The organism is Rhizobium sp. X9 (assembly GCF_018873185.1).
GTDB classification, from domain to species: domain Bacteria; phylum Pseudomonadota; class Alphaproteobacteria; order Rhizobiales; family Rhizobiaceae; genus Agrobacterium; species Agrobacterium oryzihabitans.
In genome coordinates this window covers 803,540-860,885 of sequence record NZ_CP071312.1, presented here as the reverse complement: position 1 = coordinate 860,885, position 57,346 = coordinate 803,540, and the positions used below count along the sequence as shown (strand labels likewise).

51 protein-coding genes and 2 tRNA genes (2 of these 53 cut by a window edge) are annotated in these 57,346 nt (G+C 59.4%); 30 read left to right on the top strand and 23 right to left on the bottom strand.

Translation table 11 applies throughout. The features are described from left to right. The 3 genes from JZY08_RS18880 to JZY08_RS18870 form a co-directional block, all read left to right on the top strand. Window positions 1–366 carry the end of an OpgC family protein gene (locus JZY08_RS18880; RefSeq protein WP_003497552.1) on the top strand. It extends 825 nt beyond the left edge of the window, so the window shows 366 of its 1,191 coding nt (coding positions 826–1,191); the start codon falls outside the window, past its left edge; the stop codon is at window positions 364–366. A 207-nt stretch (window positions 367–573) separates the two neighbouring features. Then, on the top strand, window positions 574–1,770 hold the full coding sequence (gene mnmA, locus JZY08_RS18875; RefSeq protein WP_216333153.1) for a tRNA 2-thiouridine(34) synthase MnmA: 1,197 nt from the start codon (window positions 574–576) through the stop codon (window positions 1,768–1,770). A gap of 135 nt (window positions 1,771–1,905) precedes the next feature. Next, a tRNA-Met gene (locus JZY08_RS18870) sits at window positions 1,906–1,982 on the top strand. Between the two features lie 232 nt (window positions 1,983–2,214). Here JZY08_RS18870 and JZY08_RS18865 read toward each other — a convergent pair. From JZY08_RS18865 to JZY08_RS18855, 3 genes are all read right to left on the bottom strand, one after another. Then, window positions 2,215–2,976: a collagen-like protein gene (locus tag JZY08_RS18865; RefSeq protein WP_216333150.1), complete on the bottom strand. Its 762-nt coding sequence runs from the start codon at window positions 2,974–2,976 to the stop codon at window positions 2,215–2,217. Window positions 2,977–3,149: 173 nt separating this feature from the next. Next, window positions 3,150–3,449, bottom strand: a complete 300-nt coding sequence (locus JZY08_RS18860) for a hypothetical protein (protein WP_253204147.1) — start codon at window positions 3,447–3,449, stop codon at window positions 3,150–3,152. 316 nt (window positions 3,450–3,765) lie between these two features. After that, a tRNA-Gly gene (locus JZY08_RS18855) sits at window positions 3,766–3,840 on the bottom strand. 257 nt (window positions 3,841–4,097) lie between these two features. Here JZY08_RS18855 and JZY08_RS18850 point away from each other — a divergent pair. The 10 genes from JZY08_RS18850 (at window position 4,098) to JZY08_RS18805 (ending at window position 19,083) form a co-directional block, all read left to right on the top strand. Further along, window positions 4,098–4,607 carry a prolyl-tRNA synthetase associated domain-containing protein gene (locus JZY08_RS18850; protein ID WP_003497546.1) on the top strand — a complete coding sequence of 170 codons (510 nt, stop codon included), beginning with the start codon at window positions 4,098–4,100 and terminating at the stop codon, window positions 4,605–4,607. Between the two features lie 54 nt (window positions 4,608–4,661). Continuing rightward, on the top strand, window positions 4,662–5,630 hold the full coding sequence (trxA, locus tag JZY08_RS18845; protein ID WP_137039181.1) for a thioredoxin: 969 nt from the start codon (window positions 4,662–4,664) through the stop codon (window positions 5,628–5,630). A gap of 68 nt (window positions 5,631–5,698) precedes the next feature. Beyond that, entirely contained in the window at window positions 5,699–6,370 is a 672-nt protein-coding gene (locus JZY08_RS18840; RefSeq protein ID WP_035242879.1) for an LON peptidase substrate-binding domain-containing protein, read from the top strand. Window positions 6,371–6,380: 10 nt separating this feature from the next. Next, the gene (locus JZY08_RS18835; protein ID WP_003497541.1) at window positions 6,381–6,569 is read left to right on the top strand and encodes a Trm112 family protein; all 189 of its coding nucleotides are present in this window, start codon (window positions 6,381–6,383) and stop codon (window positions 6,567–6,569) included. A 122-nt stretch (window positions 6,570–6,691) separates the two neighbouring features. Beyond that, on the top strand, window positions 6,692–12,148 hold the full coding sequence (locus tag JZY08_RS18830; protein ID WP_216333148.1) for an alpha-2-macroglobulin family protein: 5,457 nt from the start codon (window positions 6,692–6,694) through the stop codon (window positions 12,146–12,148). Next, on the top strand, window positions 12,145–14,223 hold the full coding sequence (gene pbpC / locus JZY08_RS18825) for a penicillin-binding protein 1C (RefSeq protein ID WP_216333146.1): 2,079 nt from the start codon (window positions 12,145–12,147) through the stop codon (window positions 14,221–14,223). Before JZY08_RS18830 ends, pbpC begins: the two co-directional genes overlap by 4 nt. Before the next feature lie 491 nt (window positions 14,224–14,714). After that, complete coding sequence (locus JZY08_RS18820) at window positions 14,715–15,602, top strand: sugar ABC transporter substrate-binding protein (RefSeq protein ID WP_216333454.1); 888 nt, start codon at window positions 14,715–14,717, stop codon at window positions 15,600–15,602. An 87-nt stretch (window positions 15,603–15,689) separates the two neighbouring features. Then, window positions 15,690–17,225: a sugar ABC transporter ATP-binding protein gene (locus JZY08_RS18815; protein WP_216333144.1), complete on the top strand. Its 1,536-nt coding sequence runs from the start codon at window positions 15,690–15,692 to the stop codon at window positions 17,223–17,225. A gap of 34 nt (window positions 17,226–17,259) precedes the next feature. Continuing rightward, window positions 17,260–18,273, top strand: a complete 1,014-nt coding sequence (locus JZY08_RS18810) for an ABC transporter permease (protein WP_216333142.1) — start codon at window positions 17,260–17,262, stop codon at window positions 18,271–18,273. Between the two features lie 54 nt (window positions 18,274–18,327). Beyond that, window positions 18,328–19,083: a sulfite exporter TauE/SafE family protein gene (locus JZY08_RS18805; protein ID WP_216333140.1), complete on the top strand. Its 756-nt coding sequence runs from the start codon at window positions 18,328–18,330 to the stop codon at window positions 19,081–19,083. 57 nt (window positions 19,084–19,140) lie between these two features. Here JZY08_RS18805 and JZY08_RS18800 read toward each other — a convergent pair whose 3' ends face one another. From JZY08_RS18800 to iolG, 6 genes are all read right to left on the bottom strand, one after another. Then, entirely contained in the window at window positions 19,141–20,025 is an 885-nt protein-coding gene (locus tag JZY08_RS18800; RefSeq protein WP_216333137.1) for a MurR/RpiR family transcriptional regulator, read from the bottom strand. Window positions 20,026–20,099: 74 nt separating this feature from the next. Then, on the bottom strand, window positions 20,100–21,224 hold the full coding sequence (locus tag JZY08_RS18795) for a Gfo/Idh/MocA family protein (protein ID WP_216333135.1): 1,125 nt from the start codon (window positions 21,222–21,224) through the stop codon (window positions 20,100–20,102). Beyond that, window positions 21,217–22,185, bottom strand: a complete 969-nt coding sequence (locus JZY08_RS18790) for a hydroxyacid dehydrogenase (RefSeq protein WP_216333133.1) — start codon at window positions 22,183–22,185, stop codon at window positions 21,217–21,219. The genes JZY08_RS18795 and JZY08_RS18790 overlap by 8 nt, the downstream gene beginning before the upstream one ends. Continuing rightward, window positions 22,186–22,998: an HpcH/HpaI aldolase/citrate lyase family protein gene (locus JZY08_RS18785; RefSeq protein ID WP_216333131.1), complete on the bottom strand. Its 813-nt coding sequence runs from the start codon at window positions 22,996–22,998 to the stop codon at window positions 22,186–22,188. 130 nt (window positions 22,999–23,128) lie between these two features. Continuing rightward, on the bottom strand, window positions 23,129–24,559 hold the full coding sequence (locus JZY08_RS18780; RefSeq protein WP_216333129.1) for an NAD-dependent succinate-semialdehyde dehydrogenase: 1,431 nt from the start codon (window positions 24,557–24,559) through the stop codon (window positions 23,129–23,131). Between the two features lie 3 nt (window positions 24,560–24,562). Beyond that, a complete protein-coding gene (iolG, locus tag JZY08_RS18775) occupies window positions 24,563–25,570 on the bottom strand; it encodes an inositol 2-dehydrogenase (RefSeq protein WP_216333127.1) in 1,008 nt (335 codons plus the stop codon). Window positions 25,571–25,675: 105 nt separating this feature from the next. Between iolG and iolD the strand changes: the two genes are divergently transcribed. Genes iolD through JZY08_RS18750 form a run of 5 tightly spaced genes read left to right on the top strand, consistent with a single transcriptional unit; the run spans window position 25,676 to window position 31,494 of the window. Beyond that, on the top strand, window positions 25,676–27,547 hold the full coding sequence (iolD, locus tag JZY08_RS18770; protein ID WP_216333126.1) for a 3D-(3,5/4)-trihydroxycyclohexane-1,2-dione acylhydrolase (decyclizing): 1,872 nt from the start codon (window positions 25,676–25,678) through the stop codon (window positions 27,545–27,547). 1 nt (window position 27,548) lies between these two features. Then, window positions 27,549–28,442: a myo-inosose-2 dehydratase gene (gene iolE, locus JZY08_RS18765; protein ID WP_216333124.1), complete on the top strand. Its 894-nt coding sequence runs from the start codon at window positions 27,549–27,551 to the stop codon at window positions 28,440–28,442. Continuing rightward, window positions 28,439–29,251 (top strand): SDR family oxidoreductase, encoded by an 813-nt coding sequence (locus tag JZY08_RS18760; protein ID WP_216333122.1) that lies wholly within the window; start codon window positions 28,439–28,441, stop codon window positions 29,249–29,251. The genes iolE and JZY08_RS18760 overlap by 4 nt, the downstream gene beginning before the upstream one ends. A gap of 3 nt (window positions 29,252–29,254) precedes the next feature. Then, a complete protein-coding gene (locus JZY08_RS18755; RefSeq protein WP_216333120.1) occupies window positions 29,255–30,316 on the top strand; it encodes a sugar phosphate isomerase/epimerase in 1,062 nt (353 codons plus the stop codon). A 14-nt stretch (window positions 30,317–30,330) separates the two neighbouring features. After that, a complete protein-coding gene (locus JZY08_RS18750; protein WP_253204143.1) occupies window positions 30,331–31,494 on the top strand; it encodes a Gfo/Idh/MocA family protein in 1,164 nt (387 codons plus the stop codon). A 119-nt stretch (window positions 31,495–31,613) separates the two neighbouring features. On the opposite strand, the gene JZY08_RS18745 is transcribed toward JZY08_RS18750, so the two are convergent. The 3 genes from JZY08_RS18745 to JZY08_RS18730 all read right to left on the bottom strand — a co-directional run bounded on the left by JZY08_RS18745 (window position 31,614) and on the right by JZY08_RS18730 (window position 36,588). After that, window positions 31,614–32,693 carry a GSCFA domain-containing protein gene (locus tag JZY08_RS18745; protein WP_216333118.1) on the bottom strand — a complete coding sequence of 360 codons (1,080 nt, stop codon included), beginning with the start codon at window positions 32,691–32,693 and terminating at the stop codon, window positions 31,614–31,616. A gap of 12 nt (window positions 32,694–32,705) precedes the next feature. Beyond that, window positions 32,706–33,500 (bottom strand): hypothetical protein, encoded by a 795-nt coding sequence (locus JZY08_RS18740; protein WP_216333116.1) that lies wholly within the window; start codon window positions 33,498–33,500, stop codon window positions 32,706–32,708. Between the two features lie 1,924 nt (window positions 33,501–35,424). Then, the gene (locus JZY08_RS18730; protein WP_216333112.1) at window positions 35,425–36,588 is read right to left on the bottom strand and encodes a M20 aminoacylase family protein; all 1,164 of its coding nucleotides are present in this window, start codon (window positions 36,586–36,588) and stop codon (window positions 35,425–35,427) included. 224 nt (window positions 36,589–36,812) lie between these two features. Here JZY08_RS18730 and JZY08_RS18725 point away from each other — a divergent pair, with 224 nt between their 5' ends. Together JZY08_RS18725 and JZY08_RS18720 are read left to right on the top strand one after the other, a co-directional pair. Then, a complete protein-coding gene (locus JZY08_RS18725) occupies window positions 36,813–37,871 on the top strand; it encodes a D-alanyl-D-alanine carboxypeptidase family protein (RefSeq protein WP_216333450.1) in 1,059 nt (352 codons plus the stop codon). Between the two features lie 177 nt (window positions 37,872–38,048). Continuing rightward, window positions 38,049–39,197 carry a GTP-binding protein gene (locus JZY08_RS18720; protein ID WP_216333110.1) on the top strand — a complete coding sequence of 383 codons (1,149 nt, stop codon included), beginning with the start codon at window positions 38,049–38,051 and terminating at the stop codon, window positions 39,195–39,197. 232 nt (window positions 39,198–39,429) lie between these two features. On the opposite strand, the gene JZY08_RS18715 is transcribed toward JZY08_RS18720, so the two are convergent. The 5 genes from JZY08_RS18715 to JZY08_RS18695 all read right to left on the bottom strand — a co-directional run bounded on the left by JZY08_RS18715 (window position 39,430) and on the right by JZY08_RS18695 (window position 43,338). Beyond that, window positions 39,430–39,666, bottom strand: a complete 237-nt coding sequence (locus JZY08_RS18715; RefSeq protein WP_216333108.1) for a sulfurtransferase TusA family protein — start codon at window positions 39,664–39,666, stop codon at window positions 39,430–39,432. Then, window positions 39,663–40,964: a L,D-transpeptidase family protein gene (locus tag JZY08_RS18710; protein ID WP_003497519.1), complete on the bottom strand. Its 1,302-nt coding sequence runs from the start codon at window positions 40,962–40,964 to the stop codon at window positions 39,663–39,665. The genes JZY08_RS18715 and JZY08_RS18710 overlap by 4 nt, the downstream gene beginning before the upstream one ends. A 192-nt stretch (window positions 40,965–41,156) precedes the next feature. Beyond that, window positions 41,157–42,110, bottom strand: a complete 954-nt coding sequence (locus JZY08_RS18705; protein ID WP_003497510.1) for an acetyl-CoA carboxylase carboxyltransferase subunit alpha — start codon at window positions 42,108–42,110, stop codon at window positions 41,157–41,159. A gap of 62 nt (window positions 42,111–42,172) precedes the next feature. After that, window positions 42,173–43,168, bottom strand: coding sequence for a site-specific tyrosine recombinase XerD (gene xerD, locus JZY08_RS18700; RefSeq protein WP_216333106.1), 996 nt, complete (start codon window positions 43,166–43,168; stop codon window positions 42,173–42,175). Continuing rightward, complete coding sequence (locus JZY08_RS18695) at window positions 43,165–43,338, bottom strand: histidine kinase (protein ID WP_082185432.1); 174 nt, start codon at window positions 43,336–43,338, stop codon at window positions 43,165–43,167. Before JZY08_RS18695 ends, xerD begins: the two co-directional genes overlap by 4 nt. 189 nt (window positions 43,339–43,527) lie before the next feature. Here JZY08_RS18695 and JZY08_RS18690 point away from each other — a divergent pair, with 189 nt between their 5' ends. Together JZY08_RS18690 and aroB are read left to right on the top strand one after the other, a co-directional pair. Further along, entirely contained in the window at window positions 43,528–44,118 is a 591-nt protein-coding gene (locus JZY08_RS18690) for a shikimate kinase (protein WP_137039172.1), read from the top strand. Further along, window positions 44,115–45,248 carry a 3-dehydroquinate synthase gene (gene aroB / locus JZY08_RS18685; RefSeq protein ID WP_216333105.1) on the top strand — a complete coding sequence of 378 codons (1,134 nt, stop codon included), beginning with the start codon at window positions 44,115–44,117 and terminating at the stop codon, window positions 45,246–45,248. The genes JZY08_RS18690 and aroB overlap by 4 nt, the downstream gene beginning before the upstream one ends. A 224-nt stretch (window positions 45,249–45,472) precedes the next feature. Here aroB and JZY08_RS18680 read toward each other — a convergent pair whose 3' ends face one another. Beyond that, entirely contained in the window at window positions 45,473–45,754 is a 282-nt protein-coding gene (locus JZY08_RS18680; RefSeq protein WP_003497482.1) for a BolA family transcriptional regulator, read from the bottom strand. A gap of 115 nt (window positions 45,755–45,869) precedes the next feature. On the opposite strand from JZY08_RS18680, the gene JZY08_RS18675 reads away from it, so the two are divergent. The 4 genes from JZY08_RS18675 to JZY08_RS18660 all read left to right on the top strand — a co-directional run bounded on the left by JZY08_RS18675 (window position 45,870) and on the right by JZY08_RS18660 (window position 50,590). Next, complete coding sequence (locus JZY08_RS18675; RefSeq protein WP_035243249.1) at window positions 45,870–46,505, top strand: J domain-containing protein; 636 nt, start codon at window positions 45,870–45,872, stop codon at window positions 46,503–46,505. A gap of 68 nt (window positions 46,506–46,573) precedes the next feature. Beyond that, window positions 46,574–47,563, top strand: coding sequence for a cobaltochelatase subunit CobS (cobS, locus tag JZY08_RS18670; RefSeq protein WP_003509875.1), 990 nt, complete (start codon window positions 46,574–46,576; stop codon window positions 47,561–47,563). A 107-nt stretch (window positions 47,564–47,670) separates the two neighbouring features. Beyond that, window positions 47,671–49,575 (top strand): cobaltochelatase subunit CobT, encoded by a 1,905-nt coding sequence (gene cobT / locus JZY08_RS18665; protein WP_216333104.1) that lies wholly within the window; start codon window positions 47,671–47,673, stop codon window positions 49,573–49,575. Further along, entirely contained in the window at window positions 49,565–50,590 is a 1,026-nt protein-coding gene (locus tag JZY08_RS18660; RefSeq protein ID WP_216333103.1) for an esterase-like activity of phytase family protein, read from the top strand. Before cobT ends, JZY08_RS18660 begins: the two co-directional genes overlap by 11 nt. A gap of 3 nt (window positions 50,591–50,593) precedes the next feature. Here JZY08_RS18660 and JZY08_RS18655 read toward each other — a convergent pair whose 3' ends face one another. From JZY08_RS18655 to rpmB, 3 genes are all read right to left on the bottom strand, one after another. Continuing rightward, window positions 50,594–50,926, bottom strand: a complete 333-nt coding sequence (locus tag JZY08_RS18655; RefSeq protein ID WP_216333102.1) for a pentapeptide repeat-containing protein — start codon at window positions 50,924–50,926, stop codon at window positions 50,594–50,596. Window positions 50,927–51,041: 115 nt separating this feature from the next. After that, entirely contained in the window at window positions 51,042–51,680 is a 639-nt protein-coding gene (locus tag JZY08_RS18650; RefSeq protein ID WP_216333101.1) for a queuosine precursor transporter, read from the bottom strand. Between the two features lie 109 nt (window positions 51,681–51,789). Beyond that, entirely contained in the window at window positions 51,790–52,080 is a 291-nt protein-coding gene (gene rpmB, locus JZY08_RS18645) for a 50S ribosomal protein L28 (RefSeq protein ID WP_003509888.1), read from the bottom strand. A 252-nt stretch (window positions 52,081–52,332) separates the two neighbouring features. On the opposite strand from rpmB, the gene JZY08_RS18640 reads away from it, so the two are divergent. Next, window positions 52,333–53,106, top strand: a complete 774-nt coding sequence (locus tag JZY08_RS18640) for a DUF3108 domain-containing protein (RefSeq protein WP_216333100.1) — start codon at window positions 52,333–52,335, stop codon at window positions 53,104–53,106. Between the two features lie 205 nt (window positions 53,107–53,311). On the opposite strand, the gene JZY08_RS18635 is transcribed toward JZY08_RS18640, so the two are convergent. Both JZY08_RS18635 and gloB read right to left on the bottom strand, forming a co-directional pair. After that, a complete protein-coding gene (locus tag JZY08_RS18635; protein WP_216333098.1) occupies window positions 53,312–53,752 on the bottom strand; it encodes a cupin domain-containing protein in 441 nt (146 codons plus the stop codon). Beyond that, window positions 53,752–54,522, bottom strand: coding sequence for a hydroxyacylglutathione hydrolase (gloB, locus tag JZY08_RS18630; protein WP_216333096.1), 771 nt, complete (start codon window positions 54,520–54,522; stop codon window positions 53,752–53,754). Before gloB ends, JZY08_RS18635 begins: the two co-directional genes overlap by 1 nt. A gap of 106 nt (window positions 54,523–54,628) precedes the next feature. Between gloB and JZY08_RS18625 the strand changes: the two genes are divergently transcribed. The 3 genes from JZY08_RS18625 to JZY08_RS18615 form a co-directional block, all read left to right on the top strand. Next, entirely contained in the window at window positions 54,629–55,390 is a 762-nt protein-coding gene (locus tag JZY08_RS18625; protein WP_137039165.1) for a class I SAM-dependent methyltransferase, read from the top strand. 84 nt (window positions 55,391–55,474) lie between these two features. Beyond that, the gene (hisC, locus tag JZY08_RS18620; RefSeq protein WP_216333095.1) at window positions 55,475–56,581 is read left to right on the top strand and encodes a histidinol-phosphate transaminase; all 1,107 of its coding nucleotides are present in this window, start codon (window positions 55,475–55,477) and stop codon (window positions 56,579–56,581) included. Continuing rightward, window positions 56,581–57,346, top strand: partial view of a prephenate/arogenate dehydrogenase family protein gene (locus tag JZY08_RS18615; RefSeq protein ID WP_216333094.1) — the 5' portion only. Its footprint extends 164 nt past the window's final position; only the first 766 of its 930 coding nucleotides appear in the window; it begins with the start codon at window positions 56,581–56,583; its stop codon lies off the right edge, out of view. The genes hisC and JZY08_RS18615 overlap by 1 nt, the downstream gene beginning before the upstream one ends.

The window sequence follows — 57,346 nt, the reverse complement described above, 5'->3', positions numbered from 1 at the left end:
ATCCGCGCCGATTTCGGACCGGTCTACCTCATCAATTTCCTTGCTGTCGGCGTCGGTTTGACCTGGCTGGTGATCGCCGGTCCGAAGCATCACCGCCCGATCGTGCGCTCGATTGCAGAGGGCGTGATCTGGGTGCTGTCGCTGAAGTTCCTGCAGCTGCTCGGCCGTCATTCGCTCCAAGTCTATGTCTGGCACGTGGCCATTGTCTATGGCGTCTATTATCTGGACGGCCGTACGGCCGAACTGTCGCAGGTCAGCAAGACGCTGATCGCCTTCACCGCAATCGGCTTGCTGGCTCTGCCGGCCCTGTGGCGGGAGCGCGACAAGTGGATTGGCAGCAGTGGCCAGAAGACGGCCGGCGCCTAACAGTCTGTCACGGCCTCAATCTGATGGCTTTACGGGGCGGTTTTCCGCCCCGTACTTGCGTGCGCGGCCATTCCTTTCTATATGCAGCCCTTAAATCCGCATGATGGCGAGGCAGAACAGTCCGGTTTTCCGGCTGATGCTCACGCGGCGGATGACCGACAGGCGGCGGGGCCTTTACCCCCGTTATGACTGACGATGGGAAAAAACGTGAATACGCTCGATTTTGACAAGAGGCCGGAAGACACCCGGATCGTTGTCGCCATGTCCGGTGGCGTCGATTCCTCGGTTGTGGCCGGTATCCTCAAGCGCGAGGGCTACGACGTCCTCGGTATAACCCTCCAGCTTTATGATCACGGTGCGGCCGTGCACCGCGCTGGCTCCTGTTGCGCCGGGCAGGACATTGACGATGCGCGCAGGGTCTGCGAAACGCTCGGCATTCCCCACTATGTGCTGGATTATGAAGCGCGGTTCCGTGAAACTGTCATCAATCCCTTCGCCGAAGCCTATGCGATGGGTGAAACGCCGATCCCCTGCGTCGCCTGCAACCAGACGGTAAAATTCGCCGATCTGCTCGCGACAGCGCAGGAACTCGGTGCCGATGCGCTGGCGACCGGCCATTATATCCGCTCGCGTCCCAACCCCGTTGCCGGTCAGCCCGGCCGCCGCGCGCTTTATCGCCCGATCGACAGCGACCGTGACCAGAGCTGGTTCCTGTTTGCGACGACGCAGGAGCAGATCGACTATCTGCGCTTTCCGCTCGGCGGCCTCTCCAAGGCCGAGACGCGCGCTTTGGCAGAAGATATGGGTCTGGTCGTGGCCAAGAAGGCCGACAGTCAGGACATCTGTTTCGTGCCGCAGGGCAAATATACCGATATCATCAACAAGCTGAAGCCGAATGCGGCATTGGCGGGCGATATCGTCCATCTGGACGGCCGCGTGCTCGGCCGTCATGACGGCATCGTGCATTACACCATCGGCCAGCGCCGGGGCATCGGTGTTGCAACCGGAGAGCCGCTCTATGTGGTGCATCTCGATGCACGTGGGCGCCGGGTTATCGTCGGGCCGCGCGAAGCGCTGGAAACCCGCCGTGTCTACCTGCGCGACATGAACTGGCTTGGCGATGGCGAGCTTTCAGCGGATGCCGGGCAGGGCTTTGCCTGTTTCGCCAAAGTGCGCTCCACCCGCCCGCCAACCGAAGCGATGTTGCATGCCGACGAAAGCGGTATCTATGTGGATCTGATGACCGGTGAGGCCGGTGTCGCTCCCGGTCAGGCCTGCGTGCTCTATTCCGCACCCGGCGCGGATGCCCGCGTTTACGGTGGCGGCTTCATCGAACGTTCGGAACGCTCGGTGGACGCCGAGGCTTCGCTGAAGGCACTTTTGGAAAAGCCGGTTGCCGCCTGAAACAATTCGGTTTTCACCGTCGTGTGGAAAGCGAATTTTTTGCGCGTCATGCGCTTGACACTTTGGGGAGCGGCACCTTATAAGCCGCTCATCCTGATGGAGCGGACGGTCACATGACTGTCACGGTTCCACTGTGGCGGGGTAGCTCAGGTGGTTAGAGCAGCGGAATCATAATCCGCGTGTCGGGGGTTCAAGTCCCTCTCCCGCTACCATTTCAATTTTTCTTTTAATGGTCCCTTCAAGGCGTGCTCAGCCCGATTAGCACTATTTCGGCACTGAACCATGTTGGAAGCAAAGGCCATTGAAGCCTTAATTCGCAGCGTTCAAAAATCTCTTTGCACTTTTTCTTCCATTCACGCTGCCCTTGCCGATTATCGGCCGATGCGCATGCCGATTTACACGGCCCGACAAATGGTCGTCTGGAAAGAAATTCCTAGCGAATTTCTATCTGGCGTAAGCTGTGAATTGGGCTATCCACGTTCCGTCTGTTGACCGGACGACTTGATCCAGAATGAACGTTCCCGCCGTTTTTTGAAAGAAACCACATGGGTTCGAGACGGAACATCTTCGGAAAGAGCCGCCATTGGAAAAGCGAAGCGATGTTTCCCCTTGCACCTCAAGCTTCGCCAAAAACTCCCCGCCTGTGCCACAAATTCTCGTTCCGTCAGCAATGACGAACGTCCCCGAGGTCTGTTTCTGCGGGAGTTGCACGCATTCTGTCACAGATGGCGCGACTGGAGATGAACTCGAGACTTCTACTCCAGTTGCTGGTCGCGCCTGATTACCAGTACGCTCCAGTGCCGCTAACCGAGAAAGGATTGGTGACAGGTCAATATTTCCCGGCGTGGAGATACCGGGCTCTCCTGGAATTCCCTGCGGTCCACGGTCCCCTTTAGGGCCAGCATCACCGGGGTCTCCTTTATCGCCTTTTTGCCCTTTTGCTCCAAGGCCCGTCACCTGCGTTTTCTGTAAGATTTCTTGCAGTTGCGTGACTTGCCCTTTCAGAGTTTGGACTTCTGCTTTAGATGCTTCGATTTGACTGTTGAGATTGCCGACATAAATCCCCAAGCCAATCAGTGCGCCCCCGATCGGGATCAACGTTCCGGCGATGCCGACGGTTTTCAACCACATTCCCTCTGACATTGGCGCTCCTGCCTTGATCACGTCTTTGGTTTTATATGAAAACTTTAAAACCCTGAATTGCAACTGAAATATTGGCTTCTGAAACCTACGGCAATCCTTCAGGGTGCATCGGCGGGTAAATCATCGCCAAAAAAAGGGAAACCCGCCCGCTGTCAAATGCAGCCGACGGGTCTCAACCTTTACCCCCTCCCACAAGGGCGGGTGAACAAAAGCACATCAAACGAATTATGGCAAGATCATGGCGACCATATTGTTGCGGTGGATGGCCCGGTGCGCCAGTTTAGTGGCGGATGGCAGAGTGTGACCACCTCCTTATGCCGCTCATAGGGCGACCGGTAGGACACAACATTCTCACTGCAGCGCATTTCAGCCTGATTCGAATAGACGTTTTGCGCGACGCGTTGGTGATAATGCGTCTTGTGCCGCGGAGCCTGATCCTGGCCATAGACGATCATGTCGGCGGCGAAAGATGCGGCTGGCACTAGGAAGACGGCGAGTGCGGCAAACAGAGCGGTGCTCTTGAGATTTGCGGACATGGGTTGTTTCCCCGGCGTTGATCAACGCAGGAGAACGCCTTGCATGGGAGAGCTGTTCCACTCCGCCGCCCATTTTTCGCCGGCGACACTTGCCCCAAAAAAATGCCCGCTCGCGGCGGGCAATTCAGAGGGGAACTGAGGTTAGGAGCCTCGCGTCAGAAACGCTCGTTGTTGCCATAGGTTCCCAGCGCGCCGGTAATTTTATGGCGTACTCGCTGATTGAACATCGTGAAGGCGGCGAGCGCAGAATAATATGTCGGGACTTCGGCTGCCTGAGGCAACGCGTTTACACTGCAAAATCTGTCTTTGGGAAGTTTGGAGCGGGCGAAGGGATTTGAACCCTCGACCCCAACCTTGGCAAGGTTGTGCTCTACCCCTGAGCTACACCCGCTCAAATCCATCGGTCCGGGGTAGTACGCTGAACCGTGGGTCGCCACAGTTGCGGCGACGGGCGCTATATCGCTCAATCGATTTTGGAATGCAACAGGGAAATGACAAAAACGCGAAAATTTCTTTGAGAAATGTGACAAGCGGCGGAAATGATTGAGAATTTTCGAGCCGTTCCGTCTTCGCGCGTTGCCAAGCCCGGATCGCCCCCTTAATCATGGCGGTGAAGATATCGGAATCGGCAAAGGCAGGCGGCAGGATATGGCGGAAAATTCTCCGAAGACGGCAGCGGATTTGTTCGCTTTTCTGGACGGGCTCGGCATCGCGCATACGACGAAGGAGCATGAGCCGGTCTATACCGTCGCCGAATCCCAGTCCCTGCGGGATCTCATCCCGGGCGGTCATACGAAGAACCTTTTTGTGAAGGACAAGAAGGATCAGTATTTCGTTCTGACCGTTGAGGAAAATGCGGTCGTTGACCTGAAGAGCGTTCACAAGACGATTGGCGCCGCAAGTCGCGTATCCTTCGGCAGACCGGAAAAAATGCTGGAATATCTGGGCGTGGTTCCGGGTTCCGTGACGGTTTTTGGCGCCATCAACGATAGTGGCGGCGAGGTTACCTTCGTGCTCGACAGCGATCTTCTGGAAAACGAGCTGATCAATGGCCATCCGCTTTCCAATGACCAGACGACGACGATAGGAAACAGGGATCTCATTCGTTTTCTGGAGGCGACCGGTCATACGCCGCTTGTCTTGAAAGTCAGCGAGTGAGATACGATCTTTGCTTCAATCTATCCAATATGACAGAGATTACGGGAGACCGGCATGAGCGGCACGAACAATCCTTACGGCAGTTCCTATGGCGGGCAGATGTCCGGCAACGCGCAATATAGCGGCGAGCTGAACGGTGCATCCTCCGGTCACATCAAGGACACGACGACAGCCGCTTTCTCCAGGGATGTTCTGGAAGAATCGCGCCGCCAGCCGGTTCTTGTGGATTTCTGGGCCCCGTGGTGCGGCCCGTGCAAGCAACTGACCCCGGTGCTTGAAAAGGCCGTCAACGAGGCCAACGGTCGCGTGAAGCTCGTGAAGCTGAATATCGACGATCACCCGTCCATTCCGGGCCAACTCGGCATCCAGTCCATTCCCGCCATCGTCGCGTTCCTGGATGGCAGGCCTGTCGACGGCTTCATGGGTGCTGTGCCGGAAAGCCAGATCAAGCAGTTCATCGACAAGATCGCTGGACCCGATGCGGGTGATCCGAAGGCCGAGATCGAGGCGGTTCTTACCGAAGCGAAGCAGCTTCTGGCGGATGGTGATTTCAACGGCGCGGCGCAATTGTTCGGCGCCGTCATGCAGGCTGATCCTGAAAACCCCGCCGCGATTGCCGGTATTGCCGAATGCATGATCGCTGTGGGTCAATATGAGCGGGCAAGCGAACTCCTGTCTTCCCTGCCGGCAGAGGTCGCCGAGGATGCGGGCATCCAACTCGTGTCGAAAAAGATCGCGCAATATGAGGAAGCCCGCAAGATCGGCGACCCGGTGGCGCTGGAACGCGATATTGAAATCAATCCCGATCATTTCGAGGCGCGGATAAAGCTTGCCAAGGTCCTGAACGCTCAAGGGCGGCGTGACGAGGCGGCGGATCATCTGCTTTATGTCATGCGCAAGGACAGAACCTTCGATGATGACGGCGCGCGCCGCCAGCTTCTGGAGTTTTTCGAAGCCTGGGGCTTCAAGGACCCGGCAAGTGTCGCCGGTCGCAGGAAGCTTTCGGCACTACTCTTTTCGTAATGCGGGCATATCCCGGCAATAGCGGTTGATCCGCCCGCCGGGCAGCAGTGAACAGGGGGCTTGATCCCATGCATGTCGGAAATGCGAGATATGTGAAGAACGACGACCTGCCGGAAACCGTGCCGGTCTTTCCATTGCCTGGCGCCCTGCTTCTGCCGGAAGGCCATCTTCCGCTCAATGTCTTCGAGCCCAGATATCTCGCCATGATCGATATGGCGCTGGCTGGCCACCGTGTCATCGGCATGGTGCAGCCTGCCCTCAATGTCATGGAGGCGGGGCTTGAGGGTGGTCCTCTCAGCGCCGTTGGATGCCTTGGGCGCATTACCTCCTTTTCGGAAACGGGGGATGGCCGTTACATCATCTCGCTCACCGGCGTGTGCCGCTTCCGCCTGCTTGAAGAGGTGGATGCGGGCAAGCCCTATCGCAGTTTTCGCCACGCACCATTCATTGCCGATCTTTCCGGTGAATATGACGAGGATGCGGTGGACCGTGAAAACCTGCTGCGGGTGTTCCGGGCATTTCTGGATGCCAACCAGCTGGAGGCGGATTGGGAAAGTGTGGAGAGGGCGGGCAACCGTGTTCTTGTCAACTCGCTCTCCATGATGTCTCCGTTCGGGCCGGCCGAAAAGCAGGCGCTGCTGGAAGCACCCGATCTGAAAACGCGGGCCGAAACATTGATCGCCATCACCGAAATCGTTCTTGCCCAGGGATCGGGCGAGGGCGGCAACGTGCTGCAGTAGGGTCGCCGCCATGGACGACAGGATGAGCAATGTCGATCCCAAGCTCCTGGAGCTGCTGGTCTGCCCTTTGACGAAGGGGCGGCTTTCCTACGACCGGGCCCGCAACGAACTCATTTCCGAGAGCGCCAGACTTGCCTACCCGATCCGGGACGGCGTGCCGATCATGCTGATTTCCGAAGCGCGGAAAATCGAAGACTAACCTTCCCCTGACCCTCCGGTCTCTCCACATTGTCGCGTCGCAAATTGACGATGATGCGTTGACAACCGTGCGTGGATTTGACCAGAGTCCCGCCCGACATGTCTGTTGCGGGGAGAAAACTGATGTCGTTGCGCGCGCTCGTCCGGATCTCGTTGGTTGCGGTCTCAACCGCCATTGCTTTTCTTCCAGCCGCGGCGACGGAGCCGTCCCGCAAGGTCGTCACCACCCAAAACGGTGATTATTTCGGCTTCGATCTCAGAACAGAACAGAATGTCTCGCTGGAGCAATGCGGCGAGATTTGCGTTGGCGATACCGCCTGCAAGGCCTTCACCTACAATCCCAAGGTGAAATGGTGTTTTCTCAAGTCGGATTTCAATCAGCTGAATGCCTTTCCCGGCGCGGTTGCCGGCAAAATCGTGGAAGTGGCGGCTGAGGCCGATATCGGCGCACCGCAACGCCTGTCCTTCGTCACGGATAGCCTGCAGCAGGAAGCGCGCCGGTTGAAAACGGGCCTTGCGGCAAACGCGGGACAGGGCGAAGGCGGGCTGGAAAGCCTGCTTCAAACTGCCAGACAACAGGCAGCGGCGGGCAATATTCCGGATGCGGTCGAGACCTATAAGGCGGCTCTTGCGATCTCGCCCGAGGACGGCGCGCTGTGGGCGGAGCTTTCGCAGAAGGCGGCGCAGGTTAGCGATAATTATGCGATCGCTGGCCAGGCCGCTTCCGCTGCCATCAACGCCTATCAGCTAAGCCGCACGGTCAGCGCCCGCACCGAAGCGCTGAACCGGCTGGCGCAGGCCTTCGAAAAGACCCAGAATTATCGCGCGGCACTCAGCGCTTACAAGGAAAGCCTCACGCTTTCCGATAATGCCCAGACAAAGGCGGCCTATGCCGATCTGCGCACGCGCCAGGGTTTTCGCGTCATCAACAATACGATCGATACGGATAGCGTCAGCCCGCGCGCCTGCGTGCAGTTTTCCGAACCGCTGGTAAAGAATGGCGTCGATTATTCCTCCTTCGTCACGCTGGACGGAACCGCACCCAAGGCCATCGAAGCGAAGGGCAGCGAGATTTGCGTCGAGGGGCTGACGCATGGCCAACGCTACAAGATCGCGTTTCGCGCCGGCCTGCCGTCCTCGGTGGAAGAGCCGTTGGAAAAGCAGGTCAATCTCGATATTTACGTGCGCGACCGCGCAGCGAGTGTGCGCTTTACCGGCGAGAACTTCGTCCTGCCAGGCACGGCGCGTCGCGGCATTCCCATCGTTTCGGTCAATGCCGACCAGGCCAACCTGAAGCTTTACCGCGTCGGTGACCGCAACATCACAGCACTTCTCACCAATTCGCAATTTCTGACGCAGATGGACGGCTATAATGCCGACCGCATTGAAAACGAAATCGGCGAACTGGTCTGGCAGGGCGCGATAGACATCCAGCCCGACCTCAACAAGGATGTGGTGACGAGCTTTCCGGTGGATGAGGCCCTGCCGGAGCGTAAACCCGGCATCTATGTGCTGACCGCCGTTCCGCCCGGCACCGCACCGGAGACCTGGGATTCCCGCGCCACGCAATGGTTCCTCGTGTCCGATACCGGCATCACCACCTATGCCGGAACCGATGGTCTCAACGTCTTCGTCCGTGCGCTTGGCAGTGCTAAGCCGCTTGCGGACGTCGATTTGCAGCTGCTCGCCAAGAACAATGAAGTGCTCGGTACTGCAAAGACGGATGCGGATGGCAGGGCAGTGTTTTCGGCGGGCCTCATGCGCGGCACGGCGGCACAGGCGCCCGCCATCCTCACGGCGCGCAACGGTGACAAGGATTATGTCTTCCTGGACATGACGCGTGCCGGCTTCGATCTCTCGGATCGTGGCGTGACGGGTCGCGCTGCCCCCGGTGCCATCGACGTGTTCAGCTGGACCGAGCGTGGCATCTACCGCGCCGGCGAGACCGTGCATGCGGCCGCTCTTGCGCGCGATGTCGACGGCAAGGCAATCGAAGATTTGCCGCTGACCTTCATCTTCTCGCGCCCGGATGGCGTTGAGGACCGGCGTTTCGTCAGTGATGGCAAGGCGCTGGGCGGCCATGCGGTTGATCTGCCATTGCAGGCAAATGCCATGCGCGGCACCTGGACGCTGCGCATCCACACCGACCCAAAAACGGCTGCAATCAGTGAAAAGAGCTTTCTGGTCGATGATTTCGTGCCTGATCGCACGGAATTCGATCTTTCCAGCCAGGTGAAACAGATCGAACCGGGCGCGGAAACGGCAATCGATGTCGATGGCCGTTATCTCTACGGCGCGCCCGCCGCAGGCCTGACGCTGGAAGGCGAGGTTGCCGTCAAGCCGACCCGCACGAGCGCCGATTTCGAGGGGTATTTCTTCGGTCTGGCCGATGAGGAAAGCGAAGAGGAAAACCGCACCACGCTTGCCGACCTGCCAGCGCTGGACGACGAAGGCAAGGCGAGCTTCAATGTCGATCTGACCGATCTGCCGTCCACGACGCAGCTGCTTTCGGCGAATGTCACCGTGCGCATGCGTGAGGCCGGCGGCCGCGCCGTGGAACGCTCGCTGACGCTGCCGGTGAAGGCGCAGGCGTCGATGATCGGCATCAAGCCGCAATTTTCGGGCGATCTCGCGCAGAATTCCGTCGGTCGTTTCCACATCGTCGGCGTCTCAGCCGATGGCACGAAACAGGCGATGAGCGGTCTCAACTGGAAACTCATCAAGGTTGAGCGAAACTATCAATGGTATCGTCAGGGCAATTCCTGGCGTTACGAGCCGGTGGAATATACCAAGCAGACCGAAACAGGCACGCTTTCCGTCGATGCCAATGGCGCGGAGATTTCCGTGCCCGTCACCTGGGGCCGTTACCGGCTGGAAGTGGAAGGTGCCGGCAATGGCGCCCCGGTTTCCAGCGTCGAATTCGATGCCGGTTTCTACGTCGAGGCAAGCTCGACAGAGACACCGGATGCGCTGGAAATCGCGCTGGACAAACAGAGCTACAAGATCGGCGATACCGCGAAACTCAAGGTGTCGTCGCGTTTTGCCGGTCAGCTGATGGTCACCTCCGGTTCCGAAAAGCTGATTTCCGTGCAGAATGCTGAGATCGGTGAGGATGGCGGCGAGATCGACATTCCCGTTACCGAGGAATGGGGTGCGGGTGCCTATGTCACGGCCACGCTGTTCCGCCCGGGCGATGCGCAGGAAAGCCGTATGCCGATGCGCGCCATCGGCATCAAGTGGCTTGCCGTCGATCCGGCCGAGCGCAAGCTTTCCGTCACGCTCGGCGCGCCGCAGAAGACGCTGCCGCGCCAGCCGCTTGAAATCCCCATCAGCGTTGCCGGTGCGGGCGTGGGCGAAAAGGCCTATGCCATCGTCGCGGCGGTTGATGTCGGTATTTTGAACCTCACCCGTTATGAGCCGCCGAAGCCGGATGAATGGTATTTTGGCCAGCGTCGGCTTGGGCTGGAAATCCGCGACCTCTATGGCCGCCTGATCGACGGTTCGCTTGGCGCCACCGGCCGCCTGCGCACGGGCGGCGATGGCGGGGGCGCAGCATTGCAGGGCAGCCCGCCCACCGAAAAGCTCGTGGCCTTCTTCTCGGGGCCTGTCGAACTGGATGCGGATGGCAAGGCGACCGTGAGCTTCGATATTCCGCAGTTCAACGGCACGGCGCGCATCATGGCTGTTGCCTGGACAAAGACGGGCGTGGGACACGCTGTCTCCGATGCGGTCATCCGCGATCCCGTTGTGGTCACCGCCAGTGCTCCGAAGTTCCTCGCGCCCGGCGATGTCTCGCAATTGCGGCTCGATATCGCCAATACCGATGGCGAGGCCGGCGACTACCGGCTGGATGTGACGAGCAACACGGCCCTGACGGTCGATCAGGGCGAGATGTCGCAGACCTTGGCGCTTCAAAAGGGGGGCAAGTCTTCGCTGACCGTTCCCTTGACGGGCGAACAGCCCGGCAATGGCGCAATCACCATCAAGGTTTCCAATGCTGCCGGTATTTCGCTGGAACAGGTTCTGAACGTTCCGGTGCGCCCGGCCGTTCTGCCGGTCACGACGCGGCGTGAGATCAAGATTGCGCCCAATAGCAGCCTGACGATCAATGGCGACCTTCTGGCTGACAGCATGCTTCTCGGCTCGTCCGTCGCCGTCAACGTCACGCGCTCGCCAGCCTTCGATGTTCCGGCGCTGGTGATGATGCTCGATAAATATCCCTACGGCTGCGCCGAGCAGACGACGAGCCGCGCCCTGCCGCTGCTTTATCTTTCGGAAATGACGAAGGATAGCGGCATGGCCGAAGACCCCGATACCCACCGGCGCGTGCAGGAGGCGATCTACCGGGTGCTCTCCTTCCAGTCGAGTTCCGGCAGTTTCGGCCTCTGGTCGCCCGGTTACGGCGATCTGTGGCTCGATGCCTATATCAGCGACTTCCTGACAAGGGCGCGCGAGCAGAATTACGACGTTCCCGAACAGGCCATGGTGCAGGCGCTGAACAACCTGCAGAACGGCCTTTCCTATGACAGCAACGTCAAGGACCGCGGCAACGAGATCGCCTATTCGCTCTATGTGCTGGCGCGTAACCGCAAGGCGGCGATCAACGATCTCAGATATTACGCGGATACGGCGCTTGGCGATTTCCCGACGCCGCTTGCCAAGGCGCAGGTTGCCGCAGCACTCTCGCTTTATGGCGATCAGGCCCGCTCGAAGGCTGTGTTTGGCGCGTCGCTCGATATGGCGAGCCGTGCCACCAATGTGAGCTTCGCAAGGGCGGATTATGGTTCCGCCCTGCGTGATGGCGCGGCGACTCTGGCGCTTGCGGCGGAAAGCCGCCCGGTTCCGGCCGTTGTGCCGCAGCTTGCCGGTGCGGTGGCGAAGGAATGGGAAAAGAAACCCTATACCAGCACCCAGGAACAGGCATGGATGCTGCTTGCCGCCCGCGCCGTCAAAGGTGAGGACAAGGATATCCGCCTCGATGTGAACGGCGATTTGCAGACCGGCGGCTTCGGCAAGCGGATGAGCGGCGACGAATTGCTGGCTGCTCCCTTGAAAATCGCCAATGCTTCGGCCGATCCCGTCACGGCTGTCGTCACCACGGTCGCACCGCCGGCGCAGCCACTTGCCGCCGGTGGCGAGGGCTTCACCATCACCCGCACCTACTATTCGATGGATGGCGAGGAAGTGAACCCGAGCGAGGTGGCGCAGAACGAGCGTTATGTGGTCGTGCTGAATGTCGTGCCGCAAAATAACTGGCAGTCGCGTATTCTGGTAACCGACCTTCTGCCTTCCGGTTTCGAGATCGACAATCCGAGCCTCGTCAATTCTGCAGCCCTTTCGAATTTCGACTGGTTGCCGGAAACGGAAGCCGCGCATACCGAATTCCGCTATGACCGGTTCGTTGCGGCCTTCGACCGCTCAGCCGGTGACAGTTCGGAAATTACGCTCGCCTATGTGGTGCGCGCGGTTACCCCCGGCACCTATGATCATCCGGCAGCGTCGGTGGAAGATATGTACCGGCCGCAATTTGCCGCCCGCACGGCAACGGGCCGCATGGAGGTGCGTTCGGCAACCCCATGAGGCGGAAAAAGGCGATCATCGTCGGCATCGTGTCGGCCGCGCTGCTTTTAGGCGGCGCGGCCTTCGGCCTCGATGCGCTGGACAAGGCCTATCCGCCACCGCTGGACGCCGCTCAGCAGCGATCCTTCGAGGTGCTGGACCGCGACGGCCGGCTGCTGCGCGCCTTCGCAACACCGGATGGCCGCTGGCGGCTGAAAACCACCGCCGCCGAGGTCGATCCGCAATTTCTGCGCATACTGGTCGCTTATGAGGATCAGCGTTTCTATGAGCATCACGGCGTCGACCCGTGGGCACTGCTGCGCTCCGCCTGGCAACTGGCGAGCAACGGCCGGATTGTCTCCGGCGCATCGACGCTCTCCATGCAGGTGGCGCGGTTGATCGAACCGCGTGCCGACCGGTCGTTTTCGGCGAAATTTTTGCAGGCCGCACGTGCGCTCCAGATCGAAAGACGGCTCAGCAAGGCGGAGATTCTCGATCTTTATCTGAATATCGCGCCCTATGGCGGCAATCTCGAAGGCATTCGCGCCGCAAGCCTCGCCTGGTTCGGCAAGGAACCTGCGCGGCTCGATACGGCCGAGGCCGCCCTGCTCGTGGCGCTGCCGCAATTGCCGGAAAAGCGCCGTCCGGACCGTTTCCCGGATGCGGCAAGGCAGGCGCGGGAGCGCGTGTTGCAACGCCTTGCCGTCGAGCGTGTGGTGGGGGAAGGGGAGGCGGAAAGGTCGGGTCTTGCGGGCGTGCCCGCCAGCCGGCGGGATCTGCCATCCTATGCGCCGCATATGGCCGTTGCCGCGCGGGCGAAATTTCCAAATGTTACTGAGGTGCATTCCACGCTGAAACTGCCAATCCAGCGGGAACTGGAAGATGTGGCCCGCCATGCGGCGGAAAAGCTGGGAGACAGGGTCTCCGTCGCCATCGTCATGGCCGACGCGCAGACCGGCGACATTCTGGCGGAGGTGGGCTCGGCGGATTATCTCGATACGGCAAGGCGCGGTTTCGTGGAGATGAGCCGGGCCGTGCGCTCGCCGGGGTCCACCCTCAAGCCTTTCATTTATGGCCTCGCCTTCGAAGACGGTCTTGTCGGGCAGGAAACCATCATCGAGGATCGCCCGGCTGATTTTTCCGGTTATCGCCCGCGCAATTTCGACATGCATTATCAGGGCGATGTCAGCATCAGGCAGGCGCTGCAACTGTCGCTCAACGTGCCCGCCGTCAAACTTCTGGATGCGGTCAGCCCGTCTGCGCTGATGGTGCGTTTCCGGCGGGCGGGCGTGAGGCTCGTGCTTCCCGCAAACGAGGCGCCGGGGCTCGCCATCGCGCTTGGTGGCGCGGGTATTTCGCTGGTGGATCTGGTGCAGCTTTATGCGGGACTTGCTGGCGGCAGTGAGCCCGTGCGGCTCGGGGATGGCGTCCGCTCCACCCCGGAACGGCTCGGCGGTGACCGGCTGTTTTCCGATGCCGCGATCTGGAACGTCTCCGACATCCTGTCCGGCGTGCTGCCGCCGCTCGGCATGAAGCAGCGCGGCATCGCCTACAAGACCGGCACCAGCTACGGTTACCGCGATGCATGGTCGGTGGGTTATGACGGGCGGCATGTGGTCGGCATCTGGGTCGGGCGTGCCGACAATGGTGCGGTTCCGGGCATCGCCGGTTATGCGACGGCCGCCCCGATCCTGTTCGAGGCCTTCGAGAAGTCCGGCGTGGCGATCACGCCGATGCCGGCCGCACCTTCCGGTGTTGCGCGGGTTGCCGTGAGCGACCTTCCCGCCAACCAGCGACGTTTCACCCTGACCGCAAGTGGCCTGCTTTCCGCCTCGAAACGGGAAAGCGCCCCGCGCATCGTTTATCCGCCGGAAGGGGCAAGGGTCGAGCTTTCCAGCCAGTCGGGCATTTCGCCGCTGGTGTTGAAGCTGCAGGGCGGGCGTGCGCCTTTCCGCTGGCTCGCCAACGGCATGCCCCTGCCGGATGTCTCCCTTCGCCGCAACAGCGAATGGCGGCCGGAGGGGCAGGGATTTTCGACGCTGACGGTGATCGACGCCGATGGCCGCGCTTCGAGCGTGCGGGTTTTCATCGAGTGAGTTTTTAGGGTGCGCCTGCCGCAATAAGCGGTTTCGTGTCCGCCATTCTTCTAGATTTAACATCACCAGGTGGCGCGGCCGGTGAAGCTGCGGGGACTCGGCCTTTGTCATCGGCCCCACATCCCAATCCGGAAGCCGGCCAAAAGAAGAAATTTTGGAAATTTTATTGCCGTATAGAAATTCTGCAATTTTTGTTGCGAATCCTGTTTCATCCCGTTATGTTGAAACTGCGCCCGGAGAACGCCGGTCGCATGGGAGAGACGAGCGTAGCACTTAAGCTGCGCGCAAACGGTGCTGCCGTTTCGGCTGATCCAAAGGACATGACCTCGCTTGGGGCGGAGTGTGCTGCTGCATCCGTCAGGGCGGAGTCATGTCCTGGATAGCCGGAAGCGCCGGTTGGATGGTCGCACACATTCGTCACGTGCGGGGAAAAGAGGAGGAGAAATCTCGTGATCAAAAAAATCGCAATCACAACCGTATTCTGCGCCTTGATGGCAAGTGCCGCCCATGCCGAAAAGATCGGCGTGGCCATGTCGCTGTTTGACGACAACTATCTCACCGTTCTGCGCCACAATATCCAGCGCCATGCCAAGGACCTCGGCGTCGAAGTCCAGATGGAAGACGCGCAGGGCGATATCGCCCGCCAGCAATCGCAGATCGAAAACTTCGTTGCGGCCGGCGTTGATGGCATCATCACCATGCTGGTTGATGCGGATTCCGGCAAGGCCATGTCGAAGATCGCTGATCAGGCGGGTATTCCGCTGGTCTTCGTGAACATGCTTCCGGCCAACATGGAAAAATTCCCGCAAAAACAGGCATGGGTCGGTTCCAATGAGGAGCAGGCGGGCGAATTGCAGGCGACTGAAGTTTGCAAGCTTGCCAGCGGCAAGGGCGACGCTGTCATCCTCATGGGCCAGCTCGGCACCACGGGCCAGCGTGGCCGCACGGCGGCGGCCGAGCGTGTTCTCAAAAGCGATACCTGCAAGGGCATCAAGGTGCTGGACGCGCAGACCGCCAACTGGATGCGCACCCCGGCGATGGACCTGATGACGAACTGGGTCACCTCCGGCATGAAGCCGACCATCGTACTCGGAAACAACGACGAGATGGCGCTCGGCGCGATTCAGGCGTTGAAATCATCCGGTGTCGGCATGAAGGACGTGATCGTCGCCGGCGTCGATGCAACGCAGGATGCGCTTGCGGCAATGGAAGCGGGTGATCTTGATGTCACGGTCTATCAGTCCGCCAAGGGGCAGGGCGAAGGCTCGCTCGAGACCGTGCTGAAAATCGCGCGCGGCGAAAAATTCGAGCAGAAGGTCGATGTGCCCTTCGAACTCGTCACCCCCGCCAATGTCGCTCAATACAAGTCCAGCAACTGATTTGTGGTCGGCGGCCGGGGCATTGTCCCGGTCGCTGATGCTGCAAATCATGGCCCGGCCGGTGGCCGGATAAAGGACGGGTGAGATATGATTTCCACGACCACCTTAGAGGCGATCGAACGCTTCAAGCAGGCAGCCGGCCCCTATCTTCTCGAAATCGAGGGGGTGCGAAAGGAATTTCCGGGGGTCGTTGCGCTTGATGACGTGCAGTTTCGCCTGCGGCCGGGTTCCGTCCATGCGCTGATGGGCGAAAACGGCGCCGGCAAGTCGACGCTTATGAAAATCATTGCCGGGATTTACACCCCAGATGCCGGGACAGTCAGGTTGCGCGGCGAGGATGTCCGGCTTAAGAGCCCGCGCGACGCGCTTGAGCGCGGCATCGCCATGATCCATCAGGAACTTGCGCTGATGGACTGGATGACGGTCGCCGAAAATATCTGGATCCGCCGCGAGCCCAAAAACCGCCTGGGCTTCATAGACCATGCGAAAATGCTGGCCGATACGCGGGCGCTGTTCGATCAGCTGAAGATCAATCTTGATCCGGCAGCGGAAGTCAGCACGCTGACGGTGGCGCAGCGGCAGATGGTCGAAATCGCCAAGGCCGTCAGCTATCAATCCAGCGTGCTCATCATGGACGAGCCGACATCGGCTCTGACGGAGTCCGAGGTCGCGCATCTTTTCGATATCATCCGTGACCTGCGGTCGCGCAATATCGGCATCGTCTACATCACGCACAAGATGAACGAGCTTTTCGAGATCGCCGACGAGTTTTCGGTTTTCCGGGACGGGCGATATGTCGGCACCCATGCGAGCACCGATGTCACGCGCGACGACATCATTAAAATGATGGTCGGCCGCGAGATCACCAATATGTTTCCCAAGCAGGAAGCATCGATCGGCGATGTTGTCCTGGAGGTCCGGGATCTCGGACTGGCAGGCGTCTTCCGTGGCGTTTCTTTCGATCTGCACCGCGGTGAAATTCTTGGCGTTGCGGGGCTGGTGGGCTCCGGCCGCTCAAACGTCGCCGAGGCGATTTTCGGGGTGGTGCCGGCAAGCGAAGGCGAAATCCGCATCAATGGCGCCCCGGTCACGATCCGTTCGCCGGCGGATGCGATGCGCATGGGCATGGCGCTGTTGACGGAGGACCGCAAGGCAACCGGCTGTTTTCTCCCACTTTCGATTCTTGAAAACATGCAGATAGCGGCCCTTCAAAACGGCCATGCGACGATGGGTTATGTCGATGAGCGCAGCCTGATGTCGCTTTGTGGCGAGATGAAAACGGCGTTGCGGATCAAGACGCCCGATCTTGACGAGCGCATCGAGAACCTTTCGGGCGGCAACCAGCAGAAAGTCTTGATCGCCCGCTGGCTCCTGACGAAACCGGCAATCCTCATTCTCGACGAGCCGACACGCGGCATCGATGTCGGCGCGAAGGCGGAAATCCATCGCCTGATTTCGATCCTCGCCAAAGAGGGCGTTGCCGTCATCATGATCTCTTCGGAACTGCCTGAGGTTCTCGGCATGTCGGATCGGATTCTCGTGATGCATGAGGGGCATATGACCGGAATTCTCGATCGCGCCGAAGCGGACCAAGTCAAAATCATGGAACTGGCGGCCCGCTAGGCTGCGACGGCGGCAATGCCGGGGAGGAAAAATTATGGATAGCGTACAGACCGAGCCGCTCGAAACAAAAAGACGCAAGCTACCGCAGGAACTCAACATTCTGACCGTGCTGATCGGGGTCGCCCTCGTCTTCGAACTGCTCGGATGGTTCGTGCAGGGGCAGAGCTTTCTCGGCAGCCCACAACGCCTGACGATCATGATCCTTCAGGTTTCCGTCGTCGGCATTATCGCCGTCGGCGTCACCCAGGTCATCATTACCGGCGGCATAGACCTCAGTTCGGGGTCGGTGGTGGCGATGACGGCCATGATCGCCATGAGTTTCGCGCAAAGCGGCGATTTCGCCCGGGCGATCTATCCTGCGCTCACCGATATGCCCGTGGTGGTGCCGCTCGCCGTCGGCCTTGGTCTTGGCCTGATTGCCGGTGTCGTCAATGGCATGCTCATCGCGGTGACGGGCATACCGCCCTTCATAGCGACGCTGGGTATGATGGTTACCGCGCGCGGCATCGCCAAATGGTATACCAAGGGTCAGCCGATCTCCTTCCCGACCGAGAGCTTCGCGTCGATCGGTTCCGGTGCATGGCCGGTTGTCATCTTCCTGCTCGTCGCCGTCACATTTCATCTTGCGCTGCGCTACACGCGTTATGGCAAGTTCACCTATGCGATCGGCGCGAACATGCAGGCAGCCCGGGTGTCCGGCATCAATGTCCAGCTGCACTTGGTCAAGGTATACGCCATCGCCGGTCTTCTGGCAGGTCTTGCCGGTATCGTCACCGCCGCCCGCGCGGAAACGGCGCAGGCCGGCATGGGCATGATGTACGAGCTTGACGCCATCGCGGCGGCGGTTATCGGCGGCACATCGCTCTCCGGCGGGCGGGGGCGCATTTTCGGCACGGTTATCGGCACCGTGATCCTCGGTCTGATGATGTCGGGCTTCACATTTCTGCGCGTGGATGCTTACTATCAGGAGATCGTCAAGGGACTGATCATCGTCAGCGCGGTCGTTGCTGATGTCTACCGTCAAAAAGCCCGGTTGAAGAAGGGCTGATAGTCATGCACGGCATCCGGCAGGGATGCCGGCCGCCATGCCGAGGAGAACTCTTTGAACCTTTTCAACTCTCCTCTGGAACTGGGTGTCACCGTTCTCGCGGTGGTGCTGGTCGGGTTTTCCAAGGGCGGCCTCGGCGGCATGAGCCTGCTTGGCGTTCCGCTTATGGCGCTGGTGATGTCGCCGGTGACGGCGGCGGCCATCCTGCTTCCGATCCTCGTCGTCATGGACATGGTTGGCGTGGCGGCCTGGCGCAACTGGGTCGACTGGCGGATCATGCGCCAGCTTCTGCCGGCAGCTGTCGTCGGCATCGGGCTTGGATGGATGACCGCCGAGATAACCTCGGACGCCGTCGTCCGTCTGATCGTCGGCGTGGTATCGGCCGTGTTCGTGCTGCGCGTGGTTCTTTCGAGGGGCGTTCTGGTGACGGTCGCAAAGGAGCGGCCGATGGCGGGGCGGTTCTGGAGCCTGCTTGCGGGCTACACCAGCTTCGTGGCGCATGCCGGCGCGCCACCGTTGCAAGTCTATCTTCTGCCGCTTCGCATGGACCCTAAGGTCTTCACCGGCACCAATGTGATGTTCTTTGCGATCACCAATGTCCTGAAGCTCGTGCCTTACGCCGCTCTGGGCGGTTTCGGCGCACAGAACCTCGGCCGTGCCGCATTGATGGTTCCGCTCGCGGTTGTATCGACATGGCTCGGGGCCTGGACCGTGCGCCGGATGCGCGCTTCGATCTTTTACCCCCTGACCTACACGTCCGTGGCCCTGGTGGCGGTGAAGCTGATCTGGGACGGCGTGACGGGGCTTTAGAGCATTTCCGGAAAAAGTGGCCGCGGTTTCCTGCCGGAAATACGCTAAAACAAAGAGCTAGAGTCCTGTAACCGTCGGAATCCGCGGTGCGGTCTCGTTCTTCTGAACACGGGCAGCCACCGCGACTGTCAGCGCCTGCGCAAGACACATTGGCGCGGCCAGAGACCGGGAAAAGCTGTAATCGTGCTCGGGAACGGCAAACAGAACCTTCGCGGATTTCGCCAGTGGCGATAGGGTGCTATCGGAAATAGCCACGATCGGCACGCCGATCTTTTCCGCCTCTTCGACGATATTCACCACTTCCGTTGCATAGAAGCGGAAAGACACCGCGATCAGCACGTCGCCGGTCTTCATCGTCCGGGCCATATGGGTGGCGAGCCCGCCGCCCGGGTCGAGAAGGATGCATTGCTTGCCGAGCATGGTGAGGATGTAGCGCAGCAGTTCCGCCACTGGTGCTGAGCGCAGCTGGCCAACCAGATAGACCGTGCCGGCGGCGTCGATGAGATCGGCGGCGGTGCCGAGCTGTTCGGCGCTGATGCGTTCGAGCAGGTCCTGCAGGGAAGCGATGTCTCTCACCACCAGATCATGAAGGAAGCCGTATTCCGAACGATCCTCGCGGTTTTGCAATTCGTCGTCGAGCGCGCGCACACGCGCTTCGAAACCGGGCGCCGCCGTCGCCAGCCGCTTCTGGAAAAGCGCCTGCAACTCCTTGAAACCCTTATAGCCCAACGACTGCGCAAAACGCACGAAACTGGAGGCGTGAATATTGTAACGCTCGGCAATTGTATTGACCGAGTGGACGGCCACTTCATTCGGGTTCTGCGTCAGATAGACGGAAATTCGCTGATAGGTCTTGCTCATCTGATCGTGGCGATCATGAATGAGACGGATCAGCTCTTCGTAATCTTTCGGGGGGTCGACGGGCTGCGGTTGTTGCTTCATGACACAATCTTGCAATATTTATTGCGGTTTTCCAAGTGGCATGATGTCCGCTGCCCGCCCCAACGATGACGGATTCAGGCGGGTACGCTCATCCACTGCCGTGCGGATGACGAGCGCTGGATCGTCTCGACCAGCCGCTGGATACGCAGGCCGGCGGCAAAACCGAACGGCTCGGCGGTCTGCCCTGCAATAGCCCGCAGATACCCTTCGATCTCGATGGCCTTGAGGTCGTTGAAACCTAGCTGATGGCCGGGCGCGACGCAAAAGCGGCCATAGGGTGGGTGATCGGGAGATGCCTCGATCCTGCGGAAGCCGCGACGGCCAGCCGGATCGGCTGCGGAATAGAAGTTCAACTCGTTGAAGCGCTCCTGTGTGAACGAGAGGGCGCCCTTTTCGCCATAGATTTCGAAATCATGCTGCATCTTGCGACCGGTGGCGATCCAGTTGCCCTCGACCGACCCTTGCGCGCCGTTGGCGAAGCGTACGAATGCGCGCCCCACATCGTCCACCTCCACCTTTCGCATGTCGCCTTTGCCATCGGGCCGCTCGGTAATCAGCGTGATGCAATCGCCCATTACCTCGGTGATCGGACCGAGAAGGAATTCCGCTGTGGCGAGAGCATGGGAGCCGATATCGGCGAGCGCACCGCCGCCGGCCGGATCGTGGCGGAAGGTGAAGGATCCGGAGGCATCGGCCATGTAATCCTCCGCATGCAGGCCGCGATAACCACGGATTTCACCGAGTTCGCCCGCCGTTATCATTTCCCTTGCGAGCCGGAGCATGGGATTGCAAAGGTAGTTGAAACCCACCTGCGTCTTCACGCCGCGTGCGGCGGCGGCTGCAGCCATCTCGCTGGCGTCTGATGCCAGCGGTGCGAGCGGTTTTTCGCAATAGACATGTTTGCCGGCGGCAATGGCGGCAAGCGCCATTTCCTTGTGCAGGGCATTCGGCGCCGTAATGTCGACGATGTCGATATCCGGATTGGCGATGATGCTGCGCCAGTCGGCCGTGGAATGGGCAAAACCGAAATCCGCCGCCGCCCGTGCAGCCGCATCCTCGGTAATATCGGCGACGGTGTGCAGTTCGATACGGTAGGGAAGGTCGAACACCTTCTGGGCGGAGGCAAAACCGAAGACATGGGCCTTGCCCATGAAGCCGGTGCCGATGAGACCGACGCGGAGAACGGGTTTTTCAGACATGTGCAAATTCCGGATTGACGATAAGGCTGGGATCGATCGTCCCTTCCAGGTAGTTGACGGCGTTTTGGATGGAGGCGATCGCCATCCTTTCCCCGCATTCCGCCGTAAGACCGGCAATATGGGGGGACATGACGGTGTTGAGTTGCGCGAGCAGCGGAGAAGAGCTTGCCGGCGGCTCGTCATCAAAGACATCAAGCCCGGCGGCTCCGATATGCCCGGATGCAAGCGCCCCGCTCAGCGCCTTTTCGCAGACCACGCCGCCCCGGGCGGTGTTGGACAGCACGACGCCGCGCTTCATCAGCGCGATTTCGGCCGCCCCTATTGCCGGGGTCGGTCCCTTGGGTATGTGCACGGAAATATAGTCGGCCCAGGGCAGGCCTTCTTCCAGCGAAACGGGGTTTACGGTTCCCTGCGGCCACCCGGCCTGCATGAGATAGGGATCATAGGCGCGGATATGCATGCCGAAGCCCGACGCCATTCTGGCAAGGTGCCGCCCGATCCGGCCATAACCGAGGATGAGAAGGTTCTTGCCGGATATTTCCTGCTGCTCGAGCCTGTTTCGCCAGCTCCATTGGCCGGGCTCGCGGACCGCGCGGTCGGCGAGTATGGCGCGTTTCGCCGCCGCCAGCAGCAGCATCATCGCATGTTCGGCCACCGAGACCGAGTTCACGTCGCCGACGATCGTCAGGGCGATGTTGCGGCGGTTGAGCTCCGCAAGATCGACGGAATCGTAACCCACACCGTGGCGGGACACCACTTTCAGCCGTCCGGCTCTTGCGATGGTGGCCGCCGATAGCGGCTGCGTGCGGATCACGATTGCGTCGGCTTCCCCGACAAAAGGTGCATAGGAGGCTTCGGAGACGTCCTCGATATAGCGGACGGAGAAGCCGAGAGCCGGCAGATCGCGCAACATCGCCTCGCCGGAAGGATGAAGTTTTCCGGCCACAAGAAGGTTCGGCATTCAGTAACCCCCTTTGCCATCGGTTTTTTTGGTGGTCTTTTCCACCAGCCTGCGCCACGTCGCGGTTGATTCCGTCGCTGCCGCGGCCAGAAGGCGTGAATCGCCTGACACTGTGGTCATGTCGAAGCCCCATTCCACCGCGCGTGCCGCGTAATCGGCAGTTCCGCAATGAAGGGCCGCCTTGATGCCGTTGCGGTGGCACGCGTCGAGGATGCGCTTGATTGCGTCGATGACTTCAGGCTCTTCGCGGTCGAAGGCGGGCGTCAGCTGGCCTTTCGAGAGCGAAAAACTGAGATCGGCGGGGCCGACATAAATCCCGTCGAGGCCGGGAGTGGAGACGATTTCCTCGAGATTGTCCATCGCTTCCGCCGTTTCGATCATGGCAAAGGCGAGGATTTCGTCGTTTGCTTCGGCGGCATAATTACCGCCGGCGGCGTAAACGGCGCGGGTGGGTCCGAAGCTACGCTCTCCAAGCGGCGGATAACGCATGTATCGGACGAATTGTTCGGCCTGCGCCCGGTTATTGATCATCGGGCAGATGATGCCATAGGCGCCGGCATCCAGAACCTTCGATATCCATGCCGGGTCGAGCCATGGCACCCGTGCCATCAGCACCTTGTCGGAGGCACGCATCGCCTGGAACATGCCAAGCACGTCCTTGTAATCGACCGCACCATGCTGAATGTCGATGGAGACGGCGTCGTAATCCTGCGCCGCCATGATCTCGGCGCTGAAGGGGCTGGCGATGGACAGCCAGCCATGCAGCACCGGACGTCCCTCGGCCCAGATGTCCTTCAGTTTATTTTTTCGCATGGGATTCTCCTGCAAAATATCCGTCGCTAGAGCACGTCCGGTCAAAACGGAATCGTCGGACGTGCTCTGTCACTTTGTTTTTTCGCATTTTCCGGACGCAAAACCGCTGCGCACTTTTACTGGAAATGCTCTAAAAGACGATCTGGGCGAGTTTGGTTTCGAGATAATCGCTTATCCCTTCGATACCGCCCTCGCGCCCCACGCCCGAATGGTTTGTGCCGCCAAAAGGCGCTTCCGATGCGGCAAGCGCGAAGCTGTTGATGCCGACCATGCCGGATTTCAGCGCAGCCACTGTCCGCCGCGCCCTGTCCGGCGAGCGGGTGAATGCATAGGCCGAGAGACCCATGTCGGAGGCGTTGGCGCGCTGCAGAACCTCGTCTTCGGTGCTGAAACGGGTAATCGCCGCGATCGGGCCGAAATTCTCTTCGGCAAAGACCTTCATCGTATCTGTTACATCGGTCAGCACGGTCGGCTCGAAGAAGAAGCCGTGGTTCAGGTGGTGCGGGCGCTTGCCGCCATGGGCGATTTTTGCACCGGCGCGCACGGCGTCGGCAATCACGGCCTCGATCTCTTCAAGACGGCCGCCATTGATGAGGGGACCCATGCCGGTATCGGCATCAAGCCCGTCGCCGAGCCTGATCTTCGCCGCGCGGGCTACGAAACCATCGACAAAGGCGTCGTGGAGGCTTTCGTGAACGAAGATGCGATCCGGCGTGACGCAGACCTGACCGCAATTGGCGAATTTGGTGGGCACGGTAAGGTCAAGCACGTTTTCGAGGTCGGCGTCGTCATAGACGATGAGAGGTGCGTTGCCGCCCAGTTCCATGGACACTTTCTTTACGGTCTCAGCCGCATCGCGGATCATCTGCTGTCCCACACGTGTCGAGCCGGTCAGCGAGACCTTGCGCACGCGCTTGTCCGCCATGATCGGGCCATAGGTATCGGCGGTCGAACCTGCTACGAGATTGACCGCGCCATCCGGAAGACCGGCCGCCTTCAGGCAATCGACCATCACCATGGCGACGCCCGGCGTCTGGGACGAGGGGCGAAGCACGACGGGGCATCCGGCGGCGAGTGCCGGGGCGAGCTTGCGCGCCGGAAGGGCGGCCGGGAAATTCCACGCTGTGAAAGCGCCGACGATACCGACGGCTTCGCGGGTCACTTCAAACCGTCCGCCGGGCACCCGGCTGTCGATAATGCGGCCATAGATGCGGCGCGCTTCCTCGGCAAACCAGCGGAACTGGTCACAGGCAAGGGTCCATTCCCGGCTCGCCTGGGCGATCGGTTTGCCGGTCTCCAGCGAGATCATCTTCGCGCCTTCCTCGGCACGGCGCAGCATTTCGTCAGCGGCCCGGTGCAGCGCCTCGGCGCGGGCAAAACCGCCCATGGCGCGCAGCTTCGGAAGCGCGGCTGCCGCCGCATCGATCGCATCGCGGGTCTCGTTTGCGGTGGCAACCGCCACCTCGCCCAGGACCGCGCCGGTGACCGGAGACACGACTTCACCTGTCACGGTGCCGGTTAGCCAGCGACCGTTTATGAAAAGTCCAAAATTCGCATACATGGCTTACCCGATCTCGCTGGTGTTGATGGTGCGCCCCTCGGCGACGGAGCGGATCGCCGCTTCGGCGAGAAGCAATGCGAGGCGGCCGTCTTCAAAACCCACCTCAGGGGCTTTGCCCTGTTCCACCGCATCGACGAAGGCGCTGATTTCCGCTGCGAAGGCATCGGCATAGCGGTCGATGAAGAAGTTCATCAGCGGTGCGGCTCGGTCGGTGCCGTTTTCGGTGTGGAGGCGCAGGTGATTGAGCGTCCGGTTTTCCGAAATCGCCATGCCGGCACTTCCGAAGGCCTCGACCCGCTGGTCGTAGCCATAAACCGCACGCCTCGAATTGCTGATCGTGCATTGTTTGCCCGAAGCGGTCTTCAGCACCACGGTCACGGTGTCATAGTCGCCGCATTTCTCCATCAGCGCCCTGTCGACCAGCCGCGAAGCAGCGGCCGACACCTGCGTGATTTCCTCACCGAGAATGAAGCGGGCCATGTCGAAATCATGGATGGTCATGTCGCGGAAAATTCCGCCGGACATTTCGATATAGGCTGCGGGCGCCATGCCCGGATCGCGTGAGGTGATGACGACCTGATGCAATTCGCCTATCGTTCCGTTCTCGACCGCCTCGCGCACGGCGCGGTGTCCGCTATCGAAACGTCTGACGAAGCCGAGCATGATCGGCACATTGCTGTCGGCAATTTTCGTTGCGCAGGCATTGACGCGATCAAGGGAGAGATCGATGGGCTTCTCACAAAGGACGGGTTTTCCCGCCGCAACCGCCTTTTCCAGGAGATCGGCATGGGTGGGCGTTGAGGTGGCTATCAGCACGGCATCGACGTCGGGTGAAGCGAAAACCGCTTCCGCTGATTCAAATCTCGTCACACCAAGCTTTTCGGCAATTTCTTTCGCCGAGGGCTCGTATACATCAAAGACACCAGCCAATGTCGCGCGTGGATGAGCGACGATGTTTTCCGCATGCATGCGGCCGATACGGCCCACGCCAAGCACTGCAATTCTCAGCATTGAAATTTTCCTCCCGAGGTGTTTGGCAATAATCATTGCAAAGTACTGAATTTGTCAATATGCATTCCAAAAACATATCAACAACCATCCGCAGGAGGAGGCGAGATGACCACTAAAACCTTACGCCTGACCATGGCTCAGGCGCTAGTACGCTACCTGTGCAACCAGTTTACCGAGATCGACGGAGAGCGCGTTCCCCTGTTTGCCGGGGTGTTCGCCATTTTCGGACATGGCAACGTCACATGCCTTTCCGAAGCTCTGGAGACGGTGCAGGACGAATTGCCGACATGGCGCGGGCAGAACGAGCAATCGATGGCGCTTGCCGCAATCGGCTTTGCCAAGGCAAAACGGCGCAGGCAGATCATGGTCGCCGCGACGTCCATTGGTCCCGGCGCGCTCAATATGGTGACTGCCGCAGGCGTCGCCATGGCCAACAGGCTGCCTGTTCTCCTCATCGCGGGCGATACTTTCGCAAGCCGACTGCCGGATCCGGTTCTGCAGCAGGTGGAACATTTCGGCGATCCGACTCTCACCGCCAATGATGCGTTCAAATCCGTCGTGCGTTACTGGGACAGGATCGTGCTGCCGGAGCAGTTGCTGCAATCGCTGCCGCAGGCGGTCGCCACCATGCTCGATCCGGCCGATTGCGGCCCGGCATTCATCGGCCTTGCGCAGGACACGCAGGAAATCGCTTTCGACTATCCGGCGGTTTTCTTTGAGCCGAAGGTCTGGAAAATTCCGCGGCCGCGCCCTGATCGCGACGCTGTGGCCGCCGCCGCCCGGCTGCTTGCGCAGGCAAAGCGCCCCCTCATCATTTCCGGCGGCGGCGTTCGTTATTCGCTGGCGGAAGAACGCCTTGCCGAATTTGCGGCAAAGCGTGGCATTCCCGTCGTCGAAACCATCGCCGGCAAGGGTGCGTTCACCCATCACCATCCGGTCCATGCCGGACCGATCGGCATTGTCGGATCGACTTCGGCAAATGCGCTGGCCAAGGATGCGGATGTCATTCTGGCGATTGGCACGCGGCTTCAGGATTTCACCACGGGTTCCTGGACTGCCTTCTCCGGCGAGGCGCAATTCATCTCCGTCAATGCTGCCCGATTCGATGCGGTAAAACACCGTGCGCTTTCCGTGGTCGGCGATGCGCTTGAAACCATTGACGAACTGGACCAGGCGCTTGGCGCCTACAAGGCCGACGCCGGCCTGATGCAGCGGGCAAAAACGCTGTTTGCCGAATGGGATAGCCTGCTGGACGAACACCAGCGCATCACCAATGCACCGGTTCCCTCCTATGCGCAGGTGGTCGGCGTTCTGAACATGGTCGCACGGCCTGAAGATACACTGATTGCAGCGGCTGGCGGAACGCCGGGCGAGGTGACCAAGGGATGGCGGGTCAAGAACCCCAATACATTCGATTGCGAATTCGGTTTTTCCTGCATGGGTTATGAAATCGCCGCCGGCTGGGGTTGCTCGATGGCGCAGGAAGGACCGGGCAGCGCTGGCGGTGTTCCGATCGTCATGCTGGGGGACGGCACCTATATGATGATGAACTCCGACATCTATTCGGCGGCGCTGACCGGGCACCGGATGATCGTGGTGGTCTGCGACAATGGCGGATATGCCGTCATCAACCGTTTGCAGCAGGCCAAGGGCGTGCCGGGCTTCAATAACCTGCTGGCGGATTGCCGTATCAGGGACCGGGAAAATCCGCTGCATGTGGATTTTGTCAAACATGCGGAGGCGATGGGCGCTCATGCACGCAAGGCCGATAGCCTCGCCGATCTTGAGGAGGCGATGATCTGGGCGCAGGGCAACGAAGGCGTCACCGTCATTTCCATCGTCTCCGATGCGTGGAAATGGGTGCCGGGCGATGCCGACTGGGATGTTGGCGTTCCGACAGTCTCCGCCTTCGAGACCGTTCGCGCCGCCCGCGCCGCGCAGGAGAACATCCGCAAGGCGCAGCGAGTGGGAGTTTGACATGAAAGCAAGACTTGGTATCGCACCGATCGCCTGGTGGAACGACGATCTTGCCGAGCTTTCGGATGATGTCAGCCTCGAGGAATGCCTGAGGCAGGCAGGCGAAGCCGGCTTTACCGGAATGGAGACTGGACGTCGGTTCCCGATGGATATGGCGGAGCTTGGGCCGATCCTCGGCCGTTATGGCATATCGGTGTGCGGCGGCTGGTTTTCCGGCCTGCTGCTGGATAGCGACATTGAGGCGGAGAAAGACCGTATCGCGCAACAGATGGAATTCTTCATCGCCGCCGGCGCACCATGCATCGTTTATGGCGAAACAGCGCGTTCCATTCAGGGCGTGCGATCCGCGCCGCTTTCCACCAAACCACGGCTCGACGAGGCCGGCATGGCCGCCTATGGCCGCAAGATGTCCGACTTTGCCGACTGGTGCGCTGCGCAGGGCATGCCGATCTCCTATCATCACCACATGGCGGCCGCCGTGGAGACCGAGCAGGAACTCGATCTTTTCATGAAGCACTCCTCGGTGCCGCTGCTGTTTGATGCCGGGCATATGGCTTTTGCCGGTGGGGATGTCATGTGCGTCATCGAAAAACACCATGCCCGTATCACCCACGTTCACACCAAGGACATTCGGCAGGATGTTGTCGATGGGCTGGACAGGAGCCGCGAAAGCTTCCTCGACGCGGTCATCAAGGGCGCCTTTACCGTGCCGGGCGATGGCAGTCTTGATTTTGAGGCGATCGTCAGGGCGCTTGCATCGAAAGGTTACGAGGGCTGGTTTGTGGTCGAGGCGGAACAGGACCCGGTCAAGAACCCGCCACTGGAAATGGCCCGCAAGGGGCACAGGGAATTGCTGCGCGTCATGGACGCCGCTGGATATGAGGTCGTGAAATGAACCGTATTGAAGGAAAGATCGCCGTTGTTACCGGCGGAACCCAGGGGCTGGGCGCAGCCGTTGCGCAGGTGTTTGCGCAGGCGGGCGCGGCGGGGATCATCATCGTCGGGCGCGGTGTGGAAAAAGGCCAGGCTGTCGCAAGCGCCATCACCCAGAAAACGGGTGTGCCGGTCGAAGTGGTGGCCGCCGATCTCGGCAATATCGATGATGTTCGCAGCATCATTCCAGCGACGGACAAACGTTTCGGGCGCGTCGATATTCTCGTCAATGCGGCGGGGCTGACGGATCGCGGCAATATGCTGAACACCACGCCGGATTTGTTCGACCGGATGTTTGCCGTAAACACGCGTGCGCCGTTCTTCCTCATTCAGGACGCCGCGAAGGTGATGATCCGTGAGGGTATCGAGGGCCGTATCGTCAATGTCGGATCAATGTCCGGGCTGACCGGCCAGCCTTTCCTTGCGCCCTATGCGGCTTCGAAGGGTGCGCTTGCCACCGTCACCCGCCATGCCGGCTTTTCGTTGATGCGCCATCGCATCCATGTAAACCAGCTCGACATCGGCTGGATGAATTCCGATCACGAGCGCAAGCTTGTCCTCTCCGAGACGGGCGACCCGGATTTCATCGACCGTGCGGCGGCGGCAAAGCCTTTCGGGCGGATCCTCGATCCCGTTGAAGTGGCCCGCGCAATCCTCTGGATGGCTTCGGACGACGGCGGCATGATGACGGGCGCGGTGATCCCCTTCGATCAATCGGTCTATGGCGGTTACGACGACGCGCCGGTGCCCGCCAAGAAGCTGGAGGAATAGGCCATGCGGACCATCAAGGGACCGGGCGTTTTTCTGGCGCAATTTGCGGGGGATGAGGCACCTTACAATTCGCTTGCCTCGCTTGCGCAATGGGCCTCGGCCAAGGGTTTCAAGGGAGTGCAGATTCCCACCTGGGATACGCGCCTCATTGACATGAAACAGGCGGCGGAAAGCAATGCCTATTGCGACGATCTGAAAGGCATGCTCGGCGAGCACGATTTGGAGATCACCGAACTTGCTTCCCACATTACCGGGCAGCTTGTGGCTGTGCATCCGGCGCATGACGCGATCATGGACAGTTTTGCGCCGGAACATGTGCGCGGCAACCCCGCAGGACGCCGGGCATGGGCGGAAGAACAGCTGCGGTTTGCGGCCCGGGCGTCAAAACGCCTCGGCATTGATCGCCACGTGACATTTCCCGGTGCGCTTCTGTGGCCTTACCTCTATCCCTATCCGCAATGGCCGGAAGGGCTGGTGGAGGAAGGTTTCGACGAGCTCGCCCGTCGCTGGACGCCGATCCTCAACGACTTCGACGCCCATGGCGTGGATGTCTGCTACGAAATCCACCCCAGCGAAGACCTGCATGACGGGCACAGCTGGGAAATGTTTCTCGACAAGGTCAAGGAGCACCCCCGCGCGAACCTGATGTATGACCCCTCACATCTCGTTTTGCAGGGAATGGATTATCTGGCTTTCATCGATCACTACCACGAGCGGATCAAGACCTTCCACGTCAAGGATGCGGAGTTCCGGCCCGACGGAAAATCGGGCGCTTATGGCGGCTATCAGCCGTGGTCCAAGCGCGCCGGGCGCTTCCGCAGCCCGGGCGACGGGCAGATCGATTTCGGCGCGATCTTCACCAGGCTCACCACCTACGGCTTTGATGGCTGGGCGGTGCTGGAGTGGGAATGCTTCGTCAAAAATCCCGAGGATGGCGCGTCGGAAGGCGCGCGTTTCATCGCCGATCACATCATCCGCGTTTCCGACCGCGCCTTTGACGATTTCGTCAAATCCGGCGCGAACCGCAACGCCAACCGCGCCATGCTTGGACTGGAGGAACAATGAGTGCTGGAGGAACAATGAGTATCGAAAGACCACTTCGTTTGGGCATGATCGGCGGCGGGCAGGGTGCCTATATCGGCAATATCCACCGGCTCGCCGCACGTCTTGACGGCAAGTGGACGCTGGTTGCGGGCGCCTTCGATGTCGATCCCGACCGGGGCCGCGCCTTCGCGATCAATGAGGGGCTCGACCCCGCCCGCAGCTATGGCAGCTATCAGGAGCTGATTGCCGGTGAGGCTGCCCGCGAGGACCGCGTCGACGCGGTTGCTATCTGCACACCGAACTTCACCCATTATCCGATCGCCAAGGCGCTGATCGAGGCCGGGTTTGACGTGATCTGCGAAAAGCCGCTGACCGCCACGCTGGAAGACGCCATCGCGCTGGAAAAACTGTCGCGGGAGACCGGCCGCTTCGTCGGCGTGACCTATACCTATTCCGGTTACCCCATGGTGCATGAGGCGCGCATGCGTGTCGCCGGCGGCGAGATTGGTACAGTTCGCACCGTGCAGGTCGAATATCCGCTCGAATGGATGGCGACCGCCATCGAGCAGAAGGGAAATGCCCAGGCGGCATGGCGCACCGACCCCAAGAAGAATGGCCGTGGCGGTTCGATTGGTGACATTGGCACCCACGCCTATCATCTGGCGGGTTTCGTGACTGGACTTAAGCTGGAATCCTTGACTGCCGATCTAGCCACATTCGTGGACGGGCGCGCGCTGGACGACAACGCCCATGTGATGATGCGTTATGAGGGCGGGGCGCGAGGCCTGTTGTGGTCATCGCAGGTCGCGGTCGGCAACTCCAATGGCGTGCGGCTGCGGGTGTTCGGTTCGACCGGTTCCTTGCAATGGTTTCAGGAGCAACCGAACGAACTCATCTACACGCCGCTCGACGGCCGTGTGCAAACCATTAAGCGCGGCGCGGATGATCTTTCCGAAGATGCCAAAGCCCGCACCCGCACCCCACCCGGACACCCGGAAGGATATCTGGAAGCCTTTGCCAATCTCTATGCCGGTTTCGCGGAAGCTATCCGCGCCCGCAAGGCAGGACGCGAACCTGATGCCATCGGCCGCAACATCCCGCTTGCCTATGACGGGCTGAAGGGCGTGGCTTTCGTCGAGGCAGTGGTGGATAGCGCAGGAAGTGCCGATCCGTGCTGGGTCATGCCGGTGGCGGTGTGAAGCGAGCCCGGGACAGGTTTGCCCTGGGAAACAAACCTTCGGACAGGTTTTGCCGGTCCGAAGGTTTTGGTGTTCTGGTTTCCGGATGTCGTGATTGACGCTGTGATACCAGCACGGCTTTAAGTTGGCCGCGACAGCGAAGTTTCGATGAGTTCCTCCTCGCAAGTCGTCTGGACAACCTGCATCATCCTATCAACAAAGCTTTGCTCAGCGGAAGCTTTCGTTGGTGGAATGTATCCGGGGTCGAAATCGGTAGCGTGCTTCAAAAAAAGTCGCATCACGTGATTCACGCCATCTTCGTTGGCGTTACGCAGGTCATCGGCAAAATACCGACCTTTGTTAAACGCACCGGTAATGATTTCGTAACTCGGAAAATAAGCGACGTTAGCGTGGCTCTCTTGCATCTCTTCACACGCCACACGAAGCGCCGACTTTGAATATGTGGTCGAGACCAAAACATGTCTGTCTTCGGCGGTAGCCGCCAAGGGCACAGGAGATACGGTTAGGAGTACGCGCGCAGAGGGGTTCACTTCGTGCAGTAACGACAAAAATTGCTGCATATCCTCCACTATTTCGGATGTGCGGAAATTATGAAACTCATACTTCTCATTATCAAATACACCGCCGGCGACACCTGGGCATACCGGAAAAACCGCGCTATCAACCTTAGAACGCCAAGCTTCTGTGAGGCCCAATGTAAAGACGAATACATCCAGTGTTTCGAACATATGGCGCACTTTTGTTAAATGCTGCCTTCGATCTGCAATAAGCTCTTCCTCGCTGCTGAACCCATTGGGTTCTATGGCGGGCCTGAAAGGATCTAGAAATCGTCCGTTTTCGGTAACCCAATTTTTCTCTGAAGGCTCAAATGTTTCGTATGCGCGATAAAAAAGCTGCAAAAGTTGGCGGGGAGTGTAGATGTTGCCATAACGTGCGGAAAACGTTGAGAAATTAAACGCGTCTCGCATCGTTTCGTCGCCGATCGGGTGACCTTCTTCAACCACGTAATACGAAAATCCGCTTTTCTTGAGGTGCCTCGCGATATGCTGTGCGAAACAACTGCCGGCGGTAGCAACTTTGTCAGTTGTTGAAATCCGCCATGGAAAATTCGATGCAGGATCGACATCAGAATAGTTCGGTTCAGCTACGGCTTTCTTCCAGCGCGTGTATGACGCCATAGAATGATAGGGCGACTTCATGATAACCTCGCTTTATAGCCAATCCCAGCCATCGTATTTGACGCCGAGCCGATCTTCTAGATTTTTGGTGATAGCAGACCCGAACAAACCTCCTGCATGAGTGGAATCACGCCCGTGTTCCGGTAGCAAAAATCCCTCGCTATCTTGTGTTTGTGGTGGCGTGGGAAGAAATGTGATGCCAATATTCTCGCACAGTTCTTTAATTATGCGCGAGTGTGCGAGCCACATCTTAAGTCGGAGATAAGGTGCTGCAACTGTGAAATCAGGGTCACCTTTGAACCAGTCTTCGAGATGCGCCATGATGAACGCGTTGTCTTTAACTGGCGGCGGTGACTCAAAGTGAAATACTTCAGCGCCGGCACTGTAATTTTTTAATGTGATCATGTGCAGCAAATACGGTTGAGCTAATTTCCGTATAAAATCATCGATGTAACCAAGCGTGACAAACTCTAGGCTCTCATCTAAAGGAAGATCCCGACGCGATGGGACAATAAAATCAAACGGCTTCGGGTGTGCTTTCAACGTTAATACATTGTGCGCGTTGCCGCCGAACATTGATATGTAAAGTTTTTCTCGATCGCGGGGGGCTCGGATGTTGGCCATCTCTCCGACCGCAGGATTGAGGACATAATTACTTTCGCCCGCATCAACGGACCAAATAAAATCAGCGCCGTGTTTGATGGTGTTGAAGACGTAATATTGAATAGAATCTTCTGGCGCGACTGGTTCGGCGAGCCGAGGTTCCAGACTTAGGATGACAGATGAGAGGTGGCTGTTACCTAAGACGATGGCGGCCTTCCCTGGCATTGGGACTCCTAATGAATGAAAAAAGTGAGGCCGGTTTTATCTCCCCTATTTCATTTGCGTCGTCAACCTCATTGGGGCGTGCCAGTCGTGTAGGGTGACATCGACCGTGCCAGCAATACCTCAATAGCGCTGATTAAGGTTTTACTTTGGGTTTGCTATGATTGATCATAAGTCAAAATAAATTTTGGTGAATGTTATCCAAATTCACTCGTCACTGTCTATAAGACATTCCTTTATGATGACTTAAGCATGTGGGTTATGCTGTTTTTTAGCTGGAATCCGTCTACGATATCTCTATTTCCTTAGCAAAGTCTTCGATTGTTATATTGTTGGCTATCTACAAAATACGTTCTTACTAGCTACATGATACGAAGGCTATAGGCGTGTCTTCTTTAGCCAGCAAAAAGGTCTTCCGCATCGTAAATGTATAATTGCCCGGTGCTTTGCGTCAGATAGGGGAAAGCGCGGGCCTCTAGTCGAGGACTGTTGGATGTCGGGCTTTTTCAATATATGCCACAAAATCACAGCCAAAGGGGGAGAGCGGGTGGAGTGACACAAAGCTGATCTCAGCGACAGACTACCCAGGGGATTGATCTGTGAGGTGATGCCGCCAATCTACGCCACTTCGAATCACCTTGGCTGGAACCCCAAAAGCTAGGGAATTTGGGGGGGATGTGGCCTGTAACAACAGACCCTATGCCTATGATAGACCCTCTGCCTATCACAGAGCCCTTCATAATCTTTGCCCCGAGGCCGACCCACACGTGCTCTTCAATGATCACGCTTCGCCAACGTTGATACGTTCACCGGAGGCAATATCAAATATCGGGTGCATATCACTGACGGTGAACAACGTATCAGGAGCAATCAAGCAATTCTCCCCAAAGGTTACATCATAGCTCTCGTGCGCCGATATGCTCGTGTTCCAAGTGAAACCCGTTGTGTTGCCTATGGTGATGTTAGAATCTGACGCAGTGTGAATGTTGATGTTTCCCAGACGGCAGTTAGACCCGACATGAACATGGCAGTTGGTACCGACAGTGATATTAGCATAGGGGCGCTGCTATTTGTTCCAATAACCACGCTGCCGCCGTTTCCGGTAAAATTGATCGTCCCTTCGTTCTCTTCATGAAAACCAAGAGGTATGGAAAGATGATTGTTATCTAAGTTCCCGACAACGGATACAAACATAGATGACCCTCGAAATCTGTTTATTCGGCGCACTCAACACGAACGTAGTTCAGTAGCCGAGATATTTTACTTCGATCGTGCTCCGCCTCTTCTCGGCACGGGAGAAGGTCACGTATTTTGTAAGCGATGCGGCGCTCTGACGCGCCTTTTTATTGCCTTAACCCCGGCATCTTAACCATGATCGGGAAAACATCATGGATCGGAAACGTTTCCCGTCGCTCTCGACCTTAATGTTTTGCCACGAGGACGGCTACTCCAATGCGAAGATGGACTAGGGCGGCCCAACCATTTTCAATGCGCCAGCAATCAATGAAAGTCAGGAAAATGGTGTCCACGAGAGGATTCGAACCTCCGACCCCAGGATTCATACCACTTCGACTTTAGTCGCCGCCCATCTCCATTGGAGAGGACGTTCGTGGTCTGGACTGTCCCTTCACCATGAGCCATCAGGCCTTTAGGTGCTGCCCATCCAGTCTCTACACCTTCACCGGATTTCTCCGGAGCTTGGCTCGGGATTGGCATGCTGGAAGACCAGCGAAGCTTTCCCCGACTTTGAGCAGATCGATTGCGTCGTTTCCGGGCGCAACCCCCAATTTGCCTTAGGAATCCTGTGCTCTATCCTGCTGAGCTACGTGGACACTGAATTGCTCTTTAACCTGCCGTCGCCGGCGGATCAACCGCGTTCTTTGCCACGGTTGATCTGTTCCTCCGCTTTCTTCGTATCAGCCGGCAATCAGGCCGTCAGACGCTGTTCGGCCAGTTTCACCCAGTAGGAAATGCCGTAGGCGATGGCGTCGTCGTTGAAATCGTAGCCGGGATTGTGAAGGCCAGCCGAATCGCCGTTGCCGATGAAGATGAAGGCACCCGGCCTTTCCTTCAGCATGAAGGAAAAATCCTCGCCCGCCATGGAAGGGTCGACATCGGGGTCGACATGTCTCTCACCCGCGACATCGCGGGCGACGCGAATGGCGTAGTCGGTCTCGTCCGCATGGTTGAAGGTCACCGGGCAATAACGCTCATAGACGACCTCGGCTTCCGCGCCGTTTGCAAGTGCCACGCCTTCCGCCATCTGCTTGATGCGGTCCTGGGCGAGATCGCGCACCGTCTCGTCCAGACTGCGCACGGTGCCGGCGATCAGCGCATCATTGGGGATGATGTTGTGGCTGGAGCCGGCGTGAAAGCGGGTGACGGAGACGACCACCGAGCGGATCGGATCGGCGTTGCGTGAGGCTATCATCTGCAGGTTGCCGACGATCTGTGCGCCGATGGTGATCGGATCGATGGTGCGGTGCGGCTGCGCCGCATGGCCGCCGCGGCCCTTGACCGTGATTGAAAACTTGTCCGGGGCCGCCATGATGCCGCCCTTGCGGATGGCGAAGGAGCCGAGCGGGATGCCCGGCATATTGTGCATGCCGTAGACCTCGTTAATGCCGAAGCGCTCCATCAGGCCGTCTTCGACCATGGCGAGCGCGCCCGCGCCACCTTCTTCGGCGGGCTGGAAAATGACGGCGATCGAGCCGGCGAAATTGCGTGTTTCGGCAAGATATTTTGCGGCGCCGAGCAGCATTGCGGTGTGACCGTCATGGCCGCAGGCATGCATCGCGCCTGCCGTTTTGGAAGCCCATGGCTTGCCGGTTTCCTCGAGAATGGGAAGAGCATCCATATCCGCGCGAAAGCCGATTGTGCGCTCACCCGCAACATTGCCCCTGATGATGCCGACCACGCCAGTGCGACCAAGGCCGGTCACGATTTCGTCAACGCCGAAAGATTTCAGCTTCTCCGCAACGAAGGCCGCGGTGTTATCGACATCATACAAAATCTCGGGGTTTTCGTGCAGGTGACGCCGCCATTCGCTGACTTCCTGCTGAAGTTCGGCGGCTCTGTTCAAAATCGGCATTCGTTCATTCCTGGGTTCATCGGTGCGGTATGTCGTAAAAACCTATCCTCCGTGGTGGATAGTGCGCCGCATAATTGACGTAATCAATGTACTTTGCCATTGCTAGGACATATATGGTGAATATTGCCATTCCCCGACCGAAGACGGGAATTCGAGGACAAGCCTTGCCACAGATATTTAAATCGCCAAACGCCGCCCGGCGGCTCTCCGCAGTCGTTGCCATCATGACCGCAGGCCTTGTTGCCGCAGCACCCGTGGCGAATGCCAATCCGAAAATGGTGGTCGATGTCAAAACCGGCAAGGTGATTTCCCATCAGGAGGCGTTCCGCAAGTGGTATCCGGCCTCGCTGACCAAGCTGATGACCGCCTATATCGCCTTTTCCCAGATGAAGGCCGGCAAGCTCAGCCCGCAGACCGAGGTGGTGATGAGCAAGAAGGCCGCCGACCAGCCGGCCTCGAAAATGTATTTCAAGCCGGGCCAGAAGCTGACGATGGACAGCGCGCTGAAGCTGCTGCTCATCAAATCCGCCAATGACATCGCGGTCGCCATCGCCGAAACCATCGGCGGCACCAGCGAGAATTTCGTGGCGCAGATGAACGCGCAGGCGCAACGGCTGGGCATGAACTCCACCCGTTACGTCAATGCCAACGGATTGCCCGGCAAAGGGCAATATACGACCGCGCGCGATCTTGCCCTTCTGGCCCTGATCATCAAGCGGGAATTCCCGGAATATGCCGGTTATTTCTCTCTCGAGGGCGTTACCACCGGCAAAAAGAACTATGCGAATTTCAACATGCTGGTCGGCCGCTTCGACGGTGCGGACGGCATGAAGACCGGCTTCATCTGTGCGTCCGGTTTCAACCAGGTGTCATCCGCCGTGCGCAACGGCCGTTCGGTTATCACCGTCGTTCTGGGCGCAGACAGCCTTGCCGGTCGAACCGATCAGTCGGCCGATCTTCTGCAGATGGGTCTCACCGCGCCGTCGGGCCAGGGTGTTTCGCTCGCCTCGCTGGCGCCCTATGGCGACACCGGCGAAGTAAACGATGTCAGCGCAGAGATTTGCAATCCGAAGGCAGCCAAGGTGCGCAGCGAAAGCCGCGATGAGGCGGGCCGGATGGTCATCCACTCGCCCTACGTCACGGAAATGACCCGCCCGCCGGAATATTCCTTCGCCGGCCTCATTCCGGGCAGCGAGACAGTGGCGGTCAACACCGTTAAGGGAGCTGCCGGCAAGGGTGAGCTGGCCAACGTGCCTATCCCGATCCCGCGCCCGACATTCTGATTGTCGGCACCGCTCTCTTCAATGGACGAGGGCGGACGCGCTTTGCGGATTGGGTATTCGCAGGCCTGATCTGTTATGATATTACGGTGTCGCTCGCGGTCTCGGGGCCCGGGCGATTTCTGTTTTTATCGCGCGGTTCCGGTTGTGCCGGAGCGGCCCTCAACATACAGGCAAGGCATGTCTCGCGATCGTATACCGGTTTCCATCATCACCGGATTTCTCGGCGCCGGAAAATCGACGCTTCTCAACCGGCTTCTCAAAGACCCTGAGATGAGCGATGCCGCGATCATCATCAATGAATTCGGTGATGTTAGCATCGATCACATGCTGGTTGAAAGCGCAGGCGAGGGGATCATCGAACTCGCGGAAGGCTGCCTGTGCTGCACCGTTCGCGGCGAATTGGTGGATACGCTGGCGGAACTGATGGACGGCATCCAGACCGGCAAGCTGAAGCCGGTGAAACGTGTCGTGATCGAGACCACCGGTCTGGCTGATCCCGCTCCCGTCATGCAATCGGTCATGGGCAACCCGGTGATCGCGCAGAATTTCGTCCTGAATGGCATGGTCACGGTGGTGGATGCCGTGAATGGCCTTTCCACCCTCGACAATCATGAGGAGGCAGTGAAACAGGCGGCCGTGGCAGACCGGCTGGTGATGACGAAGCGCAAGCTTGCCGACGCTTCCGCGATTTCGGCGCTGACGGCGCGTCTTCAGGCCCTCAATCCGCGCGCGACAATCGAGGATGGCGACAAGGCCGACTGGAGTGCTGCGGGACTTCTGGACAACGGCCTTTACGATCCCGGCAGCAAAAATGCCGATGTCGGCCGCTGGCTGGGTGAGGAGGCGGCACATGATCACCACCATCACGACCATGACCACCACGGGCACGGCCATCACCATCATCATGGCGATGATGATGACCATCACCATCACGATGTGAACCGGCACGATGCATCGATCCGCTCTTTCTCGATTGTTCATGACAAGCCGATCAACCCGATGGCGATCGATATGTTCGTGGATTTGCTGCGCTCGGCGCATGGGGAAAAGCTGTTGCGCATGAAAGCCGTCGTCAAGCTGTCGGACAATCCGGACCGGCCGCTTGTGCTGCATGGGGTCCAGAATATTTTCCACACGCCCGAACGCCTCGCAGCCTGGCCGGATCCGTCCGATCAGCGCACGCGCATGGTACTGATCACCAAGGATTTGCCGGAGGCTTTCGTGCAGGACCTGTTTGCCGCCTTCACCGGCGCGCCGGGCATCGACCGGCCGGACAGGCAGGCGATGATGGATAATCCGCTGGCGGTTTCCGGGTTGCGGTTTTAGGGCACGCGATGGCGTTGAAATCGGCGGGTGGGGTTACCCCCCTCTGTCCTGCCGGACATCTCCCCCTCAAGGGGGGAGATCGGGGGAAGCAGCCGCTCGATCCCTCGCAACGTCGGATACCTACGGTCTCTATCGCCAATAGGAATATTAGGGGCAAGCCGCTTGTCGATCTCCCCCCTTGAGGGGGAGATGTCCGGCAGGACAGAGGGGGGTATCCCCGGTGGTGAGCGAACTACCCGCCCTTCACAATCCGAAACCGATGCCCCTTATCCAGCGCAACCGTCTCCATCAACCTATGCCCGTCCTCATTGCACATATGCGCAATATCGATCACGGCCAGCGGATCGGTCGTCTCGACAGTCAAGACATCGCCCGCCTTCAGCGCCGCAAGCTTCTTGCGGCTTCTCAAAACCGGAAGGGGGCATTTAAGCCCCCTCAAATCATAAACGATCTCGGCTGTGCCGCTCATTCCTTGGCCCAGAACTTCCAGAACGGCTTCTTTTCCGGCGCTTCCGGTTGTGGAGCGGCGGAATAGGCGAGCGGGTTCAAAGCCGGAACCGGGATGCCCTGGGCGGCAGTTCCGCCCTGACCGGCCGCTGCAGGCGCTGGGGTGGCGGCGGCAACCATTGTCGGTGCTGCCGGGGCAGGGTTCGATTGCGGAGCGGCGGGCTGAACAGCGGAAGGACGCGGACCGCGCAGGGACGAGGCTGTTGCGGTGGTCGCCGGTGAGGACGACGTGACCTGCTGCGCCTTCTTCTCCATCAGTGCGGCATATTCCGTTTCTTTCATCAGCTTGCCGGCCTTTAGCGCCGAGCCGGTTGGCGCATAGGCAGGTTCGCGGCCCTTGCGCTTTTCGGCGACCAGCGCCTTGCGCTCCGCCTCGCTCGGGTCGTACCAGGCCATGCCGTCATATTTCGACATCGCCTTTTCATAGGCGAGATCGTAGGTCTTCTCGTAGCTCGAAAGCGCACTGACGAGTGCCGGCGGTGTGCTCATGGCCGGGCATTGGGCGGAGGCGTTGAAGCTGCCGCCTTCCGTCTGCTGGTTGAAGACGTATTTCTTCTCGCAGACATTCACTTCCGGCGGGCGTTTGGTCACTTCGAAATTGTCGTAACCGACCTTCAGCATCTTCCAGAATTCGAGATGTTCGCTCTGGCGATGGCGGGCCATGTTTTCCGCCGTCATGCGGAAGGGGAAAGCCTGCAGCTGCACGGTCTTCTGGCCGCCCTTGAAGGCGTCGCGGGCAAAACCGTAGATTTCGAGGATCTGCGCATCCGTCATCGAATAACAGCCGGACGACGAGCAGGCGCCATGGATCATCAGATTGGTGCCGTTGCGGCCATTGGCGGCATCGTAGCGGTTCGGAAAGCCGGTATTGATGGCGAGGTAATATTTCGAGTTCGGATTGAGATGCGCTGGCGTCAGGTTGTAGAAACCTTCCGGCGCCTGCCGGTCGCCTTCCTTCACCTTGGGGCCGAGTTTGCCGGACCATGCGCAAATCTCGTAACCGGCGATCTTTTCGAAACGGTTGTCGCGCCGGGCTTTCCAGATTTCCAAGGCACCTTCTTCCTTGAAGATGCGGATCATGATCGGCGAGGTGCGATCCATGCCCCGCTTGTCGATCTCGGCCAGAATGGACGGAGAAAGCGGGTAATCGACCTTGTTCTTGACGTGGGAGACGTCGCGCTCAACGGTTTCGAGCGTATCGTTGCAGCCGGTGAGAACGAGCGCGGTGCAGGCAAGAAGTGCAAAATGTGTCAAACGCATGATCTGATCCGAAAGACGATGGCACGAAGCGGCGCAAGTTCTACACCAGCACGTGTGTATTTTAAATACGGTATTAACCGTTTACATCTTCTTAACTCAAATCGGATCCGCCCCCGCGGCCGCCGATACATCTTTTGATGTGACCGGACTATGGCCGAGTTGGGGCGATATTCAAGGAAAATAAGGCCGGCGTTAGAGATTCCGGCCGATATCCAGGAACTTCTGGCGGCGTTCGGCGCGCAGCTGCGTGCCCGAGCGCTGCGAAAGATCGGCCAGCGCCTTGGCGATGACATCGCCGGTAGCGCTGATGACGGTTTCCGGATCGCGATGCGCACCACCGATGGGCTCGGGAATGATTCCGTCGATAACGCCGAGCGACTTCAGGTCTTCCGAGGTGATCTTCATATTGGTTGCAGCTTCCTTGGCGCGGGTCGAATCGCGCCAGAGAATGGAAGCAGCACCTTCCGGTGAGATCACCGAATAGATCGCATGTTCGAGCATGTAGACGCGGTTGCCGGTGGCGATCGCAATCGCGCCGCCCGAGCCGCCTTCGCCGATGACGACGGAAACGATCGGCACCTTGACGTTGAGGCACATTTCCGTCGAGCGGGCGATGGCTTCGGCTTGGCCGCGCTCTTCCGCACCAACGCCGGGATAAGCGCCAGCCGTATCGATGAGGGTGACGACCGGCAGCGAGAAACGATCAGCCAGTTCCAGCACGCGGATCGCCTTGCGGTAACCTTCCGGGCGAGGGCTGCCGAAATTGTGCTTCAGGCGGCTTTTGGTGTCGTTGCCCTTTTCCTGGCCGATGATGGCGACGGGCTGACCGTTGAAGCGGGCAAGGCCCGCCTGAATGGCGGCGTCCTCGGAAAATTTACGGTCACCGGCAAGCGGCGTGAAATCCGTGAACAGCGCCTTGGCGTAATCGACGAAATGCGGACGCTGCGGGTGACGCGCGACCTGTGTTTTCTGCCAGGCGTTCAGCTTGGAATAGATGTCCTGCATCGCATCGTTGACGCGCGATTCCAGGCGGTTGATCTCCTCCGAGGTGTCTATGCTCTCGTCTTCATCGGCAAGCTTCTTCAGCTCGATGATCTTGCCCTCAAGGTCCGAGATAGGTTTTTCGAAGTCGAGATAATTGTGCATGAGATCCGTTTCCGATCGTTTTGCGCAAGGTTTGACCGGATTATCCGGCGGTTCCGGTCGCTCTAATCAAGGTTTTTGCCCTGTTTGGCAAGGGGGTGATGTGTTTGTACCAGCTCTTGCAAGCGTTCTTCCAGCACATGTGTATAGATTTGTGTCGTGGAAATGTCGGAATGGCCAAGCAGTTCCTGCACCGCGCGCAGGTCCGCACCGTTCTGCAGAAGGTGGCTGGCAAAGGCATGGCGAAGGACGTGTGGCGATACGGCTGACGGGGTAAGGCCCGCACGAATGGCAATGTCCTTCAGGTCGCGAGCAAAGACCTGTCTCGGCAGATGCCCTTCCTTGCTGTTTGATGGAAACAGCCATGGGCTCTCCGCCGCTTCCGCCTGCTTCGTTGATACCGGCGCGCCGCCTTTCGCCGGGACGAGCGCCTTTCTGGCGGTATCGTATTTTTCCATCGCCTCGATGGCGGTCCGGGAAAGCAGAACCATCCGGTCCTTATTGCCCTTGCCGCGGATCATCAGGAAGCGACCTTCCTGGCGCAGCACCTTGACCGGCAGGGAAACGAGTTCGCTCACACGCATGCCGGTTGCGTAAAGAAGCTCGAGCAGCAGATGCATGCGGATGCGGGCGAGCTGGCCGGGGCCGGTGGTGGCTGCCTCTTCAGCGGCGACGCCGAGAAGCTTCGTCACCTCGGCGACGCTCATCGTCTTCGGCAGGGATAGGCCCTTTTTGGGCGCATCGATGATGCCGGTCGGATCGTCGCTCCGAAGCCCTTCCGAATAAAGGAAACGGTAGAACTGTCGCATGGAGGAAAGGCGTCTTGCCTGCGAGGTGGCGGCAAAGCCCTGAGCGGAAAGATGGGTCAGATAGGCGGAAAGATCCGGGGTGGCTGCTTCGGTCAAAGACTGACCGCGATCACCCAGAAATTCACGCAGATCGGTAAGGTCGCGCTCATAAGAAGAAAGCGTGTTCGTGGCAGCGCCGCGCTCGGCGCTCATCATTTCCAGAAAACTTTCAAGACGCGCGCCGTCGCGCCCTCCCGCCTGCTGTCCGCTCATGGGGTGCGCCTTGCCGGCTCGGCCGCCGGCGGGTTCAGCCGCTCGGAAGGAATGCGCACAGTGACCTCGCGGTCGCGTGGCTGAACGAACATGACGAGCAGCACCATGCCGCCATAGATCAGCCCCGCGATGGTCGCCAGTATCATCGTGAAGCGGAAGAGGGTTGGCATGGCGGCTCCGTGAAGGTGGCAGTCTGAATGTATATGCGGTGCGGCAACAAAGGCGACAAGATCAAAAAGCCAGCGGCTGCCCCGTGCCGCATGCGGCGATGATTGTGATTCAACGCAATTCAGTCAGCAATTTGGCTTGACGCTTCGTAAACATTTGCAGATATCCATGCCAAACGGGCTTTCAAATTTATGAATGAAACGAATTTATCGGTCCCGGCCACACTCGGGGAGCAAGCGCGGGCTAAGCTCGGACGGCGCAACATCGTCTTTGTCGGGCTGATGGGGGCTGGAAAGTCCGCAATCGGCCGCATGGTCGCCCAGCAGCTCAAAGTCTCCTTCATTGACACGGACGTGGAAATCGAGCGGGTTTCGCGCATGACGATAGCCGAGCTTTTCGCCACCTATGGCGAGGAGGAATTCCGGGCGCTGGAAACACGGGTCATCAAGCGGCTGCTGCGCGGCGGTCCCAAGGTCATCTCCACCGGCGGCGGCGCCTTCATCAACGACAATACCCGCCGGCACATCACCCGCGGCAGCATTTCGCTGTGGCTGAAAGCCGATCTCGAGGTGTTGTGGGAGAGGGTCAACAAGCGCGACCATCGCCCGCTTCTCAAGACCGAAAACCCCAGAGCCACGCTCGCGGCGCTAATGGAGAAACGGTATCCGATCTATGCGGAAGCGGATTTGACCATCGAATCCCGCGATGTCCGCAAGGAAATCATCGTGACTGAAGTGCTGGCCGCCATCGCCGGCATCGAACAGAAAGACTTGATGCCATGACGCCTTCTGAAATCCACGCCGACGAACGTCTTGTCCATGTGCCGCTCGGCGAGCGCGCCTATGACATTCTGATCGGCCCGGGCCTGATCGGCAGGGCGGGCGGCGAGATTTCGTCGCGGCTGAAGGGCAGACGCGCCGCTATTATCACCGACGAGCATGTTGCGCCGCTTTACCTCGAAGGCCTGATGGACGGCTTGCAGACGGACGGAATCGAAGCCGTCTCGTTGACCCTGCCGGCGGGCGAGAAGACCAAGAGCTTCGAACATCTGGTCACCGTCTGCGATGCGGTTCTGGCAGCAAGGGTGGAGCGCAACGATGCGGTAATCGCGCTCGGCGGCGGCGTAATCGGCGATCTCGCCGGTTTTGCGGCCGGCATCGTGCGCCGTGGCGTGCGCTTCGTGCAGATACCGACCTCGCTTCTGGCGCAGGTCGATTCCTCCGTCGGCGGCAAGACCGGCATCAACACCCGCCACGGCAAGAACCTCGTCGGCGTTTTCCACCAGCCCGATCTGGTGCTGGCGGATACTGCGGTGCTCGATACGCTGAGCCCACGGGAATTCCGCGCCGGTTACGCCGAAGTGGTGAAATACGGCCTGATCGACAAGCCTGATTTCTTCTCCTGGCTGGAAAAGAACTGGGATGACATCCGTACCGGCGGCCCCGCCCGCATTCAGGCGATCGCAACCAGCTGTCAGGCCAAGGCGGATGTCGTTGTGGCCGACGAGAAGGAAAATGGTGTCCGCGCGCTTTTGAACCTCGGCCACACCTTCGGCCACGCGCTGGAGGCGGCGACCAATTACGACAGCAAGCGGCTGGTGCACGGCGAAGGCGTTGCCATCGGCATGGTTCTGGCGCACCAGTTTTCCGCCCGCCTCAACCTTGCGAGCCCGGACGATGCCGCGCGCGTCGAAGCGCATCTGAAGGCGGTGGGCCTGCCGACGACGATGAAGGATATTCCCGGTGAGTTGCCGCCGGTCGAGACGCTGATGACGGCAATTGCGCAGGACAAGAAGGTCAAGGGCGGCAGGCTGACCTTCATCCTCACTTACGGCATTGGCCAATCCTTTGTGGCCGATGATGTTGCGGCGTCCGAGGTGCAGTCCTTCCTGTCGGAAAAGCATCCGGGGTGAAATGTTGAGCGATACGGTGAGGGCGCCCCCTCATCGCCTCGCTTCGCTCCGGCACTTCTCCCCGACCGGGGAGAAGAACAAGCCGCTTTGGCAATGCCATACGAAACAGCATTGCTGCAGCTGCATTGATGTCTGAGCTTTGAGCACGGCGCTGCCGCAGGTTTTCTTCTCCCCGCCGGGGAGAAGGTGGCCCAAAGGGCCGGATGAGGGAGCTTGCTCGAGGTTTAAAACCGTACCGATTCCCCGGGCGCTGCCACCTCTATGGCAAGCGCATGTAGCCCGGCGTCGAGTTCCGGCTTCAAAACGGCATTGATCGCCCGGTGGCGTTCGACACGTGACTTGCCTGAAAAGCTTTCAGACACTATCTGAACACGCATATGCGTCTCGCCCTCGCCGGTAATATCCGGCTGGTGGCCCGCATGCATATGGCTTTCATCGATCACCGCCAGACGTTCCGGCGAAAAGCTTTGCCGAAGCTTTGTTTCTATGCGTTCTCGCAGGGACATGCGAAGGGCTCCAATCCTGTTGGCTGGTCTTGAAAGGGGGCTACCTAAAAGCCTGCAACATTCCGTTTTGTCAATTCTTGTTGTGCGCCTTTTCGCACCCCATAATCAGGGCATCATGAAACTGGATTCGAAATATTTCGACCGTATCCGTACACGCAGAAAAAGGGACAAGGAACCTGAGGTTCAGGCCCCGACCTGCCAGTGGGATGGATGCGACAAGCCGGGCGTTCACCGCGCACCCGTCGGCCGCAACGCCGAGGGGCAATTCTTCCTGTTCTGTTTTGAGCATGTGAAGGAATACAACAAGGGCTATAATTATTTCTCCGGCCTGTCGGACACCGAGATCGCCCGCTATCAGAAAGAGGCGATTACCGGTCATCGCCCGACCTGGACGGTCGGGGTCAACAAGACGGCGCGTGACAGCCCCCTGCATTCCACGCTGCGTTCGGGCACGGCCGGTGCGAACGCCCGTATCCGTGATCCTTTCGGCTTCACCAGCGGTTTTGCGGGCGGCGCAAGGGCCGGCGGCCAGCGCATGCAGCAGGACCGCAAACTGAAGACGCTGGAGGCAAAAGCCTTCGACACGCTCGGTCTTTCTGCCAGCGCAAAGCAGGAAGAGATAAAAAGGCGCTACAAGGAGCTTGTCAAAAAGCACCATCCTGATGCTAATGGTGGCGATCGTGGTTCGGAAGAACGTTTTCGGGCTGTTGTTCAAGCATATCAATTGTTAAAGCAGTCAGGTTTCTGCTAAGCCAACGTATGTGTTTACCGCCTGATTGATGATGTGGCCGGGTGGCTGCCGCCCGCCTTGGAGACGTGATGAGCAAAATCGACCTTGATATTTCCAACCTGCCCGACACGACGGTGTCCGTGCGGGAGGTTTTCGGCATTGATACGGATCTGCGGGTTCCCGCTTATAGCCAAGGCGATGCCTATGTGCCGGATCTTGATCCCGACTATCTTTTCGACCGCGATACGACACTCGCGATCCTTGCCGGTTTTGCTCATAACCGACGTGTCATGGTCTCCGGCTTCCACGGCACGGGCAAGTCCACCCATATCGAGCAGGTCGCTGCGCGCCTCAACTGGCCCTGCGTTCGCGTCAACCTCGACAGCCATGTCAGCCGTATCGATCTCGTCGGCAAGGACGCCATCGTCCTGAAGGACGGCAAGCAGGTCACCGAATTCAAGGATGGCATCTTGCCCTGGGCTTACCAGCACAATGTCGCGCTCGTCTTCGACGAATACGATGCAGGCCGTCCGGACGTGATGTTCGTCATTCAGCGCGTGCTGGAATCCTCCGGCCGCCTGACGTTGCTTGACCAGAGTCGCGTCATCCGTCCTCACCCGGCCTTCCGCATTTTTGCGACCGCCAACACGGTCGGCCTCGGTGATACGACCGGCCTTTACCACGGCACGCAGCAGATCAACCAGGCGCAGATGGACCGCTGGTCGATCGTCACGACCCTGAACTACCTGCCGCATGAGCAGGAAGTGAACATCATTGCCGCCAAGGTGAAGAGCCTCGACAATCCGAAGGGCCGCGAAACCGTCTCCAAGATGGTGCGTGTGGCCGATCTTACCCGCTCGGCTTTCGTCAATGGCGACCTCTCCACGGTTATGAGCCCGCGTACCGTCATCACCTGGGCGGAAAATGCGGAAATCTTCGGCGATCTCGCCTTTGCCTTCCGCGTGACCTTCCTCAACAAGTGCGACGAACTGGAGCGCACGCTGGTTGCCGAGCAATATCAGCGGGCTTTCGGCGTCGAGCTGAAGGAAAGTGCTGCGAACATTGTTCTCAGCGCCTGATAGTCCCCGGCTTTTCCGGAGAAGATCACCGATGACTTGAAGACGCTGGCGGGCCGCGCATCCATTGATGAGCGGCTCCCACGCGTCGACAAATGACAGGAAAGACAATGGCAGCGCGCGGCGACAATTCCAGAGCAAAACCGGGTACGGCGGTCGATACGGAGCCGTTGCGTCAGGCGATTGCCGGATGCGTGCGATCCGTTGCCGGCGATGCCGAGGTCGAGGTCGTGTTCGCCAATGAGCGGCCCGGCCTTGCCGGCGAGCGCATGCGTCTGCCGGAAATATCCAAGAAACCCACCGCGCAGGAAATCGCCGTCACGCGCGGTCTGGGCGATTCCATGGCGCTGCGCCTTGCCTGCCATGACGCCGACACCCATGCGGTGATGTCGCCGCAAGGGGCAGAAGCGCGGCTGATCTTTGATGCGGTTGAGCAGGCGCGGGTGGAATCCATCGGCGCGCTGCGCATGCCGGGCATGGCTTCCAACATCCAGGCCATGAACACCGAAAAATACGCCAAGGCGAATTTTTCGGGCATCAACAACAAGGATGACGCACCGCTTGCCGAAGCCGTGGCCCTGCTGGTGCGCGAAAAACTGACAGGCGAAAAGCCACCGGCTAGCGCCGGTCAGGTTCTCGATCTGTGGCGCGATTTCATCGAGGACAAGGCCGCTGGCGATCTCAAGGATCTCTCCAGCGTCATCACCGATCAGAAGGCGTTTTCGCGGCTGGTGCGCAAGATGCTGACCTCCATGCAGATGGCGGAGGATTTCGGCGACGAGGATAACGAGCCTGACAGTCAGGAGGCGGAGTCCAACGAGGATCAGCCGCGTACCAACGAGACAGAGGAAGAGCAGGCCGAGGAAGAGGCCGGTTCCGATGCGACGCCGGCCGATGAAAACGAGGCCTCGCAGGAGGAAATGGAAGAAGGCGAGATGGACGGCGCCGAGATGTCGGACGAGGAGATGTCCGATGATCTCGACGAGGATTCCGAGACGCCCGGCGAGACCCGCCGCCCGAACAGCCCCTTCGACGATTTCAACGAAAAGGTCGATTACCGCATCTTTACCCAGGAGTTCGACGAGGAGATCCACGCCGAGGAACTGTGTGACGAAGCCGAGCTTGACCGCCTGCGCGCTTTTCTCGACAAGCAGCTCGCCCACCTTCAGGGCGCCGTCGGGCGTCTGGCGAACCGGCTGCAGCGTCGCCTGATGGCGCAGCAGAACCGTTCGTGGGATTTCGACCTTGAAGAGGGTTATCTCGATCCGGCCCGTCTCGTCAGGCTCATCATCGATCCCATGCAGCCGCTTTCCTTCAAGAAGGAGCGCGACACCCAGTTCCGCGATACCGTCGTTTCGCTCGTCATCGACAATTCCGGTTCGATGCGCGGCCGCCCGATCACCGTTGCAGCCACCTGCGCCGATATTCTGGCGCGCACGCTGGAACGGTCCGGCGTGAAGGTGGAGATTCTCGGCTTCACCACCAAGGCCTGGAAGGGCGGACAGTCGCGCGAGCAATGGCTGGCCAGTGGCAAACCTGCTTCGCCCGGCCGCCTCAATGATTTGCGCCACATCATCTACAAGTCGGCGGATGCCCCGTGGCGGCGGTCGCGGCGCAATCTCGGCCTGATGATGCGCGAAGGCCTGCTGAAGGAAAATATCGACGGCGAGGCGCTGATGTGGGCGCATAACCGCCTGATCGGCCGGCCCGAGCAGCGCAAGATCATGATGATGATTTCGGACGGAGCGCCCGTCGACGATTCGACGCTGTCGGTCAATCCGGGCAACTATCTGGAGCGGCATCTGCGCGCCGTGATCGAGCAGATCGAGACACGGTCGCCGGTGGAACTGCTGGCGATCGGTATCGGCCACGACGTGACGCGTTATTATCGCCGTGCCGTAACCATCGTGGATGCGGACGAGCTGGCCGGTGCGATGACCGAGCAGCTCGCGGCGCTCTTCGAGGATACGAGCAGCGCCTCCGGTTCGTCCCGCAGGGTTCGCCGTGCGGGATAAGCGGAGCCGGGCTTCCCTCTCCTACAAGTCTCTGGTCGTTGCCGCTACCCTGGCGGTCGGCTCGCTTGTTCCGGTTCCGATTGGTGCGTCCACCATCGACGTGCCGGTGAGCGTTCGCCAGCTGTCCGGCTTCGAGGTCGGCACCAGCGCAAAACGTTTCGGCAAGCTGGAATTTATCGGCGGCATGGTGATGAGCGCGCCGGAAAAGCTGTTCGGAGCCATATCTTCCATCCGCTTCCGCCCCAATGGGGAGGACTTTGTTGCGGTGCTGGATACCGGCCACTGGCTGACGGGCAGGGTCATGCGCGATGCAGCCGGCGCGCTGTCCGGGCTTGCTGATGTTCGCATTACCCCCATGCTGGACATGGGCGGGCGCGAACCGCCGCGCAAGATGGAAATGGATGCGGAAGGTCTGGCACTGCGTGGCGGCAAAGTTATCGTCAGCTACGAGCAGCGGCACAGGATCGATATCTATCCCGATCCGGGCTTCGAGACATCGAAACCGCTCGGTCGCCTGCCGCATCTCATCCCCAATAACGAGTTGCGCCATAATGGCGGCATGGAGGCCCTGGCAGTATCGCCGGCCGATTCGCCGCTAGCCGGCGCCTTGGTCGTGGTGGCTGAAAAAAGCATTGATGCTGATGGCAATCTTCTCGCCGCCATATTGGAAGGCCCGCTGAAGGGCACATTCGCCGTCACCCACCACCCCTCATTTGATGTGACGGATGGCGCTTTCTTGCCCAATGGCGATCTGCTGCTGCTGGAGCGCCGGTTCAATTTCGCCGAAGGCGTGGGGATGCGCATCCGCCGCATCCGTGGTGCCGATATCCGGCCGGGTGTTGTGGTGGATGGCGAAATCCTGCTTGAAGCGGGCATGGCCTACCAGATCGACAATATGGAAGGCATGGATGTCGTGAAAGGGCCTGATGGTTCCACGCGCCTCATCATCGTTTCCGATGACAATCACTCGTTCCTCCAGCGCAATCTGATGCTGGAATTCAAGCTGGTGGAGTGAACTTCAGACCGTCTGCGCCGCCTTGTAGGCCGCCATCATATCCTCGACGGGAATGCCGTCGATCTTCATGCCGGTCATTCGGCACCCCGTTATCTGCGCGCCGGACAGGTTTGTGTTGCTCAGCTTCAACCCGGTGAAATTGACGTCATCGATCGACCAGCCGGACATGTTGCTGTCCGTAAACGACGCACCGGAAAAGTTGATGTCGTTGAAGCGTGTGCCGGCCAGATTGACATTGTTGAAGACCGTTCCCGACAAATTGACGTCGTCGAAGCTGGAACCCGAAAGCGTGGCGCTCGTCGCATCTATAATGTCGATGACGTCCTTGATCTGCATGCCGATCTGCCCCCTTAGCCGTGCAACGGACGGCAGACTGCAACGCCACCAGCGGGTTTGCAAGCGTGATTTGATCCACGCCTGCCCGACCTCAAATTCAGCTGACAGAAAAAAGTCAGCCCTGCTTGGCAGCACCTGGCATCGGTTTCAGCGTGTTCATCAGCGCGCCGTAAGGCAGGAGCATCACGAGGCCGACGAGAACCTTCACCGAAAGATCACCCATCGCCCAGGAAATCCACCGAGGCGCTTCCACGGCGAAGACACCGAGGATGGGAGCATTTTCGACTGCGAAGGCATCGTTGGGGCCAACGAAAGAGAAACTCGCTGCAAAGGCGATGGAGAAGAACAGCGCCGTATCCAGCACCGAACCCAGCATGGAGCCGGCAAGCGGCGCGTGCCACCAGCGCTGGCGGCGCAGGCGGTTGAAGACGGAAATATCGAGCAGCTGGCCGATCAGATAGGCGGTGCCCGATGCGACGGCGATGCGCGGAATGGAGGTCCAGAAGGACAGCGTGACACCGACGACGAAGCCGGCAAGCACGACGCGGCGCGCTATGGACGGGCCGAACTGGCGGTTGGTCAGGTCCGTGACGAGGAAGGCGACCGGATAGGTGAAGGCGCCCCAGGTCAGAAGATCGCCGAGATTGACACCGAACAGCGATCCGGAAAGCGGATACTGCACCAGAATATTGGAGGCGACGACCACCAGTGTCATCAAGAGAACGTAGATCAGCGTATAGCGCAAATAGGGCATTTTTTTATCCTGGGTGATGCCACCAGTTAGAGCCAACTAAAACAAACAAAAGGCTTGAGCGGCAAAAGCCATTCAAGCCCTCTGAATATCGATGATGTCGAAACCGCTATTAAGCAGCTTCAGCCGTCTTCTTGGCGATCTGGCGGCGCAGGAGACGAGCGCGCATGCTCAGTTCGTTTTCGCCGGACTTCAGAAGGAAGGCATCGAGGCCGCCACGGTGTTCAACGGAGCGCAGAGCTGCTGCGGAAACACGCAGGCGGAAGCGCTGGCCGAGAGCATCGGAGATCAACGTGACCTGGCAGAGGTTCGGAAGGAACCGGCGCTTGGTCTTGTTGTTGGCGTGGCTGACGTTGTTGCCCGTCTGGACGCCCTTGCCGGTCAATTCGCATACACGGGACATGGGTACACCTATTTCGTTTCGTCTGTTTCACCACTGGCTCGCCACCGGCAAAACCGGGGTGGCAATCCAACTGGCCATGATTGGAAAGTTGCGGTTCTATAGTCAGACGAGACTTAACAGTCAAGCCGCTCGCGATCAAATGAAAGGAAATTCCGGCGTTTTCAACCGGCATCCGCTTTTTTATTGCCACAAGTCAGCGTATATCATCGCCCGATAAGGCCGCTTCCGCGCCTCTTTTAAGGTGATATCGAAATGATTGCCAGAGGAAAAAGCATTTTCATGGCCGTGACAATAGCGTTTGCGGGCGTTTCTCCCTCGCTCGCCGCCGAAGCACGCCATACAAGCGAATACAGCATCAATCTCGGCATTTTGCCGATTGCGCGGGCAAGTTTTTCGACTCGCATGGACGGACCGAACTATTCGATCTCCGGTTCCTTCAGTGCCGCCGGCCTTGCCAGCATTTTAAAGGACATTTCCGGCAAGACGACGGTTTCCGGCGCCAAGCGCGGCCATCGGCTGCAGGCCAACGAATATTCGCTGGTCTACAAGGACGGCAAGCGGGTACGGACCTATGACGTTGTCTATCGCAACGGCAATGTCACATCGACGACGGTAAAACCCGAGCCGAAGGCTCGGCCGGACAATTGGGTTGACGTAAAGGATCGCGACCTGCGCTCGGTTCTCGACCCTATTTCCGGTTTGATCATTCCCTCCGGTGGCCGTATCTGCCCGACCCGCCTGCCGATTTATGACGGCGAATCGCGGCTGGATCTGGTTTTGAGTTCCAGCGGCACCAAGCCTTTCAAGACCAATGGCTTCAGCGGCGATGCCATCGTCTGCAAGGCGCGTTATGTGCCGAAGTCGGGTTACCGGCAGGGGCGCAAGGATATCGAATATCTGAAATCCATCTCGATGGAGATCTGGTTCGCCAAGTCAAACAATATGGATGTCTATGCGCCTGTTTATGCGATCATTCCGACGCGGGTGGGGCAGGTCTACATCACGGCGACGAAATACGGCGGCTGACCAAAGCTGACGGTGGCACAAGAAAAGCAGACGTTGCAGCGTATTTCTTCTCCCCGCCGGGGAGAAGGTGGCCCGAAGGGCCGGATGAGGGGCTACGTTGCCGGATATCTCTACCCTTGCCCCTCATCCCGCTGCCGCGGACTTCTCCCCCTCGGGGAGAAGAAACAAGGGGCACTCACTCACTCCGCAGGCGACTGCTCCAGGTTCAGGGCGCGTCCCCAGGCGACCAGCCGGGTTCGGCCATGACGAAGCTCGAAAAGGCAAATCCCGGTGAGACGGTGCAGCCGACGAGGGTGAAATCGCCGAGGCTTTCCGCCGATTGCCAGCAATCGGCCGGCACGATCACCTGCGGGCGCTCGCCTTCCAGAATCGCGGGACCAAGCGTGAAGGTCTGTACCTCCCGGCCGTCCTCCGAAAGATGCAGCGTGATGGGTGCGCCGGCATAATAGTGCCAGACCTCGACGGCATCTGTTACCCGATGCCAGTGTGAGCGAACGCCTTTTTCCAGAAGATAATAGATCGCCGTCGAATGGCCGCGCTCACCGCCCGCCCTGTCGCGAAAAGTCTGGTGGTAAAAACCACCCTCGGGATGCGGTTCAAGACCCAGTTCGCGAATGATCGCTTCCGCAGACAGATCGGCGCCCATCAGAAATTGTCCTTGCGCGTGCGGATTTCCGCAAAAACGTCCGCATCACTGGCAGTCTCCAGGCCAAGATGCCTGCGGATGCCGGCATCTGCGACCCGCATATAGGGATTGGTCTGCTTTTCGAGCCCGATGGTGGTGGGAATGGTGAATTCATTTGCCTGCCGCGCCTTTTCAACACGTGCCGCTCGCTCGCTCAGAACCGCATTGTCGGTATCGACGGTGAGGGCGAAACGGGCATTCGCGAGTGTATATTCGTGGCCGAAATAGACTTTTGTGTCATCGGGCAGCGCCATCAATTTCTGGAAGGAATGCCACATATCCGCCGCCGGGCGTTCGAACAGCCGGCCGCAGCCCATGGCAAACAGCGTATCGGCGGCAAACAGCAGGCCGTCATCGGGAAGGTAATAACAGATGTGCCCTGCGGTGTGGCCGGGCGTCGAAATGACCTGGACGCGGCAGCCGGCGAATTCGAATTCGTCGCCGTCGGCCTGAGAGCGGTCTAGACCGGGGATCGCGATAGCCTCGTCGTAAGGGCCGTGCACTTCACAGCCGAACTTGTCCTTCAGCGCCAGATTGGCTTCTACGTGGTCCTGATGATGGTGGGTGGTGAAGATATGGGTGAGTTTCCAGCCATGACCATCGAGAGCCTGCAGGATCGGGGCTTCCTCGGGTGCGTCGATGGCGGCGGTCGCCCCGCTTTCGGGATCGTGCAGCAGAACCCCGAAATTGTCACTGCGGCAAAGAAAGACGTCTATTTCCAAAGGTTTCATCGTATCCTCTCCAATTGCCGGCCGGGACCGGCGCATTTATCCGCCTGGATTTCAATGTAGGGGCAGACGCCTTGAAGTCCAACCGCCTGATGCTACATTCTCGCCCATGAACACCGATATCGTCGATCTGCGCGAATTCTATCATTCCCCGCTTGGCCGCTCGGCCGAGCAGGCGATTACCATGGCGCTTTCGACGCTCTGGCCGCCTTTGCCGGAAGAGCGGTTGGTCGGTCTCGGTTATGCGGTGCCGTTTCTGGACCGGTTCCGCCACGATACCGAACGCACCTTCGCCTTCATGCCGGCGGGGCAGGGGGCAGTGAACTGGCCGGCGGGCGAGCTGTCTTCCACGGCACTGGTATTTGATGAAGAACTGCCGCTGCCCGATTCGTCGATAGACCGGGTGCTGATGGTGCATGCGCTCGAATTTGCCGAAAATCCGCGCGAAACTCTGAAAGAATTGTGGCGGGTGCTGGCGCCCGGCGGGCGTCTGGTGATCGTGGTGCCGAACCGGCGCGGCGTCTGGGCGCGCATGGAACATACGCCCTTCGGCTCGGGGCGGCCCTATTCGCGCGGCCAGCTGACAGCGCTGCTGCGTGAAACCAACTTCACGCCGGGGGCTTCCGCCGAGGCGCTGTTCTTTCCGCCGACCACCAGCCGCCCGGTATTGAAATTCCGCCGTTACCTCGAACTCACCGGCCGCAGGCTGTGGCCCCTGTTCTCGGGCGTCATCGTGGTGGAGGCGCAGAAACGTCTCTATCAGGGATTGCCCGTCACCCAGCGCGCCTCGCGCCGGGTTTTTGTACCCGTGCTCGCGCCGCAGGGTGTTCCCACCACCCGCACCGCCGCAAAGCACGGAAAGCCGCGCTGACCCTCGACAAAACGCCCATTCCGGTCTAATGCCTCCGGCATTGCTGTTGCCGGGTTCTCCGGCGTTTTTCCAAAGGTCGATCAAATGAGTGCAGAGCTTAGCCAACCTGTTCCGCGTCCGGGTATTCTGGATATCGCCGCTTATGTTCCCGGCAAGGAACATGTGGACGGCGTTGCGAAGGTCTATAAGCTCTCCTCCAACGAAACACCGCTTGGGCCGAGCCCAAAGGCGATTGAAGCTTTCGGCACGGCTGCCAGCCATCTGGAAATCTATCCGGACGGTCAGGCCATCGCGCTGCGTCAGGCGATTGCCGATGTGCATGGTCTCAACATCGCAAACATCATGTGCGGCAACGGTTCGGATGAGCTTCTGGGCCTGCTTTGCCATGTCTATCTCGGTGCAGGCGATGAGGCGATCATCACCGAACACGGTTTCCTCGTGTACAAGATCCAGATCATGGGCGCAGGCGCGACCCCGGTGACGGTGAAGGAAAAGGACTGCGCGGTGGACGTGGATGCGATCCTCGCCGCCGTCACGCCCAAGACGAAGATGGTTTTTGTTGCCAATCCCGGTAACCCCACCGGCACCTATGTTCCTGTTGCGGAAATCCGTCGCCTTCAGGCCGGTCTGCCGAAACATGTCGTGCTGGTGCTCGATGCCGCCTATGCCGAATATGTGCGCAAGAACGATTACGAGGCTGGTCTTGAACTGGTTTCCGGCAACCGCAACGTGGTGATGACCCGCACCTTCTCCAAGGTTTACGGTCTCGCCGCACTGCGTGTGGGCTGGATGTATGCCCCGGTTGATATCATCGATGCGCTGAACCGTGTGCGCGGCCCGTTCAACATGAGCGCCCCGGCCATTGCGGCGGGTGCCGCTGCGATCCGCGATCAGGCCTTCGTTCAAAAGGCTGTGGCACATAATGCCCTGTGGATGGAAAAGCTGGTCACGACCTTTACCGGCCTCGGCCTGGAAATCACACCGTCGGTCACCAACTTCATCCTCATCCATTTCCCGGATCAGGACGGCAAGCGCGCGGCGGATGCGGACGAGTTCCTGAGCCGCCGTGGTTATATCCTGCGCGCCGTGCGCGGTTACGGTTTCCCGAATGCGCTCCGAATGACGGTCGGTTCGGAAGAAGCCAATCTCGGCGTCATCTCGGTGCTTACCGAGTTCATGGGGCAGGCGTGATGGGCGAAATCATGTTCGAACGCATCGCGCTGATCGGCATCGGCCTGATCGGCTCGTCGATCGCCCGCGACATCAAGGAATTGGGGCTTGCGCGGCATGTCACGATTTCCACCCGCAGCGAGGAAACGCTGAAGCGGGCGGAGGAGCTGGAACTCGGCACGGATTACACCGTCTCGGCGGCGGAGGCCGTGAAGGATGCCGATCTCGTCATCGTTTCGGTCCCGGTCGGCGCGTCGGAAAGCGTCGCGCAGCAGATAGCGCCGCATCTGAAGCCCGGCGCCATCGTCACCGATGTCGGCTCCACCAAGGCGTCCGTCATCGCGCAGATGGCGCCGCATATGCCTGATAATGTGCATTTCATTCCCGGGCACCCGCTGGCGGGTACGGAAAAATCCGGCCCGGATGCCGGTTTTGCCGGCCTCTTCCGCGAGCGCTGGTGCATCTTCACGCCGCTGCCTGGCACGGACGCCGAGGCGCTGGAGAGGCTGAAGGATTTCTGGCGGGCGCTTGGTTCGCGCGTGGATGAAATGGATGCCGAACACCATGACAAGGTTCTGGCGATCGTCTCGCATCTGCCGCATATCATCGCCTACAACATCGTCGGCACGGCTGATGATCTGGAGACGGTAACCGAATCGGAAGTCATCAAATATTCGGCCTCCGGTTTCCGTGACTTCACCCGTCTGGCGGCCTCCGATCCAACCATGTGGCGGGATGTCTGCCTGCACAACAAGGACGCCATCCTAGAAATGCTGGCGCGCTTTT

Excerpts from the sequence above, each read along its gene's own strand:
- JZY08_RS18860 (WP_253204147.1), bottom strand. The coding sequence starts at position 3,449 with ATGTCCGCAAATCTCAAGAGCACCGCTCTGTTTGCCGCACTCGCCGTC.
- JZY08_RS18850 (WP_003497546.1), top strand. The coding sequence starts at position 4,098 with ATGGCGGAAAATTCTCCGAAGACGGCAGCGGATTTGTTCGCTTTTCTG.
- trxA (WP_137039181.1), top strand. The coding sequence starts at position 4,662 with ATGAGCGGCACGAACAATCCTTACGGCAGTTCCTATGGCGGGCAGATG.
- JZY08_RS18840 (WP_035242879.1), top strand. The coding sequence starts at position 5,699 with ATGCATGTCGGAAATGCGAGATATGTGAAGAACGACGACCTGCCGGAA.
- JZY08_RS18835 (WP_003497541.1), top strand. The coding sequence starts at position 6,381 with ATGGACGACAGGATGAGCAATGTCGATCCCAAGCTCCTGGAGCTGCTG.
- JZY08_RS18830 (WP_216333148.1), top strand. The coding sequence starts at position 6,692 with ATGTCGTTGCGCGCGCTCGTCCGGATCTCGTTGGTTGCGGTCTCAACC.
- pbpC (WP_216333146.1), top strand. The coding sequence starts at position 12,145 with ATGAGGCGGAAAAAGGCGATCATCGTCGGCATCGTGTCGGCCGCGCTG.
- JZY08_RS18820 (WP_216333454.1), top strand. The coding sequence starts at position 14,715 with ATGGCAAGTGCCGCCCATGCCGAAAAGATCGGCGTGGCCATGTCGCTG.
- JZY08_RS18815 (WP_216333144.1), top strand. The coding sequence starts at position 15,690 with ATGATTTCCACGACCACCTTAGAGGCGATCGAACGCTTCAAGCAGGCA.
- JZY08_RS18810 (WP_216333142.1), top strand. The coding sequence starts at position 17,260 with ATGGATAGCGTACAGACCGAGCCGCTCGAAACAAAAAGACGCAAGCTA.
- JZY08_RS18800 (WP_216333137.1), bottom strand. The coding sequence starts at position 20,025 with ATGAAGCAACAACCGCAGCCCGTCGACCCCCCGAAAGATTACGAAGAG.
- JZY08_RS18795 (WP_216333135.1), bottom strand. The coding sequence starts at position 21,224 with ATGTCTGAAAAACCCGTTCTCCGCGTCGGTCTCATCGGCACCGGCTTC.
- JZY08_RS18790 (WP_216333133.1), bottom strand. The coding sequence starts at position 22,185 with ATGCCGAACCTTCTTGTGGCCGGAAAACTTCATCCTTCCGGCGAGGCG.
- JZY08_RS18785 (WP_216333131.1), bottom strand. The coding sequence starts at position 22,998 with ATGCGAAAAAATAAACTGAAGGACATCTGGGCCGAGGGACGTCCGGTG.
- JZY08_RS18780 (WP_216333129.1), bottom strand. The coding sequence starts at position 24,559 with ATGTATGCGAATTTTGGACTTTTCATAAACGGTCGCTGGCTAACCGGC.
- iolG (WP_216333127.1), bottom strand. The coding sequence starts at position 25,570 with ATGCTGAGAATTGCAGTGCTTGGCGTGGGCCGTATCGGCCGCATGCAT.
- iolD (WP_216333126.1), top strand. The coding sequence starts at position 25,676 with ATGACCACTAAAACCTTACGCCTGACCATGGCTCAGGCGCTAGTACGC.
- iolE (WP_216333124.1), top strand. The coding sequence starts at position 27,549 with ATGAAAGCAAGACTTGGTATCGCACCGATCGCCTGGTGGAACGACGAT.
- JZY08_RS18760 (WP_216333122.1), top strand. The coding sequence starts at position 28,439 with ATGAACCGTATTGAAGGAAAGATCGCCGTTGTTACCGGCGGAACCCAG.
- JZY08_RS18755 (WP_216333120.1), top strand. The coding sequence starts at position 29,255 with ATGCGGACCATCAAGGGACCGGGCGTTTTTCTGGCGCAATTTGCGGGG.
- JZY08_RS18750 (WP_253204143.1), top strand. The coding sequence starts at position 30,331 with ATGAGTATCGAAAGACCACTTCGTTTGGGCATGATCGGCGGCGGGCAG.
- JZY08_RS18745 (WP_216333118.1), bottom strand. The coding sequence starts at position 32,693 with ATGAAGTCGCCCTATCATTCTATGGCGTCATACACGCGCTGGAAGAAA.
- JZY08_RS18740 (WP_216333116.1), bottom strand. The coding sequence starts at position 33,500 with ATGCCAGGGAAGGCCGCCATCGTCTTAGGTAACAGCCACCTCTCATCT.
- JZY08_RS18730 (WP_216333112.1), bottom strand. The coding sequence starts at position 36,588 with ATGCCGATTTTGAACAGAGCCGCCGAACTTCAGCAGGAAGTCAGCGAA.
- JZY08_RS18725 (WP_216333450.1), top strand. The coding sequence starts at position 36,813 with ATGACCGCAGGCCTTGTTGCCGCAGCACCCGTGGCGAATGCCAATCCG.
- JZY08_RS18720 (WP_216333110.1), top strand. The coding sequence starts at position 38,049 with ATGTCTCGCGATCGTATACCGGTTTCCATCATCACCGGATTTCTCGGC.
- JZY08_RS18715 (WP_216333108.1), bottom strand. The coding sequence starts at position 39,666 with ATGAGCGGCACAGCCGAGATCGTTTATGATTTGAGGGGGCTTAAATGC.
- JZY08_RS18710 (WP_003497519.1), bottom strand. The coding sequence starts at position 40,964 with ATGCGTTTGACACATTTTGCACTTCTTGCCTGCACCGCGCTCGTTCTC.
- JZY08_RS18705 (WP_003497510.1), bottom strand. The coding sequence starts at position 42,110 with ATGCACAATTATCTCGACTTCGAAAAACCTATCTCGGACCTTGAGGGC.
- xerD (WP_216333106.1), bottom strand. The coding sequence starts at position 43,168 with ATGAGCGGACAGCAGGCGGGAGGGCGCGACGGCGCGCGTCTTGAAAGT.
- JZY08_RS18695 (WP_082185432.1), bottom strand. The coding sequence starts at position 43,338 with ATGCCAACCCTCTTCCGCTTCACGATGATACTGGCGACCATCGCGGGG.
- JZY08_RS18690 (WP_137039172.1), top strand. The coding sequence starts at position 43,528 with ATGAATGAAACGAATTTATCGGTCCCGGCCACACTCGGGGAGCAAGCG.
- aroB (WP_216333105.1), top strand. The coding sequence starts at position 44,115 with ATGACGCCTTCTGAAATCCACGCCGACGAACGTCTTGTCCATGTGCCG.
- JZY08_RS18680 (WP_003497482.1), bottom strand. The coding sequence starts at position 45,754 with ATGTCCCTGCGAGAACGCATAGAAACAAAGCTTCGGCAAAGCTTTTCG.
- JZY08_RS18675 (WP_035243249.1), top strand. The coding sequence starts at position 45,870 with ATGAAACTGGATTCGAAATATTTCGACCGTATCCGTACACGCAGAAAA.
- cobS (WP_003509875.1), top strand. The coding sequence starts at position 46,574 with ATGAGCAAAATCGACCTTGATATTTCCAACCTGCCCGACACGACGGTG.
- cobT (WP_216333104.1), top strand. The coding sequence starts at position 47,671 with ATGGCAGCGCGCGGCGACAATTCCAGAGCAAAACCGGGTACGGCGGTC.
- JZY08_RS18655 (WP_216333102.1), bottom strand. The coding sequence starts at position 50,926 with ATGCAGATCAAGGACGTCATCGACATTATAGATGCGACGAGCGCCACG.
- JZY08_RS18650 (WP_216333101.1), bottom strand. The coding sequence starts at position 51,680 with ATGCCCTATTTGCGCTATACGCTGATCTACGTTCTCTTGATGACACTG.
- rpmB (WP_003509888.1), bottom strand. The coding sequence starts at position 52,080 with ATGTCCCGTGTATGCGAATTGACCGGCAAGGGCGTCCAGACGGGCAAC.
- JZY08_RS18640 (WP_216333100.1), top strand. The coding sequence starts at position 52,333 with ATGATTGCCAGAGGAAAAAGCATTTTCATGGCCGTGACAATAGCGTTT.
- JZY08_RS18635 (WP_216333098.1), bottom strand. The coding sequence starts at position 53,752 with ATGGGCGCCGATCTGTCTGCGGAAGCGATCATTCGCGAACTGGGTCTT.
- gloB (WP_216333096.1), bottom strand. The coding sequence starts at position 54,522 with ATGAAACCTTTGGAAATAGACGTCTTTCTTTGCCGCAGTGACAATTTC.
- JZY08_RS18625 (WP_137039165.1), top strand. The coding sequence starts at position 54,629 with ATGAACACCGATATCGTCGATCTGCGCGAATTCTATCATTCCCCGCTT.
- hisC (WP_216333095.1), top strand. The coding sequence starts at position 55,475 with ATGAGTGCAGAGCTTAGCCAACCTGTTCCGCGTCCGGGTATTCTGGAT.